At 46.3% G+C, this 57,671-nt stretch carries 51 protein-coding genes and 1 tRNA gene (2 of these 52 only partly in view); 35 read left to right on the forward strand and 17 right to left on the reverse strand.

The window, feature by feature from the left end:
* On the forward strand, window positions 1-1,136 hold the 3' portion of the coding sequence (locus CWM47_RS15155) for an NADH-quinone oxidoreductase subunit D (RefSeq protein ID WP_100988920.1). 85 nt of this gene lie to the left of the window's left edge; 1,136 of the gene's 1,221 nt are visible here — the last part of the coding sequence; the start codon falls outside the window, past its left edge; it ends in the stop codon at window positions 1,134-1,136.
* 32 nt (window positions 1,137-1,168) lie between these two features.
* Here the strand turns inward: CWM47_RS15155 and hpt are convergent, their stop codons facing one another.
* Window positions 1,169-1,696, reverse strand: a complete 528-nt coding sequence (gene hpt / locus CWM47_RS15160; protein ID WP_100988922.1) for a hypoxanthine phosphoribosyltransferase — start codon at window positions 1,694-1,696, stop codon at window positions 1,169-1,171.
* A 128-nt stretch (window positions 1,697-1,824) separates the two neighbouring features.
* Between hpt and CWM47_RS15165 the strand changes: the two genes are divergently transcribed.
* On the forward strand, window positions 1,825-3,042 hold the full coding sequence (locus CWM47_RS15165) for a tetratricopeptide repeat protein (RefSeq protein WP_100988924.1): 1,218 nt from the start codon (window positions 1,825-1,827) through the stop codon (window positions 3,040-3,042).
* A 77-nt stretch (window positions 3,043-3,119) separates the two neighbouring features.
* Here the strand turns inward: CWM47_RS15165 and CWM47_RS15170 are convergent, their stop codons facing one another.
* A complete protein-coding gene (locus CWM47_RS15170) occupies window positions 3,120-3,590 on the reverse strand; it encodes an Lrp/AsnC family transcriptional regulator (protein WP_100988926.1) in 471 nt (156 codons plus the stop codon).
* A 174-nt stretch (window positions 3,591-3,764) separates the two neighbouring features.
* Window positions 3,765-4,058 carry a TIGR03643 family protein gene (locus CWM47_RS15175; RefSeq protein ID WP_100988928.1) on the reverse strand — a complete coding sequence of 98 codons (294 nt, stop codon included), beginning with the start codon at window positions 4,056-4,058 and terminating at the stop codon, window positions 3,765-3,767.
* A 299-nt stretch (window positions 4,059-4,357) separates the two neighbouring features.
* On the opposite strand from CWM47_RS15175, the gene CWM47_RS15180 reads away from it, so the two are divergent.
* A complete protein-coding gene (locus tag CWM47_RS15180; RefSeq protein WP_100993886.1) occupies window positions 4,358-4,495 on the forward strand; it encodes a DUF2256 domain-containing protein in 138 nt (45 codons plus the stop codon).
* A 69-nt stretch (window positions 4,496-4,564) separates the two neighbouring features.
* Window positions 4,565-6,268, forward strand: a complete 1,704-nt coding sequence (locus tag CWM47_RS15185; protein WP_100988930.1) for a glycoside hydrolase family 10 protein — start codon at window positions 4,565-4,567, stop codon at window positions 6,266-6,268.
* A 2-nt stretch (window positions 6,269-6,270) separates the two neighbouring features.
* Here the strand turns inward: CWM47_RS15185 and CWM47_RS15190 are convergent, their stop codons facing one another.
* Entirely contained in the window at window positions 6,271-7,509 is a 1,239-nt protein-coding gene (locus CWM47_RS15190; protein ID WP_100988932.1) for a 4-hydroxy-3-methylbut-2-enyl diphosphate reductase, read from the reverse strand.
* Window positions 7,510-7,757: 248 nt separating this feature from the next.
* On the opposite strand from CWM47_RS15190, the gene CWM47_RS15195 reads away from it, so the two are divergent.
* Together CWM47_RS15195 and CWM47_RS15200 are read left to right on the forward strand one after the other, a co-directional pair.
* Window positions 7,758-8,231 (forward strand): flavin reductase family protein, encoded by a 474-nt coding sequence (locus tag CWM47_RS15195; RefSeq protein ID WP_100988934.1) that lies wholly within the window; start codon window positions 7,758-7,760, stop codon window positions 8,229-8,231.
* 152 nt (window positions 8,232-8,383) lie between these two features.
* Window positions 8,384-9,574 carry a hypothetical protein gene (locus CWM47_RS15200; RefSeq protein ID WP_240625913.1) on the forward strand — a complete coding sequence of 397 codons (1,191 nt, stop codon included), beginning with the start codon at window positions 8,384-8,386 and terminating at the stop codon, window positions 9,572-9,574.
* A gap of 47 nt (window positions 9,575-9,621) precedes the next feature.
* On the opposite strand, the gene CWM47_RS15205 is transcribed toward CWM47_RS15200, so the two are convergent.
* From CWM47_RS15205 to CWM47_RS15235, 7 genes are all read right to left on the reverse strand, one after another.
* On the reverse strand, window positions 9,622-11,145 hold the full coding sequence (locus CWM47_RS15205; protein ID WP_100988938.1) for a GH3 auxin-responsive promoter family protein: 1,524 nt from the start codon (window positions 11,143-11,145) through the stop codon (window positions 9,622-9,624).
* Between the two features lie 72 nt (window positions 11,146-11,217).
* Window positions 11,218-12,123: a glycerophosphodiester phosphodiesterase family protein gene (locus tag CWM47_RS15210; RefSeq protein ID WP_206170648.1), complete on the reverse strand. Its 906-nt coding sequence runs from the start codon at window positions 12,121-12,123 to the stop codon at window positions 11,218-11,220.
* A gap of 40 nt (window positions 12,124-12,163) precedes the next feature.
* Complete coding sequence (locus CWM47_RS15215) at window positions 12,164-15,817, reverse strand: VCBS repeat-containing protein (protein WP_100988940.1); 3,654 nt, start codon at window positions 15,815-15,817, stop codon at window positions 12,164-12,166.
* Between the two features lie 84 nt (window positions 15,818-15,901).
* Window positions 15,902-17,437 carry a RagB/SusD family nutrient uptake outer membrane protein gene (locus tag CWM47_RS15220; protein WP_100988942.1) on the reverse strand — a complete coding sequence of 512 codons (1,536 nt, stop codon included), beginning with the start codon at window positions 17,435-17,437 and terminating at the stop codon, window positions 15,902-15,904.
* Window positions 17,438-17,461: 24 nt separating this feature from the next.
* The gene (locus CWM47_RS15225; protein ID WP_100988944.1) at window positions 17,462-20,935 is read right to left on the reverse strand and encodes a SusC/RagA family TonB-linked outer membrane protein; all 3,474 of its coding nucleotides are present in this window, start codon (window positions 20,933-20,935) and stop codon (window positions 17,462-17,464) included.
* Window positions 20,936-20,953: 18 nt separating this feature from the next.
* Window positions 20,954-21,952, reverse strand: coding sequence for a FecR family protein (locus CWM47_RS15230; protein ID WP_100988946.1), 999 nt, complete (start codon window positions 21,950-21,952; stop codon window positions 20,954-20,956).
* Between the two features lie 72 nt (window positions 21,953-22,024).
* Complete coding sequence (locus CWM47_RS15235; RefSeq protein ID WP_100988948.1) at window positions 22,025-22,609, reverse strand: RNA polymerase sigma factor; 585 nt, start codon at window positions 22,607-22,609, stop codon at window positions 22,025-22,027.
* A gap of 179 nt (window positions 22,610-22,788) precedes the next feature.
* Between CWM47_RS15235 and CWM47_RS15240 the strand changes: the two genes are divergently transcribed.
* From CWM47_RS15240 to CWM47_RS15375, 27 genes are all read left to right on the forward strand, one after another.
* Window positions 22,789-25,215, forward strand: a complete 2,427-nt coding sequence (locus tag CWM47_RS15240) for a penicillin acylase family protein (RefSeq protein WP_100993888.1) — start codon at window positions 22,789-22,791, stop codon at window positions 25,213-25,215.
* A gap of 75 nt (window positions 25,216-25,290) precedes the next feature.
* Window positions 25,291-25,653, forward strand: coding sequence for a hypothetical protein (locus tag CWM47_RS15245; protein ID WP_100988950.1), 363 nt, complete (start codon window positions 25,291-25,293; stop codon window positions 25,651-25,653).
* Window positions 25,654-25,724: 71 nt separating this feature from the next.
* Window positions 25,725-26,324: an OmpH family outer membrane protein gene (locus CWM47_RS15250; protein WP_100988952.1), complete on the forward strand. Its 600-nt coding sequence runs from the start codon at window positions 25,725-25,727 to the stop codon at window positions 26,322-26,324.
* A 264-nt stretch (window positions 26,325-26,588) separates the two neighbouring features.
* Window positions 26,589-27,050, forward strand: a complete 462-nt coding sequence (gene smpB / locus CWM47_RS15255; protein ID WP_100988954.1) for an SsrA-binding protein SmpB — start codon at window positions 26,589-26,591, stop codon at window positions 27,048-27,050.
* A gap of 175 nt (window positions 27,051-27,225) precedes the next feature.
* Window positions 27,226-27,741, forward strand: coding sequence for an HNH endonuclease (locus CWM47_RS15260; protein ID WP_100988956.1), 516 nt, complete (start codon window positions 27,226-27,228; stop codon window positions 27,739-27,741).
* A gap of 258 nt (window positions 27,742-27,999) precedes the next feature.
* Window positions 28,000-29,787: a 30S ribosomal protein S1 gene (gene rpsA, locus CWM47_RS15265; protein ID WP_100988958.1), complete on the forward strand. Its 1,788-nt coding sequence runs from the start codon at window positions 28,000-28,002 to the stop codon at window positions 29,785-29,787.
* 147 nt (window positions 29,788-29,934) lie between these two features.
* Window positions 29,935-30,005, forward strand: a tRNA-Cys gene (locus tag CWM47_RS15270).
* 231 nt (window positions 30,006-30,236) lie between these two features.
* Window positions 30,237-31,544 (forward strand): c-type cytochrome, encoded by a 1,308-nt coding sequence (locus CWM47_RS15275; RefSeq protein WP_100993889.1) that lies wholly within the window; start codon window positions 30,237-30,239, stop codon window positions 31,542-31,544.
* A 93-nt stretch (window positions 31,545-31,637) separates the two neighbouring features.
* A complete protein-coding gene (locus CWM47_RS15280) occupies window positions 31,638-34,745 on the forward strand; it encodes a TAT-variant-translocated molybdopterin oxidoreductase (protein WP_100988960.1) in 3,108 nt (1,035 codons plus the stop codon).
* 104 nt (window positions 34,746-34,849) lie between these two features.
* Window positions 34,850-36,280, forward strand: a complete 1,431-nt coding sequence (gene nrfD, locus CWM47_RS15285) for an NrfD/PsrC family molybdoenzyme membrane anchor subunit (protein ID WP_100988962.1) — start codon at window positions 34,850-34,852, stop codon at window positions 36,278-36,280.
* 82 nt (window positions 36,281-36,362) lie between these two features.
* Window positions 36,363-36,896, forward strand: a complete 534-nt coding sequence (locus CWM47_RS15290; RefSeq protein ID WP_100988964.1) for a DUF3341 domain-containing protein — start codon at window positions 36,363-36,365, stop codon at window positions 36,894-36,896.
* Between the two features lie 14 nt (window positions 36,897-36,910).
* A complete protein-coding gene (locus tag CWM47_RS15295) occupies window positions 36,911-37,522 on the forward strand; it encodes a c-type cytochrome (RefSeq protein ID WP_100993890.1) in 612 nt (203 codons plus the stop codon).
* Between the two features lie 92 nt (window positions 37,523-37,614).
* Window positions 37,615-38,925, forward strand: a complete 1,311-nt coding sequence (locus CWM47_RS15300) for an LTA synthase family protein (RefSeq protein WP_100988966.1) — start codon at window positions 37,615-37,617, stop codon at window positions 38,923-38,925.
* Window positions 38,926-38,944: 19 nt separating this feature from the next.
* Complete coding sequence (locus tag CWM47_RS15305) at window positions 38,945-40,066, forward strand: cytochrome c oxidase subunit II (RefSeq protein ID WP_100988967.1); 1,122 nt, start codon at window positions 38,945-38,947, stop codon at window positions 40,064-40,066.
* A gap of 28 nt (window positions 40,067-40,094) precedes the next feature.
* On the forward strand, window positions 40,095-41,978 hold the full coding sequence (locus CWM47_RS15310) for a cytochrome c oxidase subunit I (RefSeq protein WP_100988969.1): 1,884 nt from the start codon (window positions 40,095-40,097) through the stop codon (window positions 41,976-41,978).
* Entirely contained in the window at window positions 41,953-42,972 is a 1,020-nt protein-coding gene (locus CWM47_RS15315) for a COX15/CtaA family protein (protein WP_100988971.1), read from the forward strand. Before CWM47_RS15310 ends, CWM47_RS15315 begins: the two co-directional genes overlap by 26 nt.
* A 1-nt stretch (window position 42,973) precedes the next feature.
* The gene (gene cyoE / locus CWM47_RS15320; protein WP_100988973.1) at window positions 42,974-43,852 is read left to right on the forward strand and encodes a heme o synthase; all 879 of its coding nucleotides are present in this window, start codon (window positions 42,974-42,976) and stop codon (window positions 43,850-43,852) included.
* A gap of 9 nt (window positions 43,853-43,861) precedes the next feature.
* The gene (locus CWM47_RS15325) at window positions 43,862-44,452 is read left to right on the forward strand and encodes a cytochrome c oxidase subunit 3 (protein WP_100988975.1); all 591 of its coding nucleotides are present in this window, start codon (window positions 43,862-43,864) and stop codon (window positions 44,450-44,452) included.
* Window positions 44,453-44,468: 16 nt separating this feature from the next.
* The gene (locus CWM47_RS15330) at window positions 44,469-45,266 is read left to right on the forward strand and encodes a cytochrome c oxidase subunit 3 (protein WP_100988977.1); all 798 of its coding nucleotides are present in this window, start codon (window positions 44,469-44,471) and stop codon (window positions 45,264-45,266) included.
* 12 nt (window positions 45,267-45,278) lie between these two features.
* Window positions 45,279-45,602, forward strand: coding sequence for a cytochrome C oxidase subunit IV family protein (locus CWM47_RS15335; protein ID WP_100988979.1), 324 nt, complete (start codon window positions 45,279-45,281; stop codon window positions 45,600-45,602).
* A gap of 3 nt (window positions 45,603-45,605) precedes the next feature.
* A complete protein-coding gene (locus tag CWM47_RS15340) occupies window positions 45,606-46,316 on the forward strand; it encodes an SCO family protein (RefSeq protein ID WP_100988981.1) in 711 nt (236 codons plus the stop codon).
* A 10-nt stretch (window positions 46,317-46,326) separates the two neighbouring features.
* Entirely contained in the window at window positions 46,327-46,869 is a 543-nt protein-coding gene (locus CWM47_RS15345) for a DUF420 domain-containing protein (protein ID WP_100988983.1), read from the forward strand.
* A 347-nt stretch (window positions 46,870-47,216) separates the two neighbouring features.
* Complete coding sequence (locus tag CWM47_RS15355) at window positions 47,217-47,486, forward strand: DUF983 domain-containing protein (RefSeq protein ID WP_240625959.1); 270 nt, start codon at window positions 47,217-47,219, stop codon at window positions 47,484-47,486.
* Window positions 47,487-47,596: 110 nt separating this feature from the next.
* A complete protein-coding gene (locus CWM47_RS15360) occupies window positions 47,597-48,196 on the forward strand; it encodes an RNA polymerase sigma factor (RefSeq protein WP_100988987.1) in 600 nt (199 codons plus the stop codon).
* A complete protein-coding gene (locus CWM47_RS15365) occupies window positions 48,165-49,100 on the forward strand; it encodes a hypothetical protein (RefSeq protein WP_100988989.1) in 936 nt (311 codons plus the stop codon). Before CWM47_RS15360 ends, CWM47_RS15365 begins: the two co-directional genes overlap by 32 nt.
* Window positions 49,097-50,116 (forward strand): outer membrane beta-barrel protein, encoded by a 1,020-nt coding sequence (locus tag CWM47_RS15370; protein WP_100988990.1) that lies wholly within the window; start codon window positions 49,097-49,099, stop codon window positions 50,114-50,116. Before CWM47_RS15365 ends, CWM47_RS15370 begins: the two co-directional genes overlap by 4 nt.
* Window positions 50,117-50,119: 3 nt before the next feature.
* Window positions 50,120-50,944 carry a Rossmann-fold NAD(P)-binding domain-containing protein gene (locus tag CWM47_RS15375; RefSeq protein ID WP_100988992.1) on the forward strand — a complete coding sequence of 275 codons (825 nt, stop codon included), beginning with the start codon at window positions 50,120-50,122 and terminating at the stop codon, window positions 50,942-50,944.
* On the opposite strand, the gene CWM47_RS15380 is transcribed toward CWM47_RS15375, so the two are convergent.
* Complete coding sequence (locus CWM47_RS15380) at window positions 50,939-52,090, reverse strand: glycosyltransferase family protein (protein WP_100988994.1); 1,152 nt, start codon at window positions 52,088-52,090, stop codon at window positions 50,939-50,941. The genes CWM47_RS15375 and CWM47_RS15380 overlap by 6 nt on opposite strands.
* Before the next feature lie 47 nt (window positions 52,091-52,137).
* Window positions 52,138-52,929 carry a UDP-2,3-diacylglucosamine diphosphatase gene (locus CWM47_RS15385; protein WP_100988996.1) on the reverse strand — a complete coding sequence of 264 codons (792 nt, stop codon included), beginning with the start codon at window positions 52,927-52,929 and terminating at the stop codon, window positions 52,138-52,140.
* Window positions 52,930-53,042: 113 nt separating this feature from the next.
* On the opposite strand from CWM47_RS15385, the gene CWM47_RS15390 reads away from it, so the two are divergent.
* Window positions 53,043-53,675: an acetyltransferase gene (locus tag CWM47_RS15390; protein ID WP_100988998.1), complete on the forward strand. Its 633-nt coding sequence runs from the start codon at window positions 53,043-53,045 to the stop codon at window positions 53,673-53,675.
* A gap of 130 nt (window positions 53,676-53,805) precedes the next feature.
* Here the strand turns inward: CWM47_RS15390 and fcl are convergent, their stop codons facing one another.
* Together fcl and CWM47_RS15400 are read right to left on the reverse strand one after the other, a co-directional pair.
* Window positions 53,806-54,747, reverse strand: coding sequence for a GDP-L-fucose synthase (gene fcl, locus CWM47_RS15395; protein ID WP_100989000.1), 942 nt, complete (start codon window positions 54,745-54,747; stop codon window positions 53,806-53,808).
* 111 nt (window positions 54,748-54,858) lie between these two features.
* Window positions 54,859-55,185, reverse strand: coding sequence for a hypothetical protein (locus tag CWM47_RS15400; RefSeq protein WP_100989002.1), 327 nt, complete (start codon window positions 55,183-55,185; stop codon window positions 54,859-54,861).
* Between CWM47_RS15400 and CWM47_RS15405 the strand changes: the two genes are divergently transcribed.
* A complete protein-coding gene (locus tag CWM47_RS15405) occupies window positions 55,184-55,996 on the forward strand; it encodes a toxin-antitoxin system YwqK family antitoxin (RefSeq protein WP_100989004.1) in 813 nt (270 codons plus the stop codon). The two genes, CWM47_RS15400 and CWM47_RS15405, sit on opposite strands and share 2 nt — an antisense overlap.
* A gap of 55 nt (window positions 55,997-56,051) precedes the next feature.
* Here the strand turns inward: CWM47_RS15405 and CWM47_RS15410 are convergent, their stop codons facing one another.
* Both CWM47_RS15410 and CWM47_RS15415 read right to left on the reverse strand, forming a co-directional pair.
* Window positions 56,052-56,861: a tetratricopeptide repeat protein gene (locus tag CWM47_RS15410; protein ID WP_100989005.1), complete on the reverse strand. Its 810-nt coding sequence runs from the start codon at window positions 56,859-56,861 to the stop codon at window positions 56,052-56,054.
* 73 nt (window positions 56,862-56,934) lie between these two features.
* On the reverse strand, window positions 56,935-57,671 hold the 3' portion of the coding sequence (locus tag CWM47_RS15415; RefSeq protein ID WP_100989007.1) for a DEAD/DEAH box helicase. It continues 691 nt past the right edge of the window; the window shows 737 of its 1,428 coding nt (coding positions 692-1,428); the start codon falls outside the window, past its right edge — the gene reads right to left on this strand; its stop codon occupies window positions 56,935-56,937.

A 57,671-nucleotide genomic window follows, 5' to 3' on the forward strand; every position in this document is an offset into this window, starting at 1 on the left:
AAGAGGGTGAAATGATTCTCAACATGGGACCGCAGCACCCGTCAACGCATGGCGTGCTGCGATTCGAAGTCGTGACCAATGGTGAAATAATTGTCGATGTGGTGCCACATCTTGGTTATCTGCACCGTTGTTTCGAGAAACACGCCCAGTCACTTCCATTTAATCAGACAATTCCCTTTGTGGACCGACTTGATTATCTGGCGGCCATGAATTCCGAGCATGCATTTGTAATGGGAGTGGAGAAGATGCTGGGTATTCAAAACGATATTCCAAAGCGAACCGAATACATACGGGTGCTGGTAGCCGAACTTAACCGAATTGCGGCTCATTTTGTGGGTATTGGCACCTATGCGCTTGATATTGGGGCCTACACGCCTTTTCTCTGGCTCATGCGCGATCGTGAGCACATTCAACGGTTATTAGAATGGGTTAGCGGTGCCCGGATGCTCTATAATTACATCTGGGTCGGTGGGCTATTTTATGATCTGCCCGTTGGCTTTGAGGAACGTTGCCGCGAGTTTATAACCTACTTGAAGCCTAAGCTGGTCGAGCTACAGCAAATTGTTATCGACAATGAAATTTTTATAAAGCGAACGGCCAATGTAGGGGTGTTGCCCTTACCCGTAGCGATCAATTATGGGTGTACAGGGCCGATGTTGCGGGGTTCGGGCTTGCGGTATGATTTGCGTCGGGTAGATGGCTACTCGGTCTATCCCGAACTGGATTTCGATATTCCTATTGGTGAAGGTAAAGTGGGTACGGTGGGCGATTGCTGGGACCGGAACAATGTGCGCGTGCTGGAGTGCCACGAGTCTATCCGAATTGTGGAGCAGTGCCTCGATCAGCTCTTGGGCGATCACAAACGTACTCGCGATTATGATCCACAGGCTGTGGTACCCAAAAAGATACGTCCGAAAGCTATGGACTTTTACGCCCGTGCCGAAAGTGCTAAAGGTGAACTGGGTTTCTTTTTTCGTACGGATGGAAAATCAGATGTACCCGTGCGTTGCAAAGCCCGGTCGTGTTGTTTTCATAACCTGTCGGTCATCAGCGAAATCAGTAAGGGGGCTATGCTCGCCGATTTAGTGGCGATTATCGGGTCGATTGATGTCGTAATGGGTGAGGTAGACCGGTAACGTCCGGGCCGGACTGGAGCTTGTGCCGGATGTTATTTCAACACTAATATATCTTGCGTGTTTCTGCCTAGGCCGTCATAATCCAGGCCGTAGCCCAGCACAAAACGGTTTTCGATTTCGAAGCCAACATACTGCAAGTCGAGTTTTTCTTTCAGGGCAGATGGCTTGAATAAAAGGGTAGCAATGGCTATAGAGGCCGGTCCCTTTTCCCGAAGTTGGGCACATACCTGGTGCAGAGTCAAGCCCGTATCGACAATATCTTCGATAACGATCAGGTCGCGGCCTTCGATGGATTCATTCAGGCCCAGAATCTGTTTCACTTGACCGCTGGATTCTGTTGCTTCGTAAGACGCTACACGGATAAAGGTGATTTCGCAGGAAATGGTCAGCTGTTTGGCCAGATCGGCTGCAAACAGGAAGGCACCGTTCAAAACGACTACAATAAGCGGTTGTTTGTCGGCGTACTCCTCATTGATTTGCGTAGCTAGCTCCTGAATTCGCTCCTGAATAGCTTTAGCGGGAATAAACGGGACAAATGTTTTGTCTTTGATGGTTATCATATTGGCGTCTTGGTGCTCAAATATACGCTGATGCTGAGTAAGTGGGCAAAAGTTTGTCGAAAAATAAGCACGAGTAAACGGACTGCCAGTCGTTTACGTTCATATATTACTAACGCAAATTTTAACGAATGAATAAGGTATTGTTGACGGTATGGTTATTCGGTATGGCGGTTTTGGCTCATGCCCAACTCTATGACCCGTCGGCGTTTGATAAGAAGTACGATGGGTTGTTAAAGCACCCCGGCGTTCAGATTGAATCGGCAGAGGCCATCAATCTAATGTATAATTATAAATTTTACGAGGCCGATAAGGAGTTCCGGTGGCTGCGGGTACGGTATCCCAAACACCCGATGCCGTATTTTCTGATGGGCCTTGCCGAGTGGTGGAAAATCGTACCGAATACCGACGTTACGGATTACGACACCCAATGCATAGCCTACATGGATACGACCATTGCATTGGCCGAAAAGCTGTACGATGATAGCGACAACAAGCTGGAGCCTTCATTTTTTCTGGCGGCTGCCTATGCCTTCAAAGGGCGGCTATACTCGGAACGCAAAAAGTGGACGAAGGCAACCTTCGCCGGGAAAAACGCACTTAAGTATTTTGAGAAGTGCAAAGGCAACGCCGATTTTAGTCCCGAACTGCTCTTTGGCGATGGGATGTACAACTATTATGCGCAGTGGATTCCGGAAAACTATCCTATACTGAAGCCGATTCTGATGTTTTTCCCAAAGGGAAATAAGCTGAACGGAATTAAGGAGTTGGAAAAAACGGCCAATTCCGCCTTCTATACGCGGGTAGAGGCCAGATATTTTCTGGTTCAGATTTACAGCATGGAGAACCAGTATGATAAGGCTTATGAAATGTCAAAATACATGTATGAGCAATATCCTGACAATCCTTTTTTTGAACGCTATTATGCACGATCTGCCTTTGTAACGGGGCGTTTGGCCGAAGCTGAAAAGCTTTCCAAAGATATTCTAGAAAAGGTTGATCGTACGCAGGCAGGTTACGAAGAAGTAAGCGGACGCACAGCAGCTTATATTCTGGCTTATGTTAACCACTTGTTCTACAAGAACTTACCTGAAGCCAGAGTGAACTACCAAAAAGCGGTTGATTTTGCCAAACAAACAAATTCGACCAACTCGGGCTATTATTTATCGTCGGTAGTGGGACTGGCGAAGATCGCCAACGAAGAGAAAAACTATGATCTGGCGCAAACTTACTTCAAAGAAGTGCTGGACAAAGCGGAGCGGAAATCCAGCCAGTATAAAGAAGCCAAAAAGGCGTTGGACGACGCGAAGAAGTCAAGAAGAGAGGAGCGCCGGAAGCGGAGAGACTAGATTAGGCATGTATGATGTATGATGTGTGATGTATTTTTATCGCATACACCCTATATCATACATCATACATGACATGGTCAAGGAATTGGAAGCACTTTGCTTTCCTTGAAGGTTGACATAATTACCATCGTCTGGGTGCTGGCGACTTCATCAATTTCATTGATAACGTCTAGCATCAACCCCTGATAGGACGAAATGTCTTTTGCGATAACTTTAAGGAGAAAATCGCCCGAACCTGTAATGTGGTGACACTCAATGATTTCGGGAATTTCGTTGACTTTTTCAACAAACGACATTGTGGTCTCCTTTTTGTGTCCTACAAGCGTAACCATCACGAAGGTTGTAACGCCAAGACCAATTTTTTCGCGGTTCAATTGAGCATGGTAGCTTTGAATAATGCCTGATGTTTCAAGCTTCTTCACGCGTTCGAGCGTTGGTGCTGGCGAAAGGCCTATTTCTTTGGAAAGCTGAGCATTGGTAATTTTAGCGTTGGCCTGGAGAATTTCTAATACGTTCCGATCTATCTGATCTAATTTCTGGCTCGACATAAATGATGCAGTCTGTTAATACTGTGTTACAGGATGGTGCAAAGCTACCATCTTTTGAAATAGAAAATTCTTTAAACTTATTGGATTCTTGCAAAAAACAGAACAAATAGTACTAAACCTGTTTGAATGCGGCACAAAATTAAGTATATTCTATTAGTTGCCAAATTAGAAAATTTATCGTTTACTTAGTTTGTTCACGGATATAATTCGTTGTTGAGCCGATTTGAATCGGGCATTATCAACCGCCGATAACACTGTGTGCTTGGTTGATCGACCCTGTACACGCTCACGCCACCGGCGCCATGATGCTGGTTTCAGTTCCCGGCGCATTAGCTCGATAACTGCCTGTTCCGACAACCCGAATTGTGCTTCGATAGCCTCGAAGGGTGTACGGTCTTCCCAGGCCATCTCAATAACACGGTCAATATCTATATCTGTCAGGGATAAACTTGTTGTTGTTGTTTTCATATATATTAAACTGAAAATGAAGCAAACAGTTGGCTGTCTTTTGTAGAAATACTTCGTGAACTGATTGATTTTCAGACTCAGCTAACATTTTTGAATAGCTATCAATCAAGTAACAATATTCGCGCTACTTTCTTTATTTGAATGAGTCATCAATAAATGGCCAATGCTTCTGCATATGTGTAGCCATATCAAGAGGCCCGTAAGTTGAGAACATAACGCAAAAACAAGGGTATTTCAGTTCAAAACGTACGTGTTCTGAAAAACTTGTTCACAACACAACTTGTTGTTTCCCTATGAAAATGCGTAAAAAGTCGGATTTGCCGACAAAAATTTGCCCTGTTTGTAACCGTCCTTTTAGCTGGCGTAAGAAATGGGAGCGCGATTGGGATGCTGTTATTTACTGTAGTGACGCTTGCCGGACTCTGGCAAAAAAATAGAATTGACGTTGAGTTCGGCTAAGGTATGAGCTACTATCGTTAATTTTGGCAGTTAACCCATTGTGTCAAATGCGTCTGATTGCCTACTGTTGCCTATTCCTTATCATTCTACTCAGCGACGGCTGCCGGCAGACTAAACCTGTCGTTGCGCAAAAGCCTGCTGCCAGGCCGAACCGACCTGTTGCGGTTGTTCCGCCGAAACCCAAGCCAGTTGTTGTCAGGCCTGCTACGCCGAAACCCCTTACACCGAAGGTTGTAATAGCGCCGGTACCGTCTGATACCATTCCCTACGACGAAATAATTGACTTAACGCCTGCGCCACCTAAACGCGAATTTCGGGCGGTGTGGATTGCTACGGTTACCAATATTGATTGGCCAAGTAAAAAAGGGTTGCCTGTTGCCGATCAGCAGCGCGAAATCCTGGCGATGTTCGATCAGCATCAGCAGATGGGGCTCAATGCTGTTGTTGTACAGGTGCGATCTGCCGCCGATGCCTTCTATGCCCGTGGGTCAGAGCCCTGGTCGGAGTGGTTAACGGGGCAGCAGGGCCTGGCGCCGGAGCCATTTTATGATCCGCTTGAATTTATGATTGAGGAGGCACATCAGCGTGGACTGGAGTTTCATGCCTGGTTCAACCTCGATCGTGCTGCGTTCAGCAAGACAGCGAGTATCGCCCCAACAAACATTGTGAACCGGAAACCGGAATGGATGTTGAATTATGGCGGAAAAAAACTTTTTAATCTGGGTATTCCCGCTGTTCGCTCCTACATAGCGGGGATCGTGGCGAATGTGGTGCGTGAATACGATGTCGACGGTATTCACTTCGACGATTATTTTTATCCCTATGCCGAACCGGGTCAGGTCTTGCGGGATGACAGCACCTATAAAGCAACCTTCAATGGAATGAATAAGGCCGATTGGCGACGCGATAATGTAACGAAACTCGTTACCGAACTCCGCGATTCCATTCGGGCGAATAAGCCATGGGTTAAGTTTGGCATTAGCCCATTCGGCATCTGGAAAAATAAGAGCAATGACCCAGAAGGCTCCGCTACCAACGGGGGACAATCGTATTATGAAATTTACGCTGATACGCGCAAATGGGTTCGTGAGGGGTTGATTGATTACATTGTCCCGCAGGTTTATTTTAGTTCTGAATTTAGCAGAGTACCTTATAAAACACTGGTAGAGTGGTGGACTCGCAATTGTGGCGACAACTGCCACTTGTACATCGGGCATGGCGCTTATCGGGTTGGGCGTGGCTCTGAACGTGATCCGGGTTGGTGGCGGCCTACGGAGTTTCCTTCCCAAATGCGGTATAACCGCCAGCAGCAGGCGGTAAAAGGGAGCGTTTTCTTTAGTGCTAAGAACTTGCAAACCAACCCACTGTCAATCAGAGACTCGCTTCAGACAAACTTCTATCGTCATCCGGCACTCGTGCCAACAATGAAATGGCTGGATAGTATTCCACCCTTACCGCCCCGCGATTTGAAGGCAGCCATAGTGCCTGAAGGCATAGAACTATTCTGGCAGCAATCGGCCGACGCAGCGGATGGCGATGGCGCTAATTCATACGTTATTTATCGCTTTGAAGGACGACGCCCCCGCTTACTTACAAATGATCCTCGTTTCATACTTGGGCAATGTATGGGCGAATCGGCCACGCGCTTTGTTGATAAAACAGCCGATCCCCAAAAGAAGTACGTTTATGTGGTAACAGCCCTCGACCGGCTACAAAACGAGAGTCGGGAAGTTGTTATAAAAGTGCATTAACCTTAGTGTGAAAATTCTTGCACTACTTCCTCAACACGACGGGCATCAGGAAAAAAACTAACAAGCTTGAGCAGAATGCCCTCTACAACGGCATCAGGGCAAGATGCTCCACAGGTTAGTAACACGGTGACCGGGTTGGTAGCTGAGCCATCAGGGATAAAGTTCTCAGTCACGATTTCCTGTTTTGTATGGCCGTTGAAATGCCGTATCAATTTATCAGACAGTATTTTTTGTTCTGATTCAATAAAATACGTGGGTAGCTTTTCTTCGCAAAGTTCAACGATGTGCGAGGTATTGGAGGAGTTATACCCACCAGCTACAATGGCAAAATCGGCGGGATAATTCAATAGGGCGTATGTCGCATCCTGATTATCGTTGGTGGCGTAACAAAGTGTATCGCGCGTATTGGCAAAATGAGCATCAATGGTAGCAGGCGTCAGCGCATACTTCTCCGTCATCACTTGCTTAAGGAAGTCGGCAATGCTCTGTGTATCAGAAGCAAGCATGGTCGTTTGGTTCACAACACCAATGCGCTGCAAGTCGCGGTTTGTGTCGAACCCGAGGGAATACTGACCGTCAAACTCAGTATAGAATTGCTCCGAGGGTAACTCGCCTGTTATATATTTCGCCAGTCGCTGCGTTTGGGACATGTCTTTGACCACAACTGTAGGAGCGGCTTCTTTACTATGCGAAAACGTAGCACGCGTTTCTTCATGACTCGGTTTGCCGTGTACAATAACCGTGTAGTCTTTTTGACCAATCTGGGTGGCCTTATTCCATACTTTTTCGACAAATGGGCAGGTGGTATCGTACTTCTCAATATCCAATCCCAGCGTCGATAACTGTTTTTGCGTTTCGAGCGTCGTACCGAAGGCCGGAATAATCACGACGTCTTCGGGTGCCAGAGCCGACCACGGAATAAGTTGCCGCCCGCTGGTGTCCATAATAAACCGCACCCCTCTGTCCTGCAAATCGGCATTGACATCGGGATTATGAATCATTTCGCTGAGCAGAAAAATTCGCTTACCAGGATTTTCGGCAATGGCTTTATAGGCAATCTCAACCGCATTTTCGACGCCGTAGCAAAAGCCAAAATGCCGGGCAATTAAAAATCTGATTGGACCAAAATCGAGCAGAGTAGGGGTAAAGTCACGTTTTAATTTATCGCGCTTCCGCCGAAATTCTTTCAGTGGTGTGATTATACTGCTGCGGTAGTATTCTGGTATGTCGAACGATTTCATTGCCTGGACTCAATAATAAACACTTACTAAAGAACAGAAGTATAAAACGCTTCGTTCGATGCAAAGTTAATGCCATAGCTCTGGTTCTGTAGCATGGAGTGATACTCCGTGCAGTCGAAGGCTAACATTTTTTGAGCTACAGATTAGCCTTCGGCTGCACGGAGTACCACTCCATGCTACAGAAATAAATGCTACAGAACTTTGTGTACTTTCACGTTCTTGGGCTTAACAAACCTAGTTATCACCTCATGCCTAAAAGACTGCTGAAATACAAAGACTACGACGTACATAGTGTTACGACGGTTGCCAATGGGAAACAGAATGCCAACATTGTTACTTGGGTTACGCAAACGGACATGGGCGGTAACGTACTGGCTGTAGCGCTGTATAAAGTCGATTATACAATTGAACTGGTTCGGGAGAGCGGGATTCTCAATGTAAATCTACTGGCAACAGACCAGACGCGCTTGATTCGCAAACTCGGCCAGCAATCGGGCCGGGCGCGGGATAAGTTTAAAAACCTGCCTCATGCGCTCGATGAGCGCGGTTGTCCGTATCTGACCGAAGCTGTTGGCTTTATTCAGTGTTGCGTTATGCATAGCACCGACGCGGGTGATCATGAGTTGTTTATCTGCGAAGTGCTGACACAAGTCGTGCTCAACCCCGAGAAAACCGTAATGACAAATTCTTTTCTGAAAGCTAATAAGCTGATACGGGGGTGAATCGGGATTTATTATATTTGGATGAATGTGTTTTGACTTTCCTCACACCAATTCATCCCTTTATGACGAATGCTGCTGTTGCTCCAGCCAACTCATGGTCCCTGGAGCAAAAATTACTCTTTCGCTTTGGGTGTATCTACCTTCTACTATACATGTCGCCCTGGACGTGGCTCGGCGATATTCCGCTGCTAAATCTGATTGGGGAGTATTATGGCATTGCTGAGAACTGGCTTGTTACGCAGGCAAATGCCTCCGTTTTCCATGTAAAAGACGTACTCGTTCCACTAAATGGCAGTGGAGATACCTCATATGGCTACGCGCAGCTGTGTTTTTTTCTGTTGATCGCCACTATTGGCGCAGTTATCTGGACAATTTTCGATCGACGTACTAATTACAATACCGCATATTACTGGTTGTTGGTCGTGCTCCGGTATTACGTCGCTATGGTCGCGCTACGGTACGGTATCATCAAGCTTTTCGGGCAGCAGATGATCTTTCCGTCTATGAGCGCGCTGGCTACTCCGCTGGGCGATTTGTTGCCCATGCGTTTCTCATGGTATTTTATTGGGTACTCAACGCCCTATCAGTTTTTTTCGGGCGCTGTTGAGGTCACGGCTGGTTTACTGCTGTTGTTTTGGCGCACCAGTACATTGGGCGCTTTTGTGGCTGCAAGTGTATTCCTCAATGTAATGATGATGAACCTGTGCTATGATATTCCCGTCAAGCTATTCTCCATCCACTTGTTTCTGTTCAGTAATTTATTACTCATTGGCGATGCGAAGCGACTGCTTGCATTCTTCATTTTCAACAAGCCAGCAGGGCCCGCCACTCGTCTGGTGCTGCCCAGACAATGGATGCGAACGACGCAGACAGCATTGAAAGTTGCCTTTGCGGGCTTATTTCTGATACTTCCACTATATGGATTTTTTAAGGATATAAGGGAAACGAATGGTTCATCCGCTCCGAAGAAATTAACTACCGGCTTTTTTTCGGTCGATAACTTTCAGGGCACTACGATAGATAGCTTACGCTGGAAAGATGTTGTTTTTGAAGCAACTAACTCGGGGAGTATTCAAACGGCTGATACGCTGTTTCGCCAACGATATCGACGTGGCTATTTTAGCTACACACTTGATTCACTTCGCCATACGCTGGCGTTCAAAAAGTTTGCCGACGATACGATACCCATTTTCACAATGGCCTATACTATACCAGACACGAATCATATTGTACTGCGTGGAAAAGTTAGAAATGACTCTGTTGTCGTAGCGCTAACGCGTCAGAGACGCCATTTTCAACTGGCCGAACGCCAATTTCACTGGCTTTCAGAAGCGAACAGGTGAAATAAAAAGAATGTCGGCTGTGGTAAACTGGGGTTGAGTTTGCATACCTATAATTCGAGCACCTTTCCCAGAATATCATCCAGATATTCCCGTGAGTTAGCTAAGCGGGGCACTTTATGTTGCCCGCCCACTTTACCGCGCTGCTTCATCCAGGCATAAAACGTGCCCGGTGGAACAACATGAACACGCGGTCGTTTCAATACCATGTCGTTATAACGTTTGGCGTCGTAGTCGGAGTTGATCTGCCGGAGGGTTTCATCCAGAATCTGGTTAAAACGCTGCCGATTATCCGGCTCCTGGGCAAATTCAATAACCCATTCATGACAGCCATTGGCTCCGTTACTCATATAATGCGGCCCGGCTGTGTAATCAGTTATCACGGCTCCGGTTGCTTCACAGGCTTGTGTAATGGCCGTTTCGGCGTTTTCAACGATTACTTCTTCGCCAAATGCATTGATAAAATGCTTGGTTCGACCGCTCACTTTCAGTCGGTGCGGATATAACGACGTAAACCGAACCGTGTCGCCTACTTTGTAGCGCCAGAGCCCGCCGTTGGTCGAGACGATGAGCGCATAATTTTTATCTAATTCGACTTCGTCGATAGTTAATGCTTTGGGGAATGGCTGATCGGCTTCGTGGATGGGCACAAACTCGTAGAAAATACCATAGTCCAGCATGAGGAGCATTTCGCCAACGCGCGTCATGTCATCCTGAATAGCAAAAAATCCTTCCGATGCATTATAAACTTCCTGATACCGAACCGCTTTTGATGGAAAAACATGGTGCTGGAATAGCTCCCGGTAAGGCTGAAAATTGACAGCCCCGTGCATCATCACTTCAAAATTGGGCCATACTTCCAGAATATTCGATTTGCCCGTATGAGCTAAAATTTTGTCAATCAACACCATGCCCCAGGTTGGCGTACCAAGCATACTGGTCACGTTTTCCTGCGACGTAATCTCGGCCATCCGCTCCAGCTTGGATTCCCATTCGTCCATCAGCGCGACCTGAATGGATGGTGTACGAATGTACTGTGCCCAACTAGGCAAATTGGTCATAACCACCGCCGACACATCGCCAGCCGCGCTGTTATTACCGTATGGATTTGCGTGAAGGCTACCACCTATTGACAGTCCTTTCCCTTCGAACGCCCGACTGTCAGGGTTGTTGGCGATGTACAGGGCCATCATGTCTTTGCCGCCTTTGAAATGACTTTCGTCCAGCGACTCGGTCGTAACGGGAATAAACTTGCTTCGGGCATTTGTGGTACCCGACGACTTGGCAAACCACCGGACAGGCGATGGCCAAAGCACCTTGCTTTCCCCTTTCATGACCCGCTCAATGTAAGGAAACAGGTCTTCGTAGCTGGAAACCGGAACCTGCTGCTGGAAATCCCGAATGCTTTGAATGGACTTATACGCGTGTTTTTTGCCCCACTCTGTTCGGCAACCAGCTCGGATTAATTGCGTGAAGACTTTCTGCTGCACCGACCCGGGCTGCTGCATCATTGCCTCGATGCGCGGCAATCGCCGTTGCAGGAGCCATTTGAGCGTGGTATTTAGAACAGTCATGGAGGCTAAAATAACATAAACTAACCGAAATGAACAGGTTAGGGATAAAAACGCAATTTCAAACGGTAGGTTTTATAATCCGTTTGCACGGTCCGGATAATCAGTAATCAGGCCATCGACACCCCATTCTTTCAGGCGTTTCATGTCGTCACGCTGGTTAACTGTCCACGGAATAACTTTAATACCCTGCTCATGAAGTTTAGTGATTTTACTTTGGCCAAGCAGTCGAAAATTAGGACTATATATATTGGGTTTGAAACCAAGCTCTTCCAGATTTTTTTCCGGACTGCGTAGGTTTTCGACCAATGCCGATAAGCGCACGTTGAGATATTGACCTTCAGTCATTCCCTTCTTCCATTGTTTTAATACAGCAAAATCAAAACTTTGAATAACGATTCGGTCTGCATTAACACGTTCTGCAGAAAGTTGTTTTTTTAATACGGCTTGTACAAGTTCACAAAACTCGGCTGGTTCGGGCTGGCTTTTATTATACTCCGAAGGCTCGCTTTTGATTTCGATGTTATATGAAAAGGAGGGGAGATTCTTTGCTTTTCGATACGCTTCGGCCTGTTCAATCACTTCGCTCAGAAGGGGTTTGTAAACCTTAAGCCGCTGCTGTTCTGGGTAGGCTGCATTCCCATTCGAGCCAACATCGTAGCGCTTGATCTCGGCGTAATCCATCTGGTAAAGGACCAGATTTTTCTGTTCTTTTTTATCAACCGGTAGGCCATTGGGCGCAATACTGAAGGCGGCATTGAAATAGGGTTCATGCGAAACCACTACTTGCCGATCCTTGCTGATCACCACATCCATTTCAAGGGTATTGACGCCAATATCAAGTGCTTTCAGGAATGCAGGAACTGTATTTTCGGGCATCAGTCCCCGGCAGCCTCGATGTCCTTCCAAGTCGAATGCGGGCGAATCTGATTGAATGAAAGCAACATGAGCCATGAAAATCAGAACGAGTAGAAAGCGCATAGGTTAACTAGAAAATGCTGCCAAAAGTACAATTTCTTTTTTAGTCACGATTTTTTTCTACAGTCCGGGAAGATTGCGACAAATACCCACTTCCGTAAGTAAGCTCTGTCTTTCGTTTTTTTTCTTTCGATAACTGTATAAGTTGTAAATCAGCTGTTTTTACGCGTTTATACGTTATCGTGGCGGCTGTTTCCCTGAATACCCGCAAAGCGCCGTTGTTCTGCGTTGCCACGTAATAGAGCTGGCCATTGGCTAGAAGAACAGTGGACAGTGCTTTTGCGTCGCCATCGACAACAAAGCCAGAGTTCGCTGGTGTAGTCGTCTTGAAATGGCCTCTTCCGTCTCCCAGCAGGCATAAACCTAAGCCTGCATCCTGCCAGCCCGATAGGACTTCGGTTGCATAATCATTGCCTACGAGTAGCACATCTAAATTTCCGTCATGATTGATATCTATAACCGAACTGCCAAAAACGGGCGAAAACTGAGCTTCGATAGGTAAAGCATGCACAACAAATTCGCCTGCCCGGTTCTCGATATAGGCCGACGAACAATAAGTAGCCCGCTTGATCAGGGACTGTTGCTGCTCATCGGCCGATAGTAAGTTGGCTAGGGTTGTTTTACCATAGGCGGCATAGGATGTCATCTTCTTTTTGAAGGACGGAATCTGATCGGTCAGAACATCGCGGGGGTGAAATGGGTACTCGACGCCACCATTGAAAAAAGTTAGGATCGGGTCCAGTGTACCGTTTTTATCATAGTCAGCCGCATAAATCGATACGGGTTGCGTTGTTGAAGCCTGCAATCGGCAGTTCAGCCCCAGATTGCCCGCTATGTAATCCATATCGCCATCGTTGTCAAAATCGCCCGCCGACAGACTGTTCCAGAAGCCTGTCGAACTGGCCAGCGCGGGAGAATTTACGCTCGTGAACCGACGCCCCTGCTGATTTTTGAATAGAGTAACGGGCATAAACTCGCCAGCCAGCATCAAATCGGGCCAACTATCGTTGTCGACATCTGTCCAGAGTGCTGCGCAAATTAAACCCGCCTGCGACAGACCGGGTGCTATTTGGTCCGTTACATCCGTAAAATGAACCACCCCTGCCCGACTATCATTGCGCAGTAAATAGCTTCGGGCCGGTTCCGGGTACCGTTGCGGAACGATGCGCCCACTCACAAACAGATCCAAATCGCCATCGTGGTCGAAGTCGGTGGCAATAACGCACGAGCCACTGGACATCGTGTTCGGGAGGGCCGTTGGCGAGGATCGGAAATTCCCTTTGCCATCATTCAGGTACAGGCTGTCCTGACAGGCGGCTTCGTCTTTACCAAATTCTGTGCTGCCATGAACGGCATACAGATCGAGGTCGCCGTCGAGGTCGGCGTCAAATAATAGAACGCCGGTTTCTTCAGGCTTTTTGGTTGGTCGGTCTTTCCGTCGGAATGCCGCACCACGGAATGCCGCACCACGGAATGGCGAGCCAGAGAATGCCGCATCAGGGAATGTAGATTGTGCGGCCTTTAAGTTTTCCTGTTGTAAAAAAAATGTGCCGCCTTTGTATGCGCTTCCGGCGATGTAGATGTCGTCCAGTCCGTTGCCATCCACATCACCAACAGCTAACCCCGGCCCAATTTGCGAATGCTTATGGGAAAGTAGTGTTTGTTGTGCTTTATAGTCAACAAAATCATCCTCCTGATGATGAAAGCTAAGCCCGCTCAAGGAGGGTGAAACTTCGGTCAATAAAGGTGCTTCAACTGTCTGCATAGACAGGAATGTGTGTGGCTGCGGGGTTGCTTTCTGCTCCGCTACTGTTAGGGTTTGGTTAGGTGTTATGTTTCGAATAAGTTGACCGTTACCGTTTGGCCAAACTATTTTTAGTGAATCAATTCGTTTAGCAACACCTAGCCCAATGTGTATACCCGATGCCATCGTGGATTGATATCCTCGTTGTCGGGTATATTCAGTGTAATGTACTTGGCCACCTGTCCAAACGGCAACTCTGGCTCCCAACCCTTCCAGATTGCCGGGATTACCCTCTAAGTTTATCCTTAAGAAATGACTGGCTGACGAGTCCACTGCGTTTTCGACGGTTCTGTTTCGGTAGATGAATGCAGGATCGTTGATGTTGTTCATCACCAGGTCCAAATCACCATCGTTGTCAAAATCGGCGTAGGCGGTACCATTGGTAAAGGAGGGTTCAGTAAGGCCCCATTCGCTGGCAACGTTGGTAAAATGAAGGTCACCTGAGTTGTGAAAGAGGAAATTTGGTTTGTAAACGGGTTCCAGATCAACGATTCGTTTCAGCAGTTGAGCGCGTCGGTCTGCATCGGTGCCAAAGGTACCGCCATCGCGATTGTAGCTGGTAAAGTCGAGGTCGGTGATGTCTTTACGATAGCCATTCGTAATCAGTAAATCCCGAAATCCATCGTTATCTAAGTCGGAGAAGAGAGCGCTCCAACTCCAGTCGGTTGCTGCTGTTCCGGCCAGATAACCTATATCGGAGAAGAGGGGGAGAGAAGGGGAAGATGGGGACGAAAGGGAGGTGGGGGATGAAAGGGTGGAGGTTGTGAACCCTCTGTTCAATTGAAGGACATTACGAATGTACTGCGGCTGGTAGCCAAGCCGACGGGCCATCTGAAAGCGGTCGTAGGGGATGGTCGAGAACATGGTTTTCTGCCGAAGATTATCATCCGGCAGCATATCGACAACGGCGATGTCGTTCAGGCCGTCATTGTTAATGTCGGCCATGTCCATACCCATGCTGTTGTGGCTCTGATGTTTCAGGGATTCGGCAATGCGGTTGCGAAATGTGCCATCCTGGTTATTGATTAGCCAGACATCATTCGATTGAAAGTCATTGGCCACATACACATCCGGCCAGCCATCCTGATTCACATCGTTGACAAGAACACCCAGGCCCCAGCCTTCGTGCAGCAGGCCCGCCTGATCCGAAACATTGGTGAAATGAATTCCCTCAATTCCTAAAGGGGGCGCCTTAGCTGGCGTTATTACCCCTTTTGGGCGATGAGGACTATCGTTGCGAAATAATTTATCCTGACTTCGTGCGGAGCCGTTATTCCGGGGACCAATGACGTTATTTCTGTTGAAGTTTTCGAGGGCGTTGGTCAATAAGAAAACATCCAGATCGCCATCCCTGTCGTAATCCAGAAAGGTGGCCTGCGTGGAGTAACTCGAATCTGCCAGCCCGACAGCCTGTGCCGACTCCACAAAATGGGGTAGGCCATTGGCGTCGTTCCCCGTGTTAATAAAGAGAAGGTTGGGTACAGCCCGATCGCGGTCTGGATGAATAGTTGACACATAAATATCCTGCCGTCCATCCTGATTAATATCAGCTACGGCTACGCCCGTACACCAGTATCTTGTGCCAACGCCCGCTGAATCGGTAACGTCCTGAAATTTGAAATCACCTTTATTCAGATACATCCGACTTGACACCTGATTACCGGCAAAAAATACATCGGGCAGACCATCGCCGTTGAAATCACCTACGCCAACGCCACTACCATTGTAGATATACTCGAACTCAAGTACATTCAGTGAGTCGCTTTCGGTAATGGTATTGGCAAAGGTAATGCCTGTTTCAGAGGCTTTCAATTGCTCAAATCGAGTGGGCGTATGCCTACAGCCAACCAGTGTGAGGGTAAGTAAACCGGTCAGTCCGAGTAAGTGATGCATAGTTGAAATATAGACAAAATCCCCGTCTGGCAGTAAAGCCGTACGGGGATTTTTATTTCAGATTAGGTTGGTAATACTGTGTTCTTAATACCCTGGATTCTGATCCTGCTGGGACAATTTGCTATTGTTATCCAACTCCTGTTGCGGAATTGGGATTAACTCCTGTTTGCCTTTTACGAAATACGGGAGAGGATCCGTCTGGAATTTATTTTGTGCCCGCCAGCGTAGAATATCCCGGTTGCGAATTTGCTCTCCAGCTTGCTCAACCCGCTTTTCGTGCATAACAGCCCGCAACACTTCAGCTTTGCTGCTGACCGGATAGTTGGCGGTTGGATAGGCGGGCATGGCTACACTTTTTCGTGCCCGAACCTGATTGAGCAACGCAATCGCGTTGGCACTGTTGCCGGTTTCATTCTCCGTTTCGGCCATCATGAGTAACACTTCTGCGTACCGAATTAGCCGCATATTGATACCCGACGTGTAAAAGGTTTCGTTGTTTTTATACATGGCTGTATACTTCCGCCAGCTAACTTTCTGCGTCACTCCATTTACGACGGAGGTGTTGCCCTGTACCTGCGATTCGCCAAGGGTGTTGAGGCCGTTATTGTAGGTGTCGCCGATGAAATAGAAATTGAACTTTAGGCGAGGGTCCGTTTTGGTATCGCCCTTGGCGGTGCGTTCGTATTCGTTGAGCAATCCGTCAGACGGAATCAGGTTGCGCCAGCCAATGGCCGAATACTCCTGACTGCGGGTCATGGTTTCATTGGCTCCATTATCGTTGCCGTCGCCATCCCAGTTGAAGTCGCCAATTTTCGAGAAGCCGATCTCGAAAATTGATTCAGAATTAAATTCGGTCTCTTCAATAAAGTTATCCAGGTATTCATCGGTCAGCTTGTACAAGCCCGAGCTAATGACTGCCTGGAGTTGTGTCTTCGCACTCGCATAATCCCCTTTTTGCATATAAACACGTGCCAACAGGGCCTGAGCAGCGGCTTTTGTTGCCCGGCCGAGGTCGGCACCAGTAGCCGTAGCGGGCAGATCGGCCTGAATCGCCAGCAAATCGGTTGTCAACAGAGTGTAAATATCACTGACCGGCGATTTTGCTTTTGTTCCATCAACTTCGGTTACGTAGTCGGTATATAAAGGGACCGCGCCCCAGAACGTTGTCAGATCAAAGTAAGCCATTGCCCGCAGGAATTTGGCTTCGCCAACAATTCGCTTTGCCAGCGTCGGGTTATCCGTAACGGACGGACCATTATCAATGACCACGTTGGCGCGGTGAATAACCCGATAAAGGCCGTTCCAGACCGAGAAGGCAACCCCGTTTCCTGGATTTTGGGCACCAATCAAAATCTGGTTGCGCGGTGCTTCCAACTGGCCCCCGCCCGAAGCCACATCATCGGAGCGGAGGTCTTGCAGGAAGAACCACTCGCGGCCGGTAAGGTTGGCGCTTTGCCAAACGGCATAAACAGAATTGACTCCCTTGAGTAACTCCGATGAGGTTTTATAGTAATTCGCTGTAATGACCTGATTGGGGTTCACTTTGTCGAGGCTGCTGGTGCTGCATCCGAAGAAAAGCCCCAGTGCCACAATACCCGTGGTCCAGAATGTAGATTTCATAATGACGTTGTTTATAAATGTTTCTTAAAAACCAATTTGTAGCCCGACCATGAATGTGCGAGCCTGCGGGAACTGGCCATAGTCAATCCCATTTGTCAGCGTTGGGTTGGTGTTGCTGGTGCGCGAACCAACTTCGGGGTCATAGCCTGTATATTTCGTAAACGTCAGCAGGTTGGTTGAGGCTACATAAACCCGCGCTCGGCTCAGTGTACCGCGAGAGAACGACTGCAACGCACCCGCTGGTACAGAATAACCGATGCTCAGGTTTTTTAACCGCAAATAAGACCCATCTTCAATGAACCGGTCCGATGTGCGCGAATTACCGTTGGGATCTCCATCGACCGCGCGCGGTACATCGGTGTTGGTATTGGTCGGTGTCCAGGCACGTAGCACATCCGTTCCGGCGTTGAACAGCCGTAACATGCCCTGCTCAATTACTTTCACGCCGTTATAAATTTTGTTGCCCTGCACACCCTGAAAAAACAGAGACATGTCGAAACCCCGGTAGTTGGCAGATAGGTTCAGTCCGTACGTGAATTTCGGCAGGAAGCTGCCCAGATTGACCCGGTCATTGGCGTCAATCTTGCCATTGCCATCGGTGTCCACAAAGCGAAGGTCGCCGGGTTTGGCATTGTCCTGTGTAGGGGCCGATTTGACCTCATCCGAATTCTGGAAAATACCCGCCACGCGCCAGCCATAGAAGTATTGAATCGGCTGGCCAGCCTCGGTGCGGGTAATGTCGAATCCGCCGTAATCGGCATTGGCACCGTTGAGGAGGGGAGAAACGGTTGGCCCAAGACTCAGCACTTTGTTTGTAATAAAACTAATGTTACCCGACGCATTAAAGCGGAAAGCACCTTTCGTTTTATTATACCCCAATTGCATTTCTACGCCATTGTTGCGCATGCTGCCCACATTCACAATGGGCGATTGTGAGTAGCCGATGGATGGCGCAATGGGCTGATTCAGAATCAGTCCATCCGTATTACGCTGATAGACTTCAGCCGAGAGGGTAATGCTGTTGTTGAACAATCCCAAATCCAATCCCACATTACTCATTTTGGTGACCTCCCAACGCAGGTCGGTATTACCCAGCCGGTCGAAGTACGTTCCCTGCGACCGGTCGCCACCCAGGATAGCGTTGGTATTCTGGGAGACTGCTACCTGCCACGAATAATCGCCAATGCCGTTGAAGCCCATTGTACCGTAGCTGGCACGGAGTTTCAACTCCGAAACAGCGGGTACATTCTTCAGGAAAGCCTCTTCGCTGATCCGCCAGCCCGCCGATACCGATGGGAAATTACCCCATTTGTTGCCGGGTGCAAAGCGGGAAGAACCATCCCGCCGGAACGACGCGCCTAGTAAGTACTTGCCCGCATATTCGTAATTCAGCCTGCCCAGATAAGAGAGCAAAACGTTTTGTGAGCGTGTCCCCGTTAGGCCCGCACTGGTGCTAATGACAGCGCTCAGCTCGCGGATGGTGTTTGATGCCGCCTGGCCCGTACCGATTATTTCAAGCGTATTTCCCGCCTGCCGTTCGGCCACTGCCACTACATTGAGGCTATGTTTCCCAAAGGTTTTTTCGTAGGTCAACTGGTTCGAAATCAGGGGCGATGCATACGAGTAGCGGTCTTCAGAAAGACTGGCCAGCGCACGGGCGTTGAAACTTTCGCTATAGATCGGCAAAAATGAAAACGTGCGGGCCGTTACATAGTCGATACCACCCCGCAGCCGGTACGTCAGCCCGTCAATGATTTTTACATCGACATAGGCACTGCCCAGAATTTTCATACGTTGCGTGTTGCTTTGATCCTGTAATGCAGCACGTACCGGGTTTTGTGGGTCCGAACCGTCGGAGCCGTCCGGGCCACGATAGCCACCTAGCAGCGTAGGGTCTTCGATGGGCATGTAAGGCGTCATGCGAATCATGTTTTGTACCTGTGTCCGGCCACCAGCGCTTACTTCGTTGAGTTTATCATCGTACGAAATAGTGAGCGTTTGACCGAACGAAAAGCGCTTGCTAATGGTATGGTCGGAGTTAATACGGAAGTTGCCCCGCTTATAACCCGTGCCTTGCATAATGCCTTGCTGATTGAAATACCCGACCGATGAATAGAAGCGCGACCGCTCGTTGCCGCCAGACAACTGCACGCTGTGCTGGGTGATAGGAGCGGCCCTGAATACGGCCTTTTGCCAGTCGGTATCTGTTTGTGCATACGTTTGGGTTGATCCGGCGTAGATAGGTTGATTCAAGTTGCCGAAGCGTGTTGGAATTGGCTGGCCAGCGTTGGTACGCAGGGCTGTTCCATATTGAATATACTCGTCGCGGTTGAGCAGGTCAAGCTGCCGCCAGGCACTTTGCGTACCAACGTAGCCATCGTAGCTGACATGCAGTTTGCCGTCGCCGGTTCCTTTTTTTGTTGTCACGATGATAACGCCATTGGCCGCCCGTGACCCGTAAATAGCCGCCGAGGATGCGTCTTTCAAAACATCGACAGACTCAATATCACGGGTGTCGAAGTTGTTCAGATCACTCGTGGGGAAACCGTCAATTACATAAAGCGGGTTAGCGGCATAGTTGATCGAACCAATTCCCCGAATTCGTACGATTGGTGTTTCGCCAGGTGATCCATTACTAACTACCGTTACACCGGGCACACGCCCCTGAATGGCCTGTTCGACACTCGGTACGGGCAATTGTGTTACTTCCTGGGCTGATACCGACGAAATAGCCCCCGTTACAGACGCCCGTTTTTGCGTGCCGTAGCCTACAACAACCACTTCGCTAATGGATTTGACATCGTCGAGAAGTGTGACATTAATCCGGCTGCGGTTGGCCACAGCTACCTCCTGCGAGGCATATCCCACAAAGCTAAAGACCAGTACGGCGTTGTCTGGTGCGTTCAGACTGTACTCGCCCGCTACATTGGTGGTTGTTCCGCGTGTAGTACCCTTTACCACCACGCTAACCCCCGGAATACCCTGTCCGGCTTTATCCAGCACCCTGCCATTAATGTCGGCCAGCGGCTGCGTTGATGTCATTGACCAGCCAATTCGTTCCAGTTTGTCGATGGTTCGATTGGGTAAGCTTACGGATTCGGTCGACTGATCGGTGGCAGCTTGTGTTTCGATCTTTTCGATTTTACGAAAAAGCCGCGTGTTCTTTTCCTTCGTCGATACAATAGCGTAGAATTTGGACTGTACTTTCCGATACGTTAAGCTTGACCCACTCAACAGGTTAGTCAGCTCTGTTTCCAGATTTCGATTGTGCTGGTTAACCATCACCACCTTCGTATTAACCAGATTGGTTGGGTAGATGAACGAGACACTATAGTATTGTTCAAGTTCACCTAATGCACTTTTCAGCGTAATTAAACGTGTATCAGCAGGCTGATTCTGATGGGTAAAATGCTTGTTGCTTGAGGCTATAAGCTGCCCTCGAACGGGTAAAATGCCCGCCAGCAGCAACGTTCCAAGCGCAATTAGTTGTTTCGTCATGGTTACCAAGAGGTTGAGTTATTGAATGATGATTCGATTTGATTGTTGAGTAATATGTAAGTCAAATAAGGTAGCCAGCCCGTCTAGGATGGTTTGCATGGACTGGTTTGGGATCGTTCCGGATAGTGTTTGGCGCTGCAAATCAGGGTCAGCGATAATCACTTTTACACCGTATGTATCTTCCAGCATTTGTGCAACTTCCTGCAACGTTGTGCCATCGAACGTTAGCTTACCGGTTTGCCAAGCCGACTGTGCCGCTGCGTCAACGTGTTTGCGGTAGTACACTTTCGCCTTTACGTCGGCATAAAACAGATCGCCGGGTTGCATAACCAGTTTTTGTTTCGCCTGGTCTCCCACATCAAGCCGTATTTTGCCATTGTTCAGCACCACTTTTGCCCGGTTTGCTCGTGCCATCACGTTAAATTGAGTACCCAGCACTTCGATATTGAGCTTATTGGGTAAGTGAACCACAAAGCGCTCGTGATTACGCTGGTGCGTTACCCGAAAGAACCCTTCGCCATCCATCCAGACTTCACGGGTTTGATGGGTAGCCCAACGAGGAGCATAACGAAGGTGGCTATTGCCATTAAGCGTCACCGTCGAACCATCGGGTAAGGTTAGGGAAGCCATCTTGCCGAAAGCGGTCCTATAGACCAGATCTTTGGGATATAATTGCTGATAACCCCAAAAAGCACTTGCGGCTAACAAAACGAACCCAATCAGGACGGCGGCCCAGCGCATTGGCTGAGCATACCAGTTTGCTTGCCGAACCGGGACGTCAATAAAGGGCAGGGGAGGTTCCATACGCTTACGGATAGCCGAAAGCAGTTGGTCGGGGTCGGGAGCCGAACTATTGGGAGGGGCATGCCAATCGGCTTTGCCGAGCTGCGCATCGAGCCGATGGGTCAGGTATGTCAGCCCATCTTCGGTAGTTAACCAGTCCAATACCCGCCGGGCTTCGGCAGGCGTAACCTGATTATCAAAATAGCGTTTGAGTAACTGTTCCGTGATGGGCATAGAAAAGCATTTTGCTTACTATACACCACCCGTAGATGAAAGTATTATTGGAAACGGAAAAATAATTCAGGATTAACTACAAAAAGTAGCGACAATTAAAATCATAGCTTCTATACCTGCGTGCTGGCGTAAGTAGTCACGGAGAAATCGGCAGGCGTGGTAGTATTGTACCTTGACCGTATTAATGGAAATCTGAAGTTTTGATGCCACCTCTTCATTCGATAAACCCTCTTCAGATCGCAGCGTAAACACCAATCGCCGTTGGGCAGAAAGCTTACGAAGGCCATCTTGAAGAACAGAGCTATATTCGTTCAACAGGAGGGTCTCTTCGGTTGTTGTATCGGTCTCTGTTTGCGTAACCTGATGGCTCATATGCCGTAGAATAGTCCGTTTGTTAGCGCGAATGCTGTTTAAGACCTGGTGCCGCATGGCGGTTGCCAGGTAATTTCTAACCGACTGCAATTCGTCTAACTGAGCTCGATAGGTCCACAATTTCAGGTATACTTCCTGGAGGGCATCTTCAGCTAGAGCCGGGTCTTTTACATACTGAATGGCAATACTATATAGATAATGGTAATACCGCCGAAACAAGGTTTCGAACGCTACTTCGTCGTTTTGTTTTAACCGAAGTGTTAATTCATTATCCGTCAGTTCCATGGTGTTCGTTGCGCAAGAACCAGCCAACGATCTTAATCGAAATGAAATTCGATTCGCCGTTATTGACAAATTTAAAAAAGAATTGTCCTAAACAGGGAAATAATACTTTTTATTTGCTGGATGCCTTAGTAAACTTGCATTACGTGGGTTTATAATCTTTTCCGTTGCTTGTTCTCATCATGCGTTATACGAAGGCAATAGCTGTTTCGCTATTTACATTAGTACTTGTTTGGGCGTTAAATCGCTCGTGGGGCAGCATTCCGGCCTTCGGTCCATTATTAAGTCCTTTTATTGGATTCTGGCAAAATGCTGAGTCTGTAAACAATGCCGATGAAGAAATCACGCTGAACGGAACCAAAGCCCCCGTGACGGTTATCTTCGATGACTTAGCCATTCCACACGTTTTTGCCCAGAATGACGCCGATGCTTATTTCGCGCAGGGCTACCTTACGGCCCGCGACCGGCTTTGGCAAATGGAATTCCAGACCCATGCTGCTGCCGGGCGGGTTTCTGAACTGGTTGGCGATAAAGCACTGGAATTGGACCGTTACAACCGACACCTTGGCATGGGCTTCGGTGCCGAACGGGCAGTGAAAGAAATGATGAAAGATCCGCGATCCCGCGAATCGGTCGAGGCTTACACCGCTGGTATCAATGCCTACATCAAGCAACTGTCTCCCGCCAACTATCCGCTCGAGTACAAATTGCTGGGTTACGCGCCTGAACCCTGGCAACCCATCAAGTGTGCATACTTTCTAAAATATATGTCGGGCGTTCTGGCACTGGGAGCCGACGACCTGAACATGAGCAACGTGCTGAAAAAGGTTGGCCCTGCCGTTACATCCGATCTCTTTCCTGATTATCCATTTCGTGAAGACCCTATCATACCGACCGGAACAAAGTGGGATTTTTCTCCGGTGAAAGTCCCGACTGTTCCAGCCAACGTCTTTCCAGACACGAAGCCGCTGGCCATGAACTGGCCGGAACATGACCCCGCCATTGGCAGTAATAACTGGGCGGTTGGTCCACAGAAATCAGCAACGGGCTATCCTATTCTGGCTAATGACCCGCACCTGACGCTTAGTTTGCCATCTATCTGGTATCAGATTCAGCTGGTCACGCCAACCATGAACGTATATGGAGCCTCGATGCCTGGTTCGCCGGGGGTTATTATTGGCTTTAATAAACAGGTCGCCTGGGGTGTTACCAACGTTGGGGCTGATGTGCTTGATTTCTACCAGATTCGATTTAAAGATACTTCTAAGCAAGAATACTGGCACGACAACCGCTGGAAACCGGTAAGTCGTCGGCTGGAAGTCATTAAAGTGAAAGGCAAGCCCGATGTGGTCGATACCGTGCTTTATACGCATCACGGACCCATTATGTATGAGGTAGGCCAGAAACCGTTTGCCAAAAATGTACCGGTGGGCTATGCCGCTCGTTGGATTGCGCATGAAGCATCTAATGATTTCCTGACATACTATTTACTGGATCGCGCCAAGAACCACGACGATTACCGCAAGGCCTTGTCTTTTTACGGGGCTCCGGCTCAGAACTTCGTTTTTGCTGACGTAGCCAAGGACATTGCGATCTCGCCAAACGGCCGTTTCCCGCTTAAATGGAAAGACCAGGGTAAGTTTCTGCTGGACGGTACCAATCCCGCTCACGACTGGCAGGGCTGGATTCCGGCGGCACAGAATCCGCACGTAAAAAATCCGCCCAGAGGTTTTGTTAGCTCAGCTAACCAGTCATCTACCGATCCCACCTATCCGTATTATATCAACTGGCAATTTGCCCCCGCTGAACGGGGCACCCGAATCAATCAACGGTTGACGGCTATGCAAAAAGCTACGCCTGATAGTCTGCGCATGTTACAAAATGACAACCTGAATCTGCGGGCAGCTAATGCACTTCCTGTCTTTTTACCTTACATACAGGAGAAAGGCTTATCGGGCGAGCAGGCAAAGGCGTTGGGTATCATGAAGAAATGGCGGTACAACCATGATGTAGCCGAAACCGCACCCACCATTTTTACAGAATGGATGCGTCAGTACATGGATGGTGTCTGGAAAGATGATTTTCCGAGCAACGATACAACTACGCTGCGTTACCCAAGTTTTGACCGGACCCTTCAACTGTCCGAAAAAGAGCCAAACGCGAACTGGTTCGATGATGTAACGACGCCCGCTCATGAGACGATTGGCAGCGTATTGACGCAAAGTTTTCAATCGGCGGTTGATTCGTTAACCCGGCAGCACGGACCAATAGGAACTGCCTGGCAATGGGGGAGCCACAAAGCGACCAAAATTGGTCATTTGGCCCGTCTGGATGCGCTCAGTGCGCTAAACGTTCAAATTGGGGGTGGGGCGGGTATTGTTAACGCCACGACCGAGCGTACCGGCCCATCGTGGCGAATGGTCGTGGCATTGGGACCAACACCTAAAGCCTACGGTGTATACCCTGGCGGGCAGTCGGGTAATCCGGGTAGTCCTTATTATTTGAACATGCTTGAAACCTGGCGTACCGGTCAGCTTAATGAACTGCTGTTTTTGCAAACACCGCAGGACAAAAATGCACGCATCAAGCGAAGACTCACATTGAAATAACCTCGCTGGTCGGTTTCTGATAGGAAGCTGTAGGTATAACAGTATAAAAGCGGCTTTACGGCTGTATTAGACACGATGATTGAAATTATTCTGATTGCGATTCTCAGCTTGTTAGCCCAACTCGTTTTGCCCTGGTGGAGTCTGGCCATCGTAGCTTTCGTTATTTGTTTCTGGCGTAGCTCACGGGCAGGACAGTCGTTTTTTGCCGGGTTTTATGGGGTGGCTTTAGTCTGGCTGATTTATGCCATTTTCCTTCATTCACGTACCGATGGAGTTTTTATGGGGCGGATGAGCGAACTGCTCTTCAAAACGAACAGCGCTGTTCTTCCTGAACTCGTGACAGCCATCGTTGGTGGTCTGGTAGGTGGACTTGCTGGCTTGTCCGGTTACTTTGTCAGGCAAGCTACCGGAAATCAGCCGCAAAAGCGTACAGCCTGAAGGGCTGACTCATAATTCGATAAATCCCCTACCTTTGTGGTATAAACTGATAACTAACTGATTCGTTTCCTGTGAAGAATGCCTCATTAATTCTAAATGTCATCCTGACAATTGCCGTAGCTATATTGTACTACCTGCATTTTAAAGATCACCAGCCCGAGGCTGTTTCGGATGTTAAAACTACCACTACCGACGTAAAAGGTAAGGCTATTGTCTACGTAAATGTCGATTCACTGCTAACCAAATACGATTATTTCAAAGACACTCAGAAAGTCCTTGAAAGCAAGCGGTTTCAGTTAGAAAACGATTTAGCGGCCAAAGGTCGTAATCTGCAAAACAAAGTGACATTCTTTCAGCAACGGGCTGCTACCATGACCCAGGAACAAGGTCGTGCTACCGAAGCGTCGCTGCAAAAGGAGCAACAGGACATTCTGGCCTACCGCGAACGGGCTGCCCAGAGTCTGGCTGCTGAAGAACAAACAAAAAACAAACAACTCTACGACCAGATTTACGACTATCTGAAGAAAGAGAACGCCCAGAACAAATATGAATTCGTATTGGGCTATACTAAAGGTGGCGGCATTCTGTTCGCCGATCAATCGGGCGATCAAACCAGTCGTATTCTGGCTGGACTGAACAAAGAGTACAAAGCCAAACAAGAGAAAAAATAATTTCAGTCGCTCCAAAGCGAGTGAGCAAAAATCCGGCTATTAAACGAAAAGAGAACGTCGTTTAATAGCCGGATTTGTTTTCATATTTAGTGGAATACGCTTCTCAAGTCGGTCAATTTCTATGGCTCATGTAAACCTCTATTCCTTTTCGGGTGTTCTTGCTCTTGCCGACTTACTTTTTCAGCCCTATTAATCCATTTTTTAGTTTGTTAGATATGGATTATATATCATATATCTTACAGCCTATATCAGACATACCCACACATGGCATCTGCTTCAATTGTTAAACAAGTTGATATCCGCAATCGACGGGCTTCGTTCGAGTATTCGTTTCTGGAAACCTATACCGCTGGTATTGTCTTGACAGGTACCGAAATAAAATCTGTTCGACAGGGGAAGGTAAATTTGCAGGATGCGTATTGCCTGATTCACAATGATGAGCTCTTTATTCGTCAAATGAGCATCTCGACTTACACCGAGGGAACACACTACAACCACGAACCCTTACGCGACAGAAAGCTTTTACTGGCAAAACGGGAAATCAGACGGCTTTCAGAAAAATTGAAAGATCAGGGATTGACCATCGTTCCTGTCCGTATGTTTACCAGCGAACGGGGCTTCGCTAAAATCGATATTGCGCTGGCAAAGGGTAAAAAATTATTCGATAAACGAGATAGTATTAAAGAGCGTGACGTTGAGCGGGAAATGCAGCGCGAACGATATTAATTAGCACAAATACAAAAAAAAAGAACTTTTGTAGAGTAATATGTCAACTCCATGCAGGGTAGTGTATTATCTTTATTTTACTTTTATTTTTTCTTACCTGTTAAATTTTTCATAAGTATTGCCGATATGTGGATAACTCTGTAACTTGCTACCGTACAGAGGCTCTAAACGCGATATGGGTAGGAAAGTATTAGTCTTAAATCAAGATTACAGTGCCTTCAGCATCTGCTCCGTTCCCAAAGCATTTTTGCTGGTTTATTTAGATAAAGCTGAACTTGTTGCCGAATCAGAACAGTTCATGCTTCGAACTGTCTCGGCAGAGTACCCGATGCCATCGGTCATTCGCCTTCACCGGTACATAAGTTTACCCTACAAAGGGGTCATGCTTACCCGACAGAACATCTTTAAACGCGACGGGCATCATTGTCAATACTGTGGCACAACGGAGGATTTAACCCTCGACCATGTAATGCCGAAGTCACGGGGTGGCAAAACAAGTTGGGATAACTTAGCTACTGCCTGCAAGCGTTGCAATTCGCGCAAAGGCGATTATACGCCAGAAGAAGCTAACCTCAAGTTGCGGCAAAAGCCATTTAAACCCACATTTCTGGTCTTCCTGCGTGAATTTTCGGGCTCTCTTGAGCAAAGCTGGATGCCATTTCTAGCTAAGAAGGAAAAAGCATTTAAGTAAGGAAGTTAGTTAAAAGGTTGAACGTGCAGTGGGTGGAATGAGTGTAGTATGTCATAACGAACATGCTACACTCATTCCACCCACTGCACGTTTAACATTCTGCCCTCTCTCTCAAAGACTTTTGATCTTTTAGAAACTTTTTTCGGAAAGCAATTGCTATCTTTGCAGTCCTTTTTCAAAAGGAAAAATTTCACAACTAAAGTCAGCCCCCATTGACCCACGGACTGATGTACTGAGCGGGTCAGGAAACATTTTTTTATGAGCAAAACGCAGCAACGCGAACTGCCGGCATTTGATTGGGACCGGTCAGACAACAAAGGGTTTGGAAGCGGCTATTCGGTTGAAGAACACAACCGGATGTTGGAACTTTACGACAACACTCTGTCGGAAGTTAAAGAGAAAGAAGTGGTAATGGGAACCGTCGTTGGGATAACAGACCGGGAAGTACTACTCAACATCGGCTTCAAGTCGGATGGCTTAGTGCCAGCTTCTGAATTCCGGGATATGCCGGACCTGAAGATGGGTGATGAAATTGAAGTTTACGTAGAAAATCAGGAAGATCCGAATGGCCAGTTAGTACTGTCGCGCAAAAAAGCGAAAGTAATTACGGCATGGCAGAAAATCCAGCGTGCTCTGGACGAAGACCTCGTTATTGATGGTTTCGTTAAACGCCGGACTAAGGGTGGACTGATTGTTGATATTTTCAGCATCGAAGCGTTCTTACCAGGTTCGCAAATCGACGTGAAACCAATTCGCGACTTCGATGTATTCGTTGGCAAGAAAATGGAGGTTAAAGTCGTCAAGATTAACTATGCAAATGACAACGTCGTTGTATCGCATAAAGTCCTGATTGAAAAAGATCTCGAAGCACAACGTGCACAAATCCTGAACAACCTCGAAAAAGGTCAGGTATTGGAAGGTGTTATCAAAAACATGACCAACTTCGGTGTATTCATCGACCTTGGTGGTGTCGATGGTCTGTTGCACATCACGGATATTTCGTGGGGTCGTATCAGCCACCCATCAGAAGTACTGCACCTCGACCAGAAGGTCAACGTGGTTGTACTCGACTTCGACGAAGACAAGAAGCGTATTTCGCTGGGTATGAAGCAACTCCAGGCTCACCCTTGGGATGCTCTGGCCGAAGACATTCAGGTTGGCTCGAAAGTGAAAGGCAAAATCGTGAACGTAGCCGATTACGGTGCGTTCCTCGAAATCCAGCCGGGCGTAGAAGGACTGATCCACGTGTCAGAAATGTCATGGTCTCAGCATCTGCGTAACCCACAGGAATTCCTGAAAGTTGGTGATGAAGTAGAAGCACAAGTGCTGACACTGGATCGTAACGACCGTAAAATGTCGTTGGGTATCAAACAACTGACCGAAGATCCCTGGACTCGTCCTGAACTGCGTGCTAAATACGCCGTTGGAACGAAACATAAAGGATTGGTGCGTAACCTGACAAACTTCGGCCTGTTCCTTGAACTGGAAGAAGGTATCGACGGACTCGTACACGTATCTGACCTGTCATGGACGAAAAAGGTGAAACATCCTTCGGACTTCATTAAAGTTGGCGACGAACTCGAAGTGATTGTACTTGAACTGGACGTCGACAACCGTCGTCTGGCTCTAGGTCACAAACAACTCGAAGAGAACCCATGGGATACGTTTGAAACTGTATTTGCTGTTGGCACCATTCATCGTTGCACGATTCTGAACAAGAACGACAAGATGGCTACTCTCGAACTACCATATGGTATCGAAGGCTTCTCGTCGCTCAAGAATCTGGGTAAAGAAGACGGTACCTTCGCTGAGGTTGGCGAATCACTTGATTTCAAAGTAACGGAATTCTCGAAAGAAGAGAAGCGTATTATGCTGTCGCACACAAAAACGTGGCAGGAGAAAAACGAACCCGTGAAAGAAGTAAAAGCGCCTAAGGCTGCTTCACCAAAAGCTGCTTCGGCTCCAGCTCAGGCTGACCGTGGCGCTACACTAGGTGATCTGGATGCTCTGGCTGCTCTGAAAGAACAACTGGAAGGCCGGAACTAAGCTAGTTCACAGGTTCTAACGATTGAAATGCCCCTGAACTTTTTAGCTCAGGGGCATTTTTTTGACCTTAACGTTTCCTTTACAGGATAAAAATCGTATGTTTGCACTCCCGATTAAGCGACCTATCATGTATTCGGGAATTTACAGGGTTCCGTGGCCGAGTGGCTAGGCAGTGGTCTGCAAAACCTCGTACAGCGGTTCGAATCCGCTCGGAACCTCACCAAGTGATTGTGAAATGCCATTTGACTAACTTTCTCTAAAAGGATTTAGTCAAATGGCATTTTTATTTGTTAAAAAGGGAAATTTTGACGGCCAAAACAGACGGGTATCGACCTCGTTAATTAGAAACAATATAAATAAAATGGGCGTTGAAATAACTAAAGAGCAATTATTGCCTATACAGCAATCGTGTCGTACTTTTGGGCGCTAATAAAATGGCGGTGGTGATTATGTCAATCAACTCAAAAAATACAGTTCATAAAATGAGTCGCTTCTATAAGCTTTGCGTGGCTATCATTCTATCACTGACATTGTTGGTTTCCAACAGTCAAGTGAAAGCGCAGGATGCGGCAGCCGGTGGTGCTCCAGCCGCAGCAGCAGCTGCCCCTACGGGTGGTGGGGATGCCGAAAAGGGAAAGTCTCTGTTTACCAATAACTGTGCACAGTGCCACGCGGTAACAGACGAAAAAGTGGTTGGTCCTGGCTTAAAAGGGATTGAAAGCCGCGCCCCAAGTAAAGACTGGCTGCATAAATGGATCAGAAACTCATCGGCGGTGATTGCTACTGGTGATGCGTATGCAAACCAGGTGTTCAATGCCAATGGCAAAGTGCAGATGTCAAGTTTCCCGAGTTTATCGGATGCTGACATTGATGGCATTCTAGCCTATATTGATCAGGCTGGCAAACCTGTAGTTGCTACTGCACCTGCTGGTGGTGGAGACGTTACAACTGCTCCCGCAGCTTCAACAGGCGGTCCTTCAGAACTGTTCACAATCGTTCTGGTTGCCCTTCTTATTGTTATGGTTTTGGTACTTGGCGTTTTACTTGCCATTGTAACGTTGCTGTCGAAAGCTGTAACACCTACTGCAGATGGTACAATCGCTGCTTCTTCGTTTAGCCAGCGTTTGAAATCAAACCTGTCGAGTGCCGTTAACAATCCAACACTTCGGTCAATCGTAATTTGGCTGTTCCTGCTGGTAGCGACGAAAGCAACTATCGATGGAGCTTATGGCGTTGGTATCCAACAAGGCTATGCGCCAAAACAACCTATTGCCTATTCACACAAATTGCATGCTGGTCAGTATAAGATCGACTGCAATTATTGTCACACAGGTGCTCAGAAAGGTAAAAGCGCTACAATTCCAGCTGCTAACATCTGTATGAATTGCCATGGTGTCATCAAGAAAGAGTCGCCAGAGATTCAGAAGATATATACGGCTATTGAAAATAATCAACCCATCGAGTGGGTACGGGTTCATAACTTACCTGACTTGGCTTACTTCAATCACGCTCAACACGTAAATGTGGGTAACGTGGCGTGCCAGACTTGTCACGGTGAAATTGAAAAAATGGAAGTGGTTGAACAACGTTCATCGTTAACGATGGGCTGGTGTATCGACTGTCACCGCCGGACTGAAGTTAATACCAAAGACAACGCGTACTACGATAAGCTAGTAGCTCTGCACCGTAAGGAAAGCAAGGAGCCGCTTAAAGTAGCGAACATTGGTGGTCTGGAATGTTCTAAATGTCACTATTAATTTAATGTATAGGTAAAATTGAAGAGGTTCTTAACACCTGCTTCATGGTATTATATACATTATTCATCTTAACCATTGCCGCATACAACACGCATGGAAAATACATCTAAACGGTATTGGAAAGGGGTTGAGGAATTACGCAATGACGCGACGTTTGTCAAGAACGCTAACAGCGAATTTGCTAATCCTGACCTGAGTGAATCATCGAACGACCTGGATGGTCTGCTCGGTGGCTCAAATACCCAACGCCGTGACTTTTTAAAAGTAATGGGTTTTGGTATGGCCGCTGTTTCATTGGCTGCCTGTGAAGCACCGGTTCATAAGGCCATTCCTTATATCAACAAACCAGAATTTACATTCCCATCTATTTCAGATTACTACGCATCTACTTTTAGTGAAGGTGGTGATTACGCAGCGGTTCTGGTAGAAACTCGTGAAGGACGGCCTATAAAAATAGAAGGTAACCCTCAGTCAAGTATATCGAAAGGCCGTACTACGGCAAAAGTTCAGGCATCTGTCCTGTCGCTTTATGACATCGATAAACTGAAAGGAGCAAAACGTGGGGATGCAGATATTGACTGGGCTACTGCCGATCGGGAGATTGTTGGTCAATTGAATTCCGTCGCTGCAAAAGGCGGAGCCATTCGTATCGTTACGTCAACTATCCTCAGCCCTGCGACGAAAGCCGTTATTGCTGATTTTGCTGCAAAATACCCGACAGCCCGCCACATTACATACGACGCTAACTCGGTGTTCGGTATTGTACAGGCAAACCAAACATCGTTTGGGAAAGCGGTAATTCCGTCTTATGATTTTAGTAAGGCCGAAACAATAGTTAGTATTGGTGCCGATTTCCTGGGTACTTGGATTGCTCCCCTCGAATATATGGCAGCTTACGCTCAAGGGCGTAAAATTGGTGCTATTGGTGGTGGCAAGAAAAGTATGTCACGGCATTACCAATTCGAGACGGGTCTGTCAATGACGGGAGCTAATGCTGATTATCGGACGCCAATCAAGCCATCACAGGAAGGCCTGGTCGTAGCAGCACTTTATAATAAAGTAGCGGCTAAATTGGGTGGTACAGCAGTTAGTTCACCGGCCATAACGGTGGCTGATCTAGACAAAGCTGCTAGTGATTTAGCTGCTTCGCGTGGTAAGGCATTGGTTGTTTCGGGGTCTAATGATCCAAACGTTCAAACAGTTGTCAACGCGCTGAATAACCTGTTAGGTAGCTACGGTACAACAATTGACATTAATACGCCGGTTAATTATCGTCAGGGTAATGATCAGCAAATGAATGCCTTCATTAATGAGGCAAAAGCAGGTCAGGTTGGAGCTGTTCTTTTTTACGGTGCAAACCCGGTTTATGATCACCCACGTGGTGCCGAACTAGCCGAAGCTTTACCAAAAATTGCCTTATCGGTTTCCTTCGCTGATCGTGCGGATGAAACAGCTTCACTCTCGAAATTTATCACACCAGTTCCTCACTATCTTGAGTGCTGGAACGATGCTGAGCCAAAAGCAGGCTATTATAGTCTTACACAGCCAGCAATCACCCTAATTTTCAAAACCCGCCAATTCCAGTCAAGCTTATTGACCTGGGCTGGTAAGCCAGCCGATTTTCAGGTTTACCTGAAAAATTACTGGCGGGCAACCTACTACCCAAAAGCTTCTGGCTTTAGTTCTTTTGATGCTTTCTGGGTGCAATCCCTTAATGATGGTGTTTTCGAGCCAACTAAAGGTCAGGTTGCTGCAGGTGGCGCTTCATTTGCAGGTAGTGTAGCTCAGGCAGTTGCGGGAATAACCCAACGCTATAAGCCAACGACTGGTATGGAGCTTTCTTTATATGAGAAAGTGGGCGTTGGTACGGGTGTAATGGCTAATAATCCTTGGTTACAGGAGTTGCCTGATCCCGTCTCAAAAGCTTGTTGGGACAATTATGCCGCCATTTCGCAAAAGACAGCCAAAGATATGGGTCTCGCGCAAAATGACATGGTCACTGTTTCTGTAAACGGCAAGTCGATTGAATTGCCTGTACTGATTCAGCCTGGTCAGGCCGACAGCACTGTATCGATAGCTATTGGTTATGGCCGCGAAAAAGCTGGTAAATCGGCGAACGGTGTCGGTAAAAATGCCTATCCATTTGCATCTGTAGCTGGTGGTTCTATCAATTTCTCTGCTTTCAGCGCTAAGGTTGAAAAAGCAAGTGGTAAGCATGAAATCGCCCAAACACAAACGCACGATACCGTAATGGGTCGTCGAGCGGTGTTGCAAGAATCTATTCTGGCTAAATACCAAAAGAATCCGAAAGCTGGTCGTTATGAACCTAAAGTGCAGACGTCGGTAGGGCCAACAGATCCTACAGATATCACACTCTGGAATGGTTATGGCAAGCCGAATCACTCATGGGGCATGGTCATCGACTTGAACTCATGCGTAGGTTGTGGAACCTGCGTTGTTGCTTGTAATGCAGAGAACAACATTCAGGTTGTTGGCCGCCAGGAGGTAATAAATCGACGCGAAATGCACTGGATGCGTATCGATCGTTATTACAGTAGTGATGCCGAAGCAGAAGATTATTCGGCTTTAGAAGTGGCTTCGGCTAATCCTGAAGTGACGTTTCAGCCTATGCTTTGCCAGCATTGCAGCAACGCTCCCTGCGAAACGGTTTGTCCTGTTCTTGCTACAACACATAGCACGGAAGGATTAAACCAGATGACCTATAACCGTTGTATCGGTACACGTTATTGCGCAAACAACTGCCCATATAAAGTGCGTCGTTTCAACTGGTTTAAGTATCATGACAATGATAATTATGATTATCATTTCAATAATGACCTTGGTAAAATGGTCATTAATCCAGACGTAACCGTTCGCTCTCGTGGAGTTATCGAGAAATGTTCGTTCTGCGTACAGCGGATTCAGGAAGGCAAATTGACAGCTAAAAAAGAGCGCCGTCGATTGGCACCGGATGAAGTTCAAACAGCCTGCGCACAGTCTTGCCCAACGAACGCTATTGTTTTTGGTGATATGAACAATCCCGAAAGTTCAATTTCTAAAATACTTGAAGTTGAATTGGAAGGTCGTGCTTTCCACGTACTGGAAGAAATCAACGTGAGACCACAAATCTCATACCTGACTAAGATTCGGAATAAGGACGAAAATCCAAAGGAACCGGCAACTCAAGAGTCTCACGCATAAATTAATTACAAATTAGGGTGGGCGATAGTTGTTTTTAGAACAATTCAATATCACAAACCGTAAGTTGTTTATCGTAAATCATACATCGTAAATCAGTAAGATATATGTCGCATGTTACATCAGCTGTAAGAGCTCCTCTAATCACCGGTGGTAAAACCTACGCCGATGTGACAGAGGACATCAGCAGACAGGTTGAGGGAAAGCCTACTCGTGAGTGGACTATTGCCTTTACCATCTCGGTGATTGTACTACTTTACGGAACCGCCTGTGTGTTTTGGACATGGTGGGAAGGCTTAGGCGTTTGGGGCCTTAATAAAACAGTTGGCTGGGCATGGGATATTACCAACTTCGTATGGTGGGTAGGTATCGGTCACGCAGGAACATTGATCTCTGCTATTTTGCTGTTGTTTCGTCAGAAGTGGCGGACTGCGGTAAACCGGGCAGCTGAGGCCATGACGATCTTTGCTGTATTGTGTGCAGCAAGCTTTATCCTGATGCACATGGGTCGGCCTTGGCTGGCTTACTGGGCACTGCCACTGCCAAACACATTCGGTTCACTTTGGGTGAACTTCAAGTCGCCACTTGTATGGGACGTATTCGCGATCAGTACATATTTCACCGTGTCGTTGGTATTCTGGTATATGGGTCTTATTCCTGACTTAGCTACCATTCGTGATCGGGCGCGGAGTAAAGTGTCGCGGTATATATATGGCGCATTCGCCATGGGCTGGAACGGTTCGGCTAAGACTTGGGCTCGTTACGAATACATGAGTTTAATTCTGGCGGGCTTGTCGACACCACTTGTACTTTCTGTACATACTATTGTAAGTATGGACTTTGCTACTTCGGTAATTCCGGGCTGGCACACAACCATCTTCCCTCCTTACTTCGTTGCTGGTGCTATCTTCTCTGGCTTTGCCATGGTTCAAAACCTGGTATTGATCATCCGGGTCGTTTTCAAGCTGGAAGATTACATTACAATTGAGCACATCGAGTCAATGAACAAAGTAATTACGCTGACCGGCTCAATTGTGGGTGTAGCTTATTTGACAGAGTTTTTTATCGCCTGGTATTCAGGTGTTGAGTTCGAAAGCTATGCGTTCATCAACCGGGCAACCGGTCCATACTGGTGGGCTTATTGGGCAATGATGACTTGTAACGTAATTACTCCACAGCTATTCTGGTCACGTGCTATTCGTCGGAGTATCGTTTGGACGTTCGTTCTGTCGGTTATCGTGAATATTGGTATGTGGTTTGAGCGATTTGTAATTATTGTAACGTCTTTACATCGCGATTATCTGCCATCAAGCTGGGCAATGTTTCACCCAACGTTGTTCGACATCAGTGATTATATTTTCTCGTTCGGTTTTTTCTTCACCTTATTCCTGCTGTTCTCGAAATTCCTGCCGGTAATAAATATGGCTGAAGTGAAAACGGTTATCAAATCGTCGTCTGAGAAATTGCCGGTTTCGGTTTCAGGAGTTGCAAAAGGTGAACGCGTCGCCAATCCGACGTTTAATAAAGACGTAGAATAAGATAGTTTTCGGTTTACTATTCCCGGAAGGATTGATGCGCAGGCAACCGGAATAGTAAACTAAACTACAAACTGAACGAATCATGTCAGATGTAAATGGTAACGGTAAGTTCTTAGTCGGCATCTACGATGATGACGATGTGGTACTGAGTGCCGTCAAGGAAGTTAAAGGGGCAGGTGTACGGATTCAGGAGGTGTATTCACCTATTCCTATCCACGGTCTGGATGTAGCGCTCGGCCATCCACGTAGTCGGTTAGGTATCGCTGCCTTTTTGTTTGGTTTGAGTGGTACACTTACGGCATTGGCATTAACGTTTTACACAGAAGGTTTTGACTGGCCAATGATTGTAGGTGGTAAAGACTCCTACTCACCTGTCGTATACGTGCCTATTATTTTTGAATTAACGGTCTTGTTTTGTGCATTGGGTATGGTTGCTACCTTCCTTATATCAAATGGTATGGGGCCAACAGTTAAGCCATTAATGTATGATCTAAGAACGACCGATAATAAATTTGCAATGGCAATTGACCTTAGCAAAAATAACATTGGCGAAGGTGACATTGAGCAGATTTTGAGAAAGTCAGGTGCTGCTGAAGTAAATATTAAGCAGTTCTAATGATCAGTATAGGGATGATAACTAAACATAAGAGTGTTGCGGCACTAGCTATTATCGGACTGTTTATTACAGGAACATCTTGTAAAAGAGGTCATGATAGTACGGGGATTGTTTTTGCCCCAAATATGTACGAATCTGTTGGGTATGAGCCTTATCGTCAAATTCGCCCAAACACGATAAACGTAAAGGAAAACGGTTTGAATATGCGTCTACCAGCAAGTGGTACCGTTGCCCGGCCAAATTATCATACAACATTTGGAGAAGGTGCGAATAAAACGACCGATCTGATGATGTATAATATTCCGGCCGATAGCATTGGGATAGCAGAACGGGTGCTGACAAACCCAATTCAGGATTCTGAAAAAGCATTAGCAGAAGGGCAGGTACTCTATACTCGTTATTGCAGCCATTGTCATGGTGCTACAGGTAAGGGAGATGGACCAGTTGCTGCGCAATACAAAGGCGTTCCAAACTATTCGACTGACGCTTACAAAACGATGAATGACGGACACATTTTTCACGTCATTACTCATGGTAAAGGCCGTATGTGGCCTCATGGATCGCAAATCACACCAGAAGATCGGTGGAAGATTGTACAATACGTTCACAAACTCCAACAAGGGTAATCTTAACGAAGGAAGCAACGAAAACAACCAAAAATTTCAGGTTGTGAACGTAAGTGTCCACCGTTTTTTAATTAATTGACAAACCAATAAGAATGGCATCGGCTCACGCAATACCGTCCTTAGACGAAGAATTTGAATTTACTGCGGACTCCAAACGCCGGTTAATGATTGGCATTGGAGCCGGAGTCGCGTTGGTAGCAATTGGCGCCTATTTATTAGCAGCGGGCGTTGGTTCGCACGAGACACATGCGGTTGCTAGTGGAGCTGGTGCCCATGAAGCGCATGGCGGGGGCCACCACGCCTATAAATGGACTAACCGTTTGTGGGCTAACGTGTGGCTTAATGCTGTTTACTTTGCTGGTGCATCCGTTGTTGGAATGTTCTTTATTTCTTACAACTATTTGGCACAAGCTGGATGGTCATCAGCTTTCAAGCGTATTCCTGAAGCCTTACCAGCTTATTTGCCTTTTATGGGGCTCGCTGTCTTCGCTGTATTTTTTATCGCTGGTGGTGATCTATTTCACTGGACAAATGCCGGTTTATACGATAAAGCCAGTGCTGACTATGACCCAATCATTGCTGGTAAAGCTGGCTTTTTAAATAAGCCATTTTATCTCATTCGTATAGGTCTGTATTTCGCTCTGTGGTACATGATGTGGCGAATGATGCGAAGCTACTCTTTACAGGAGGATTTGGAAGGCGGGACTTCGTTTTATGATAAAAGTATTAAACTAGGTACTGCATTTCTACTAGTATTTGGTGTTACTTCATCGACATCTGCCTGGGACTTTGTGATGTCTATTGACACACACTGGTTCAGTACGATGTTTGGTTGGTATACGTTAGCAAGCTGGCATGTAACGGGTCTAGCGATTATCACGTTGACCGTGGTTGCGCTTAAGGAGCAGGGCTACCTGAAAATTGTGAATGAGAGCCATTTACATGACCTGGGCAAGTTTATGTTTGCGTTTAGTATATTCTGGACGTATGTATGGTTTGCTCAATTCATGCTCATCTATTATGCTAACTTACCCGAAGAAACTATCTATTTCCGGGAGCGATTTAGTGGCTTCGGTGGGATTTATAAAGCGCCATTTTTTGTTTCTTTATTTCTGAACTTCGTGTGTCCATTTCTTATATTGATGACACGGGATTCAAAGCGAACTTACCTGATTCTGAAGTTGGCTGGATGGTGCATTATTATCGGTCATTACTTTGATTTTTACGTGAACATTATGCCAGGAACGGTGGGTGAACACGGTGGCTTTGGCCCGATTGAGTTTGGTATGATCTTAATTTTTGCATGCGGTTTTATCTGGACGGTTTCTTCACAATTGGCGAAAGCTAATTTGATTCCTAAAAATCACCCCATGCTTGAAGAGGCAATACACCATGATATTTAATTAATAACCCGTATAAAAAATGGTTTATATAATCGCATTATTATCGGTCGTATTTCTGGGTTTAGCGGCTATGGTCGTTTCCAGAATGGGCGCCGCTGTGAAAAACGTAAGCGGATCTGAGGAAGAACAACAGATTGGCATGAGCAACCGCATCAATGGTGCGTTGATGATGATTTTCCTTGTTCTTGGTTTGATTGGTGCTACCTGGTCTTTCTTGTATGCCCGGCAGTATTTCTTGCCGGAGGCATCTTCACCACATGGTCGCCGTACAGATTTTCTATTCTGGCTGTCGATGAGCATTATTACAATTGCCTTTGTAATAACAAACGCATTATTGTTCATATTTGCTTGGAAGTATCAACATAAAGAAGGTAGAAAAGCTGCCTATTATCCAGAAAATCATAAGCTGGAATTAATATGGACAGTGGTTCCGGCTGTTGTTATGGCTATACTTGTCTTCACTGGATGGCGTGCCTGGCGTGACATCATGTCTGAGGCCCCGGCAAACGCACAGGTTTTTGAAATCGTTGGTAAACAGTTTAACTGGATTGCCCGGTACCCTGGTGTAGATAACAATAAGCTTGGCTCTTTCAACTATAAGTTAATTGATAATAGTAACGAGACCGGAATTGACTACACAGATGAGGCCTCATTTGATGACTTCACCTCCACATCAGAATTGCACATACCTGCTAATAAGCCGGTTTTGTTAAAGATTCGTGCTCGTGATGTGTTGCACAGTGTCTTCATTCCTCATTTACGGGTTAAAATGGATGCCGTTCCAGGTATGCCAACCCGCTTCTGGTTTATTGCGGATAAAACGACGGATGAGATGAAGAACATTACAGGCAATCCAGATTTCACTTATGAAATTGCCTGTACTGAAGTTTGTGGTCAGGGACATTTTTCAATGCGCATACGTTTAGTTGTGGAAGACGAAGCATCATGGCAAGCCTGGTGTAAGCAACAAAAACCGTTGTTGACATCGAGTCCTGAGTTGGCCACTCGTATTCCCGCAAATTTGAAAGCGAAAGCCGCCAAGTATTTACCGTCTGATGCTACGGCTGCACCGGCAGATAGCTCAACTGCATTATTACCAAAAACAGGTGGAGTAACGATAGCTAGCGCTAAACTCCGTTAACATCTAAACTTACAACAAACCAAATACTATGGCGACTTTAGAAGCTAACTCCGCGATCGTGGCACATGCAGCAGAGCATGAACATCATGATCCGCAAAGTTTTTGGCGCAAGTATATTTTCTCCGAAGACCATAAGACGATTGCTAAGCAATACCTTATTTCTGGTATTATCTGGTCAATCATTGGAATTAGTTTATCCGTAATGTTCCGGCTTCAGTTGGGTTTTCCAACAATGAAGTTAGGCTTTCTACGGCCAATCCTTGGTAGCTGGATTAACGAGTCAGATAAACTTGACCCTGATTTTTATCTGGCACTGGTTACGATGCACGGAACTATTATGGTGTTCTTTGTATTAACGGCGGGTCTTAGCGGAACCTTCTCAAACTTCCTGATTCCATTGCAGATTGGTGCGCGTGACATGGCATCAGGATTCCTGAATATGTTGTCGTACTGGTTTTTCTTTATTGCCAGTGTGATTATGTTCTCGTCTATGTTCATCGAGACTGGTCCCGCAGCTGGCGGCTGGGTGATTTATCCCCCATTGAGTGCATTACCGCAAGCTCACAAAGGGTCCGAACTTGGAATGACGCTTTGGTTGGTTAGTATGGCACTATTCATAGTATCGCAGCTACTGGGTGGTATCAACTACATCACAACAGTTATTAACCTGCGAACACGGGGTATGTCGTTTAGTAAGCTGCCTCTAACAATCTGGGCTTTCTTGCTGACAGCTATTTTGGGATTGATCTCTTTCCCTGTCCTTCTTTCGGCAGCACTGCTATTGATATTTGACCGTAGTTTCGGCACTAGTTTCTACCTATCCGAGATTTATATCAAAGGCGAAGCTCTTCCGAACGTAGGTGGTAGCCCAATTCTTTTCCAGCACTTGTTCTGGTTCCTTGGTCACCCTGAGGTATATATCGTGTTGCTTCCAGCACTTGGTATGACGTCTGAAATCATTGCAACTAACGCGCGTAAGCCAATTTTTGGTTATCGCGCTATGATTGCGTCCATGATGGGTATTGCCTTCCTGGCGTTTATCGTATGGGCTCACCATATGTTTGTAACAGGCATGAATCCATTCCTTGGATCAATCTTTATGTTCTTGACACTGATCATTGCCGTTCCTTCGGCTGTGAAAGCGTTCAACTACATCACTACATTGTGGCGTGGTAATATTCGGTTTACACCGGCTATGCTATTCTCGATTGGTCTAGTATCCTTCTTTATTTCAGGTGGGATTACAGGCTTAATCCTGGGTAACTCGGCTCTTGATATCCAGTTGCACGATACTTACTTCGTTGTTGCTCACTTTCACTTAGTAATGGGTGCTGCTTCTGCCTTCGGTTTGTTGGCGGGTGTTTACCACTGGTTCCCTAAAATGTTCGGACGGCTGTTAGATGAGAAATTGGGTTATGTACACTTCTGGTTAACCTTCATTGGTATTTACCTTGTGTTTTTCCCAATGCACTATGTTGGTATAGCTGGTTTCCCACGTCGTTATTACGCCTTTACAAGCTATGACTTCACGAAGAATATCTTCGCAGATATGAACTCGTTTATTAGTCTGGCAGCTATTTTTACATTTGCCGCTCAATGGATTTTCATTTATAATTTTGTGAATAGTCTGATCAGAGGACGAAAAGCGACACAAAATCCTTGGAAATCAAATACCCTGGAGTGGACAACACCTATTCAGCCAGGTCATGGTAACTGGCCGGGTGAGATCCCAGCTGTGTATCGTTGGCCGTACGATTATAGCAAACCAGGTGCAGCGGATGACTTCATTCCTCAAAACGTTCCTTACTCACAAACTCCTGAATCAAATCTTCCACATGAGAATGAATTGATCGGCATGGAAAAAGAGATTGAGGGACAAAACCTGAATGACCAGTTCAAACAGCCTCATTGATAAAAAAGAACAGCGCTTCCGGAGCCTGGTATCTTTAACTGTACTTGTTATTTATCTGCTTGTATTGGCAGGAGGTATTGTTAGAGGAACAGGCTCTGGAATGGGCTGCCCTGATTGGCCAAAATGTTTTGGTCGTTGGGTTCCACCTACTGAGATTTCCCAACTGCCGGTAAACTATCAGGAGATTTACGGAGCTAAATTGAAAGGCGAAGTGGAATTCAACGCCGTAAAAACCTGGATAGAATACACCAATCGATTACTGGGTGTTTTATCGGGTTTTCTTGTTTTAGCCACTTTAATTGCTTCCATATCATACATAAGAAAAGATAAAGCAGTTTTTTGGGGAAGCGTAAGTGCATTTCTCTTGATTGGCGTCAACGGTTGGCTTGGTTCACGGGTGGTGGCCACCGAGTTAGCACAATACGTAATTAGCTTACATTTATTACTTGCTATTTTACTTGTATTGGCTCTGCTATTTGTGTGGGTTCGAGTAAATGCTCGTAAAAATTATATCGCCAGCCCGGCTACGAAAAGCAATCAGTTGCGTTATCTGATAGCAGTTGCTCTGATTTTAACATTGGGGCAAATCGTTTTAGGGGCACAAGTTAGAGACGCTCTGGACAGTGTTGTAAAACGGTTAGGATATGATCAACGTGATAACTGGATTGGTCAATTGGATTGGCGCTTTTACGTTCACCGTTCTTTTTCACTGGTTCTTCTTGTTCTTCACTTAGTTGTTATCTATCAACTTCGGAAACTCACTAAAACGGGGAAAATAGCAAAGCTGACGAACACATTGATTGGGCTGGTAATCGCAGAAATAAGTACGGGTATAATTATGGCCTATTTAGGAGTACCTGCTGTTGCTCAACCTATCCATCTCGAATTAGCCATCTTAATGATTGGTTTACAATTTTCGATTTTTTTGCTTTTAACTCCTAAACTCATAGTCTCAACGGAAAGGAGTGAAGCATTTCGATTAGTAAAAGCATAATATGGAAAAAGTACTGGCATTAGCTATCATCAACGAAAAAGGAAAAGCATACATTGAATTAATAAAATTAAAGCTCACACTAGCGGTTGTCTTTTCTGGCGTGTTTGGCTACTGTCTTGCCATTGATAACGTGATCTGGTGGAAAATAGCTGTGTTAGCAATTGCGTCGATCAGTATTACAGGAGCTGCAAACATTATAAATCAAATAATAGAGAAGGAGTCTGATAAACTCATGAAACGCACGGCGGTGCGTCCACTGCCTACTGGTCGATTATCGGTAAATGAAGCAGCAGGGTTTGCTTTTATTCTTTTTGGAGTCGGTTGCTTTTTGTTTGTTGAGTTCTTTAATATCCGGGCAGCTGCCTTGGCGGTTTTATCATTGCTATTATATGGCTTTGTTTATACACCGCTAAAACGCAAAGGTCAAATAGCCGTATTCGTTGGGGCTTTACCAGGCGCATTTCCTCCTATGATTGGCTGGGTTGCTGCAACAAATCATTATGGTTGGATACCTGGTATTTTATTCGCCATACAGTTCTTCTGGCAGTTTCCTCACTTTTGGGCAATTGGCTGGCTGGCGTTTGACGAATACAAAAAAGCAGGTATACAAATGATGCCGGGCGATGGTAAAACAGCCAAAACAGCATTTCGTATCATGCTATATACGCTCTTTCTGTTGCCTGTTGGCTGGCTACCATATTTGTTAGGAATGACAGGTATCTTTTCTGCGCTGGTAGCCACAGTTGGCGGAATCTTGTTCCTTGCACAGACGTTTCACTTAATGAGAACATGTACTGATAAAGCAGCTTTGCAAATGATGTATGGATCTTTGCTGTATTTGCCCATCGTACAAATTGTTTATCTACTAGATAAAGTATAACAACAGATCATGAGTGAATTAGTAAATGAAATTTCACTTGTCGAAGAGCCGCAGGAAACGCTCTCGATGAATCCCCGCAAGTTTATCATGTGGTTGTTCATTGTGAGTATTATCATGTTGTTTGCCGCTATGACGAGTGCGTACCTTGTGCGCAGGGCAGAAGGTAACTGGCTGGAATATGATATTCCATCTATTTTTACATATAGCTCAATTGTTATGGTTATCAGTAGCCTGACGATGCACTGGGCATACTTAGCTGCAAAAAAAGATAACTTTAGCAGTCTGAAAATAGCGATAACTATTACTTTTGCACTCGGAGCGGTTTTTTTATACATGCAGTTCCAGGGTTGGGTTGAGTTGGTAAAAGAAAATGTCTATTTCGTTGGTAACCCGGCTGGTTCTTTCATGTACATTTTCACTGGATTACATGGATTTCACCTGATATCGGGTTTAATTGTCTTAGTGTTCGCTCTAGTTGCTGCATTTAAGTTACGGATTCATGGCAAAAGCCTGAATCAACTTGAAATAGCCGCTACTTACTGGCATTTTTTAGACATTTTGTGGTTGTATTTGTTTTTCTTTTTAGTCTATTTTCATTGATAATCCTTTTAGACGCATGGCGGCTACTGTAACACACGATACCCTTACAACCGACTCGGATCAAGTGTTCGACAAGAAAACCTGGATGGGTGGTGTTGAACCCATGAAAGTGAGCTACGGCAAGCTGATGATGTGGTTCTTCCTGATTTCGGATACATTCACTTTCTCAGCTTTGCTGGTAACTTATGGATTGATCCGTTATAGCTATCCTGCCTGGGACCCTGCTGTTTTTGGTGAAGTATTTATGTTCTCGAATCTTTATTGGCCGACACCGGAAATGGTGTATGCATCAGTTCCATTTCTACATGGTATTCACCTGCCATTAATTTTCGTGGGAATTATGACATTCATTCTCATTTTCAGTAGTGTTACAATGGTACTAGCTGTTGAGGCTGGACACCGGATGGACAGGGCCGATGTTGAGAAGTACATGTTATGGACCATTTTAGGCGGTCTGACTTTTTTAGGAAGCCAGGCATGGGAGTGGAGCCACTTTATTCATGGAACAGAAACGGGTACTACAATTAGCGAAATAGTTAATGGCCAAACGATACAGCGAACAATTTTCGGTGCTAACCTGGTCGAAAACCAGTATGGTCCCCCTGCATTTGCCGACTTGTTCTTTTTTATCACAGGTTTCCACGGAACACACGTATTTAGTGGTGTCGTTTTAAACATCCTGATTTTCTATAGAGCCGCAACGGGCTTGTATGAAAAGCGTGGTCACTATGAAATGGTTGAGAAAGTAGGTCTATACTGGCACTTTGTCGATCTTGTTTGGGTATTTGTCTTTACATTCTTCTACCTGGTTTAATTACCTACCATCATGTCTGATCATACGCACGGAACCCACGAGGTTGGCGAAATTCCGCCAGCAAATACAGGCCTTATCTGGCGCACGTTTTTTATACTATCAGCCATAACCGCTGTCGAATTTACACTGGCTTACCTTATGAAAGCTGGGGGTTTCAGAACATCTATATTCGTTCTGATGACATTGGTAAAAGCTTTTTATATCGTTGGTGAGTTTATGCACCTAAAGCACGAGGTGAAAAGTCTGATCTGGGCAATCGTCATTCCCGTAGTGTTTATTTTTTGGTTGCTCACTGCATTGTTAATGGAAGGCGGTTCGATTTTTCAATTAAGATAATTCATGACGGTCAATAGAAAAGCCGGGATCCTGCTCGTTACATTGCTGGTCCCGGCTTTGCTGTACATATTCCTGCGGTTTGCAACGCAGAACCATTTCGTATTACCCCGCTATTTGCCAAAAATAGATTCGACAAGGGGCGAACCATTAATGGGTAAAGTTACCCTTGCCGATGGCAGTGTCATAACTGACACGATTTTTAACCACATACCACCTTTCAAACTAATTGATCAGGACGGCGAAGTGGTTGATCAGTCGATCGTGAAGAATAAAATCTACGTAGCTGATTTTTTCTTTACGCGTTGTGGCACAATCTGCCCCCGCATTGCTTCACAACTATCAAGAGTGCAGGATATATTTAGAAATAAACCTGATCTTGTGTTTCTCTCACATTCCGTCGACCCAGAGCATGACCGGCCGGCGCAACTAAAAGCATATGCTAAAAAGTACGAAGCTATACCCGGTAAGTGGTATTTTCTGACAGGTAGCAAAGCTGACATTTACGATCTGGCCATGCACGGCTATTATTTGCCAACAGTTGATGCCGGAGTAAAGGCAGGCAAGCCTGACGAAACTTTTATTCACAGCGAAAAGTTGGTATTAGTAGACAAAGAAGGCGTTGTGAGAGGGTTTTATGATGGAACCGACAAAGAGGATGTTGATCGGTTAGTGCTCGAAATCAGGGTACTTCTGGATATATACAGTAAAGAATAATTTACAGCTTATGGACACGTTGCAGCCCGCTCAGGAACAGAAAGCCAATCGGGTGATTACCGTTCTCTCTCTGGCTATTCCAATCGCTGTAGCCGTATTATTAGGCATTCGACAGAAAGTTGATTTAGGTAGCTGGACAACTTATTTGCCACACCTGAATGGCATCATCAATTCAATAACGTCAGTTTTGCTGCTTACAGGTTATTACTTTATTCGGCAAAAAAACCTTGTTGCCCACAAACGGACAATGCTGGCTGCGTTTACCTTCGGATCGTTGTTTTTGGTTAGTTATGTACTATATCATTTAACAAACGAATCGACACCATTTGGAGGAACGGGATGGATTCGGCCGGTTTATTATTTCTTGCTGGTATCACACATAGTCTTATCAGTAGTAGTTGTCTGGTTTGTGTTGAGAGCTGTTTACTTTGCGTTGAGCGGGCAGATTGTCCGGCACAAAAAAACAGTGAAATATGCGTTTCCAATCTGGCTATACGTGAGTACTACAGGCGTGATTGTTTATCTACTCATAAAGCCGTATTATATCCATTAACTAGAGCATGATCATGAGAAGTTGGAAAGTGTGGTTATTAGTTTTTGCCCTTATTGGCGTTGCGCCAAACATAATGGCTCAGTGTGCTATGTGCCGGGGAACGGTCGAAAGCACAGTTAGTAACGGACGTAGTATTATAGCGTCTGATTTGAATATTGGTATTGTCTATCTATTAATTATGCCTTATCTACTTGTAGGCTTTATTGCTTACATGTGGTATCGTAATAGTAAACGTGAGTATGGGAAACGTCTCGAAATTGCAGGCCGCGTTAGGAGGGCTTTGTCCTAGATGCAGGCAGGGGAAAATTTTTAGTGGCCCATTCTACTCACCCACCCGTTTTGATGAAATGTTTGAACACTGTCCACAGTGTGGATTGCGGTACGAAGTTGAACCAGGGTATTTTATTGGGGCAATGTATGTTAGTTATGCTATTTCGGGCGGAGTTGCCCTGGTAATGGGGTTTCTAATCTTCTACTTAGGTGGAGATCCGGATGGGTGGATATATGCTTGTTTTATTGCGCCCGTCATGATCTTGATTGCACCAATCAATTTTCGAATATCGCGAGTCATCTGGCTACATTATGTAGCTGGCATTCAATATGTAAAAGGGCTGTAAAAGGCCTTTTTTTTATGCCCACCTGCTATAGAAAATAAAATATATAATTTTTTGTAATCCATGCAACCACCACGCTTTATCTTGCATCTAGTGGGTGAACCTAAACGAATATGCTGCGAATTATACCGTTTTTCACGACAGAGGCTCAACTGATCGTTGCGCTGAAGCGGGGCGAAAGTCGTGCTCACAAGGTCGTTTATGAACGGTTTGCCGGTAAAATGCTGGCCGTATGCACGCGTTATTGTGCCAATCGGGATGATGCGGAAGAGGTAATGCTGGACGGTTTCATGCGCGTCTTTGAAAAGATTGACCAGTTTAGGGAAGATGGCAGTTTTGAGGGGTGGATCAGGCGTATTATGGTTACAGAATCGCTCATGTTTCTTCGAAAAACGAAGCAATGGCGGCAGGAAATGCCCATTGATGAAGCTACTGTTGAACCAGACTACGAATGGGCTGATACCGCAGTAAATGAAAATGATTTATTACGATTAGTGAATCAGTTACCCGATGGCTATCGTACAGTATTTAATCTATATGCAATAGAAGGGTATGCACATGCCGAAATTGCAGATATGTTAGGCATTTCGGAAGGGACCTCAAAATCACAATTGAGCCGTGCCCGAATGATGCTACAGGCAAATTTGAAAAAATTGGAACAGGACTTTCGGACCGTATCCTATGAAAAAACACACAGAAAAACCGCCAATTGACGAGCTGTTCGCCCGTAAACTTGGCAACACGTCGTTACCGCCCAGCGCCGATGGATTTGCCCGATTACAGGCACGTATGGGACAGCAGAAACCAGACGCAAAAATTGTCTTTTGGCGCAATCCTGATGCTCAGCGTTACATGGCTGCTGCGGCTTGCCTGTTGCTCGTTTGTCTGTTTGGCTGGCTTTACTGGCCATCGGCTAACAGTGATAGGGAGCAGGGCCAGGCGCAGGTGGCAACGAATCAAGCTGGTGATAACTCATCAGAAAAGGTAGCTGAAAAACAATCAGACCAACGCCAGTTGGAAGGCTTGAAAACGAAAACTAAAGAGGATACCGAATTCAGTCAGAATTCGGCTAAAGACCAGGTTGCTGTTGCAGAGAAAGAAGCACAGGGAAATGAAGGGGCGAATAGAGCTGTGAAGCGGTCTACGAGTCGCCTTAAAATGATTGAAACTGTCCCAACTCATGTTGGTTCTGTGGTCGCTCAAGTGAAATCAAACGAAGGTAAAGGTCAGAATGAAACAACACTTCCTGTTGCCGTAGCACCGGCTAATCAGCCCAGTACTATACAAACAGAGCAGTTGGCAGATATTAAACCGATAAGTAAACCTGCTCCTGTTTCTGAGCGAGTGCTGGTTGTTACCATTGCCGAACCCGAAGCATTAGTGGCGGCTCGTCAGGTAGCGAAGGTGGCAGTAGAAGAAAAATCGGTGGTTGCTCAAAACGAAAAATCAGAAAAAGAAGCCAAAGGTGGCAGTTTTTGGCAACAGGTTAAACGTATTAAGCAAGGTGACATATTTGCCCGTCAGGACAATGCAACCAATGAAGAGAGTGGTTTACTGGGTCGGGCCTATAGTGGACTGAAACATAACTTAGATAAAGATAAATCAGCAAAACAATGAATCGCCTTTTACGTACAGTTACTACGGTAATTGGATTGCTAGTGGTAACGATTACCCAGGCCAAACCAGTAAGCCCAACAGATTCACTTGTTATTCGGTTTGCCAACCGCACCCGGCTCGTTATTTATGCGCCGGACAAAGCGGGTATACAGGCATTGTCGAACTACGATTTGAATAAAATTGTCCGTGAGATGGGTATGAAACTGGATTCGGTGCCGGGTGGGCAAACGCAAATCTCGCAGGATGGGGGGCGTTACCTAAAAGATACCGTACTCGTCGTTACCAGGCAGAAAGATGGCGTTTCGGTGATTATTAATACTGCAGGTGATACGGTCAGAACCGGATCATCGAAAAAAGATGAAACAGACCGTAATTACGATCGCGCAAGGCATAGGAAGCGTAATGATAACCAAAGCATTGATTACAACCTAAGTATTGGTCTGAACACGCTGATTCAACAGAGTGCTAATCCGGCTTATCCGGAAGATAGTTATAGTCTTCGTCCCATAGGTTCACGCTACATAGCGATGTCTGTAGGCGCTATGCCAACACTCATTCGAGGAAAATACGCGTCGCTGAAGCTGTATTATGGTGTTGAGGTGGCCTGGAATAACTTTATGTTCGAAGGAAATAAAATTGTCGAAAAGACACCTGCCGGTATCGCCTTCGTTGACGCAGGACGTGAGTTACAGAAAAGTAAACTGACCGTTTGTAGCATTGGCATTCCTGTTGTGCCACGAGTAACGTTTTATAATAGCGATGGGCAGAAAGTATGCCACATTGGTTTAGGCGGGTATGTCAACTACCGGCTCGACAGCTATCGGAAAATAAAAGAAGCAGATGGGGGTAAAGACCGTCGGCATTCCGATTATGATCTAAGCAATATACGCTATGGCCTAGTTGCTCACTTAGGTATAAAAAGTTTTAATTTTTTCACCAAATATGACTTGAGCCCGTTGTTTGTGGCTGGTAAAGGTCCTGACGTTAGAACCCTTACCTTTGGGATTGGATTCTAAAGTATGAGTCAGAAAACCATTTCTATTATTGGCTGTGGCTGGTTGGGTATGCCGCTTGCCGTACAGCTTCTGAAAATAGGGTATGCCGTTAAGGGCAGCACGACATCGGTAGAAAAACTAGCTACCTTACGCCAGAAAGGTATTGATGCTTACCAGCTTGCCCTAACTCCTGAACCTGTCGGCGATCTAACAGCACTGTTGAACGCAGACACAGCCCTTATTGATATTCCACCCAAAGCGGGCAAACTGGGTGATGATTTTCACCCAAGTCAAATTGACCATTTGCTCGAAGCCTTACGGAAATCTTCTGTAGAGCACATTATCTACGTCAGTTCAACATCGGTATATCCAGAACTGAGTCGGGTAGTTGTTGAGGAAGACGTGACAAGGCTTGATGAATCGGCTGCACCGGGATTGGTGCAGGCCGAACAACTTACTCAACAGTTTGCCCCAGACCGATCTGTAACGATACTGCGTTGTGGGGGCTTAATGGGCTATGATCGCATTCCGGGCAAATACGTAGCCGGACGAACAGTAGACAGTGGAGCTGTACCGGTTAACTATCTTCATCAAGACGATGCTGTGGGGATACTAACCACGATAATCAGTCAACAGCTAACAGGCACATACAATGCCGTTGCGCCAGCACATCCAACCCGAGAAGCTATTTACCGAAAAAGCTGTGCCGATTTTGGGTATCAACTGCCTACGTTTATCATTCCTGAAAAGCCTGTCCCGTATAAGTCAATTTCGGTAGAGAAATTGGTTCGGGCATCGGGTTATGAGTTTAAGTATCCGGATCCATTGCACTTCCTGTATCGGCTATGACCGCAATAAATGCCGAATACGCGTTCTAAAAAATCCTCCAGACGATGACGGTTTTTGTGTAGAAGAAATCGCCCGATTCAAAGCCGCCAGAAAGATAAAATAGCCTTGCGCATGCCACGCCCGGAATTGCTTGCTGACTTGCGGATCATACTGCGGTATGAAGTCCAGTAACTGGTTAATATCAAATCGGTCAGAAGCAATGCCAACCCCTGCCCGCTCGCTGTCAATAGCGTTACAAGCTTGCTCGTAATGGTTTGATTGGGGAATCATAAGAGCCGGTTTGCCTAGATAGAGCGCTTCACAAACCGATTCGAACCCGGCTGTAGTCACAATAGCTTTGCAACGAGCCATGAAATCCAGGAATCGTTTCCCGTCGATAGCATGGTATGTCAAGGTGTTATCGACAACCTGATCCGGGCCACTTGCGTCCGAATGAAAAGCATGCATTGGCATGTCGGGCCGGTTTTGATGGGCTTTTTCTAATTCAACTTTCAGGCCCGGCTGCGTAACATAAGCTAATAAAAAGTCGCCCGTTGCTGGTTTCAAATCAGTTATTTCCTGGCGGAGTAGTGGAGGGACTATTTTAAGGCGCTTATTTGGTTCATCGGCTTGTTTATCAAAAGAGAGAGCAAGCAATTCGTGTGCTCCAAAGCAGGTTAATCGCGTATTTACTTTAAAAGCCTGCCGATAAAACCATTGCCCCTTTGGGCGTTGAAAATCAGAGTGAAACGCCATATACTGATGGGCAATACAAATCATCGGTACAGAGGGCCGAAGAAGTGCATAGGTCATTCCTCCCAGCATTTCATAAAAGTTAACCACAACATCAGGCCGTAGTGTATCTATATGATCACGAACTTGCCGCAAGCTACGCCAGAAGGGTCGAAAGGCACGAACGGCCGATACGGTCGTCTTGAAGGGTTCGAGGGCATTGGTGCCTGCATTGTATACCAGTCCGGGGCTAAACACAGGGTAAACCGGGGCAGAGAATTTCTCGCTAAAGAAAGATGGGACTGGTCTCTTCCCTGTTACGCCAACAATTGCCCCAGTTACCTCATGACCAGCTATAGTTAGAATTTGCGCCAGCGACAGTGCCTGGGTTAAGTGACCACGACCTTCACCTTGTACCAAAAATAAAACACGCATATTAACTAAGAGTTAGGTTTGTCAAGCGAGATTCTACTAAGTACCAGCTAGTTGACCTGATTTACTGAAAGCCTGGATTCTTCCTCATCCTTTAAATCAGATGTATAAAAAAGCAGGCTCCAGTTTCCATCGTGATCTTCGACCAGCGCACTGAGTGATTCAACCCAATCGCCGGAATTCATGTAGGTGATTCCATCAAATTCGTGAATGGCGGGTTGATGGATGTGGCCACAAATGATGCCGTTGCAGTTGCGGGCACGGGCTAATTCCGTAAGCTTCTGTTCGTAATCGGAAATGTAACTGACAGCCTGCTTTATGCGGGATTTCACCTGTTGAGACAGGGAGTAATAAGGCAGCGCGCGCCAGCTGCGGTATTGGTTGTAAGACTTGTTAATGCCCAGTAACAACGTATACCCGATATCGCCTAAATAGGCAAGCCATTTCATATGCGACGTAATGGAATCAAATACATCGCCGTGAGTGACATAAAACTTTTTTGCGCCTGAACTCAGAATATAATCTTTCTGGATTGTGAAATTTTTACCCACTTTGAGTGGCATGATCTGATCCAGAAAATCATCGTGATTGCCACGCAGATAGATAACTTTGGTATCGTAATGAACGATTTGCTTTAAAACCGTTTTAAAAAAAGCGGTGTGTTTCTTTTTCCAGGTTCCGTACTGCTTTAATTGCCAGCCATCGATGATGTCTCCATTAAGGATTAGTTTCTGACACGAATAGTTACGCAGGAATTCGGTGGCTTCTTTAGCTTTCGCTCCGGTTGTGCCGAGATGGATATCCGACATAACAATTGTGCGAAAATGCGTACTTGATTTCATGAACGAAACTACTAATCAGCCGTTACGCTATGTTTATCAGAATGTTACTAAATTGCCAATAGTATAGAACAGTAGGATTCAAACTTAATATTGACTTAACAAAACCAAGATAGATGGAAAATCCGGTGCTTATTTTTGGAGCAGGTAGCCTTGGCCTGACGGCTCTGGACTTGTTTCAGCGCAACAGTGTAGTGGTGTATGGCTTGTTAGATGATAACAAAGAGTTGCACGGCAAGGAATTTAGCGACGTATCGGTATTGGGTGAAACAGACGACGACGGTTTCCTGAAACTCATCGGTCAGAAATGCGAAGCATTTGTCGCTGTCAGTGATAGTCGTGTTCGGAAGCGACTAATCAAAATGCTGAACGAACGGCGCAAGGTGCAGCCCGTCAATGCCATTCATGATACCGCAACGGTGTCAACTTTAGCCATTCTGGGCCATGGTAACTTGCTGGCTGCCAAGGTTGTTGTGAATCCGTTTGCCGAAATTGGCCAGCACTGCATTATTCAGTCTGGCACTATTGTAGAGACGAAAGCCAGAATTGGCGACTATGTACACATAGGAACCGGATGCCTGATTAACAGCGGGGCAACTGTAGAAGAAGGGGCTTTTATCGGCACGGGCGCAACGATTGTTGCGGGGGTTACTGTTGGTAAAAACGCCCGTGTGGGCGCAGGCTCAGTTGTAGTTGAAAGTGTTGAGGCCGGTACGACTGTATTTGGCAATCCTGCAAAAAAACTGTAGTACGATTTCCTGGTACGTGGTTGTGTCACCGTGCAGGTATTACTTTACAGAGACACTCGGAGTAAAAAGAGATTCACAGAATAGTCCGTGAATCTCTTTTTACTCCGAGTGTCTCTGCGGAACGATGTGATTATTCGATATATAATACCTCGTTTGCCAGAAAGTCCTGATACGTGCGTTCGAGACCGTCCTTTAACTCGGTTGTGTGTTTCCAGCCCATGTCGTGAAGTCTGGATACATCCATCAATTTACGGGGAGTACCGTCGGGTCTCTCCGTGTTCCAGCGTAATTCGCCGGTAAAGCCAACGGTTTCCTGAATCAGTTCGGCAACTTCGCGAATGGTAACGTCTTCGCCGGTTCCAATGTTAACAAAAGGAGCATCGTTGTAAGTCTCCATCAGGAAGAAACACGCAGCAGCTAAATCATCGGCATGCAGAAATTCGCGTTTGGGCGATCCTGTTCCCCAAACCTCCACCGTGGGCTGGTTGTTGATCTTGGCTTCATGAAACTTACGAATCAAGGCTGGCAGCACATGTGAACCTTGAAGGTCGTAATTATCGTTTGGACCATAGAGGTTCGTGGGCATAGCCGAAATAAAGTTACAGCCATACTGACTCCGATAGGCTTCACAGAGCTTAATACCCGTTATTTTAGCGATTGCATAAGGCTCATTTGTCTCTTCCAGATAGCCGCTAAGCAGGTAATCTTCTTTAAGCGGTTGAGGAGCCAGCTTTGGATAAATGCACGACGAGCCTAGAAACAAAAGTTTCTTGACCGATGTCTGATAAGCACTATGAATAATATTTGCCTCAATCATGAGATTATCGTACAGAAACTCGGCACGATAGATGTTATTAGCCAGAATACCACCAACTTTGGCTGCGGCCAGAAAGATATAATCAGGACGCTCCTGTTCGAAAAAGTCGGCTACAGCCGTCTGATTGCGCAGGTCTAATTCCGATGATGTTCGGGTGATAATATTGTCAAAGCCTTCGGCTTGTAGTTTGCGAACGAGGGCTGAACCGACCATGCCCCGGTGTCCGGCAACATAAATACGAGCGTGTTTTTCCACGAGACTTGGGTGTAAACTTAACCGCTGAGAAGATAGACGGTTGAGTGGATAAAATAATTGCGCTTTTCACAGCGTTGCAAAACTAACAAACTTAAGGCACCAATCGTTTGTCTATGCCATGTTTGCATCTAACTTGATACGACGGATTTCAATCTTTTTATTTACTGGACTATTTGCGCTTACCGCACTGGCCCAAACGGCACCAGCTTCGCTGACAACTGCGTCAAAGCCGGTATTAGCTCCATCGGGAGCCGCTCCGTCGATTTTAGACGGCTTTTCGTCTATACCTTCATCGCTTACAACCCTGGGCTTACCAACACCAGCCGCCGTAAAGTCAGCAGTAAAAAAGGAAAAGGAGAGCCTGAGTACACTGGCGTCTCCCGGGTCAGGTACTTCGTCGAGCCCATCGTCACTTACTACCCTCGGCTTGCCAACCATGTCATCTCTGAAAGATCAGAAAGATGCGTATCTGGCAGGCATCATGCCTGATTTAGGGTTGAAAGTAAAACAACTGAAAAAATTAAAGGCCGATCGGAAGAGTAAGAGCAAACTATCAAAAACCGAGTATGAAGGCTTGTCGATGATTAAGGCGTATACAAAAATGGGTAGCGGTGACCGTACCGTTGTAGAAGAATTCTATGTTCTGCGCGACAATGATGCGGCAAAGCCCTTTCCTTATATTCGGGATATTTATCGCTATTACCAGAAGTCATCGCGTGTCACGAGTTCTATTGTTCGTGATGAGGGCACAGGTTTATTGCTGCATGGACCCTATAAACGTTACCAGAACGGCGATCTGGTTGAAGAGGGCAATTATTATGCGGGCATGAAAGACGGACGTTGGGAGAAGTATGACAGCAAGTTTATGCTGACAGACAAAACCCGTTGGCATCGGGGGGTGCCAGCAGAGTCCAGACTTGTATATTATGACTCAACTCATCACAAGATCAAAGAAATTGTTCCTGTAGAATATGGTAAAGTAAAAGGCAACTACATGGCCTTTTATGAAAACGGTTTGCTGGCCGAAGAAGGAAAATACGATAACGGCGTGAAAATAGGCCGCTGGACAGAATACTACCCTGTTAATCCTAATGGACGTCGTATGCGTCGGAAGCTTTCACAATATGCCAGCGATCAATGGGACACCTCCTTCGAGCCCTACACCATTAGTGAGTGGGATGAAAAAGGTAAAATAACCTACGAACGCGCCAAGGAGAAAGTCGTTCAGGACGACGAAACGGAGAATTAGTCAGTAAGTAGCTGTTGCACAAGCGATACCTGATGCGCCAGCCACTTACTGACTGTTATTTAAACTTCCCTTTGGGGTCGGGTTGTTTGTCAAGGAGTTCATTCAGATAACCTATGTCAAGTATCGACAGATCAAGGCTGTATGCCTGATGAAAATACTCCCATGACTTCATATAATCGGCCTTCAGGTAGTACACAACCGACAGTTTCTGAAAGGCGGGTGCATTGGCCGGATTCAAGCCAACGGCTCGTTGCAGATGACCTTCAGCTTCGGTTAAAAGTTCGGCTACTGGCTTATCCTGATACTGCTTTATTTCTACGGTAGCAAGATCTGTCATCAAAGCTACATTGCTATCGGCGACCGCCAGGCCCTTTCGCAGCATTCGGATCGCCTGCGGTAATTGATTTTTCTGGTAACAGACTACCCCTAATCCCCAATAAGCATCACCGTTATGGTCATTAAGGAGCCAAGACAAATTGAACCGGTGAGTGGCGGTGTCTAACTGACCACTGGCAACATAATCCCAACCTCTTGCTGAGAAAAAATCACTGGCTTCCGGACGACTGGCAAAATTACGATCGCAGTCGTTCAGAAAATGAATTTCAGCATCGATCTGCTCGGTGGTTTTGGGCCGCTCCCCAAACAGAGGGAGGCTGTTAGCCGGGCCGCTGGCTGGTTCGGCTACATCAGTCGAAACGGCTTCTGCGGGCTGCTGAGTAATTGCTTCGGTGCTTCGCTGGGTGGGTTGAGTTGGTCGAATTGAGTCGCCCGAACGTGCTGATATAATAAGTTGCCTTGGTTGAGCCGCCGACAAAAACGGTAACACAACTAAAGTACATTGTATCAGATTCATCCGAACGTTCATAGAAAGTACTACACCAAGGGGTTTTGTCTCGATACAACGAAAAGAAAATCCAAATTAGTACATTTCGCGTCGATTACCGCCGTCCTCCGCGCGGTCCTGACTTCTTGGCTCCACCAGTCTTGCTGCCCACCTTTCCACTAGGTTTGCTATTGAAATTAACCGGACGGGCACCTGCGCCTTTTGATGGACCTTTTTTTGCACCATTAAGTTTGGCCTGAGCTTTATCCCGCTCTTTGCCCGGAGCCATATTCGTAATCTTTTTGTCATGAAAAGCACCCAAAAATGTTGGATCTTCTTTTCGGCGTTGCTCGTCAATTTCGCGCAACATGGCCTGTTCTTCCTCGACAGGCGTTTCGGTAACCTCAACTCCGGCTGGTAATGGCTGGCGGGGAATTGTCATGCGAATGATTCGCTCAATCTTTTGCACATGGTACTCCTCGGCTTTTGTCAGAAACGTAATGGCTTCACCCGTATGATTCGCACGACCCGTCCTACCAATTCGGTGTACGTAATCTTCGTAAATCAACGGTAAGTCAAAGTTAATGACGTGGCTTACTTCGGCCACATCGATTCCACGAGCGGCCACATCCGTAGCAACCAGTACCTGAACGTTTCCTTCCTTAAATGCTTCCATCGAATTGATGCGGGTATTCTGGCCTTTATTAGCGTGAATTACCCGGACCTTTTCGGGGTCTAACACTTTGCGAGACAGGAATTTATAGATATTCTCCGCCGTTCCTTTGGTTCTAGCAAAAATAATAACTCGCTCAAATGCCTCCTGTGTGATCAGGTAATTTACCATGTTAATTT

This window comes from Spirosoma pollinicola (assembly GCF_002831565.1).
GTDB classification, from domain to species: Bacteria; Bacteroidota; Bacteroidia; order Cytophagales; family Spirosomataceae; genus Spirosoma; species Spirosoma pollinicola.

What these genes read in the sequence shown, in the direction of transcription:
- CWM47_RS15230 (WP_100988946.1), bottom strand. Translation starts at nt 21,952, where the DNA reads ATGCCCATCACGGAACAGTTACTCAAACGCTATTTTGATAATCAGGTT.
- CWM47_RS15260 (WP_100988956.1), top strand. Translation starts at nt 27,226, where the DNA reads ATGGGTAGGAAAGTATTAGTCTTAAATCAAGATTACAGTGCCTTCAGC.
- CWM47_RS15280 (WP_100988960.1), top strand. Translation starts at nt 31,638, where the DNA reads ATGGAAAATACATCTAAACGGTATTGGAAAGGGGTTGAGGAATTACGC.
- cyoE (WP_100988973.1), top strand. Translation starts at nt 42,974, where the DNA reads ATGGAAAAAGTACTGGCATTAGCTATCATCAACGAAAAAGGAAAAGCA.
- CWM47_RS15210 (WP_206170648.1), bottom strand. Translation starts at nt 12,123, where the DNA reads ATGCGCTTTCTACTCGTTCTGATTTTCATGGCTCATGTTGCTTTCATT.
- hpt (WP_100988922.1), bottom strand. Translation starts at nt 1,696, where the DNA reads ATGATAACCATCAAAGACAAAACATTTGTCCCGTTTATTCCCGCTAAA.
- CWM47_RS15190 (WP_100988932.1), bottom strand. Translation starts at nt 7,509, where the DNA reads ATGAAATCGTTCGACATACCAGAATACTACCGCAGCAGTATAATCACA.
- CWM47_RS15375 (WP_100988992.1), top strand. Translation starts at nt 50,120, where the DNA reads ATGAGTCAGAAAACCATTTCTATTATTGGCTGTGGCTGGTTGGGTATG.
- CWM47_RS15300 (WP_100988966.1), top strand. Translation starts at nt 37,615, where the DNA reads ATGGCATCGGCTCACGCAATACCGTCCTTAGACGAAGAATTTGAATTT.
- CWM47_RS15360 (WP_100988987.1), top strand. Translation starts at nt 47,597, where the DNA reads ATGCTGCGAATTATACCGTTTTTCACGACAGAGGCTCAACTGATCGTT.
- CWM47_RS15385 (WP_100988996.1), bottom strand. Translation starts at nt 52,929, where the DNA reads ATGAAATCAAGTACGCATTTTCGCACAATTGTTATGTCGGATATCCAT.
- CWM47_RS15185 (WP_100988930.1), top strand. Translation starts at nt 4,565, where the DNA reads ATGCGTCTGATTGCCTACTGTTGCCTATTCCTTATCATTCTACTCAGC.
- CWM47_RS15195 (WP_100988934.1), top strand. Translation starts at nt 7,758, where the DNA reads ATGCCTAAAAGACTGCTGAAATACAAAGACTACGACGTACATAGTGTT.
- smpB (WP_100988954.1), top strand. Translation starts at nt 26,589, where the DNA reads ATGGCATCTGCTTCAATTGTTAAACAAGTTGATATCCGCAATCGACGG.
- CWM47_RS15215 (WP_100988940.1), bottom strand. Translation starts at nt 15,817, where the DNA reads ATGCATCACTTACTCGGACTGACCGGTTTACTTACCCTCACACTGGTT.
- CWM47_RS15310 (WP_100988969.1), top strand. Translation starts at nt 40,095, where the DNA reads ATGGCGACTTTAGAAGCTAACTCCGCGATCGTGGCACATGCAGCAGAG.
- CWM47_RS15405 (WP_100989004.1), top strand. Translation starts at nt 55,184, where the DNA reads ATGTCATCTCTGAAAGATCAGAAAGATGCGTATCTGGCAGGCATCATG.
- CWM47_RS15205 (WP_100988938.1), bottom strand. Translation starts at nt 11,145, where the DNA reads ATGACTGTTCTAAATACCACGCTCAAATGGCTCCTGCAACGGCGATTG.
- CWM47_RS15380 (WP_100988994.1), bottom strand. Translation starts at nt 52,090, where the DNA reads ATGCGTGTTTTATTTTTGGTACAAGGTGAAGGTCGTGGTCACTTAACC.
- CWM47_RS15290 (WP_100988964.1), top strand. Translation starts at nt 36,363, where the DNA reads ATGTCAGATGTAAATGGTAACGGTAAGTTCTTAGTCGGCATCTACGAT.
- CWM47_RS15335 (WP_100988979.1), top strand. Translation starts at nt 45,279, where the DNA reads ATGTCTGATCATACGCACGGAACCCACGAGGTTGGCGAAATTCCGCCA.
- CWM47_RS15175 (WP_100988928.1), bottom strand. Translation starts at nt 4,058, where the DNA reads ATGAAAACAACAACAACAAGTTTATCCCTGACAGATATAGATATTGAC.
- CWM47_RS15315 (WP_100988971.1), top strand. Translation starts at nt 41,953, where the DNA reads ATGACCAGTTCAAACAGCCTCATTGATAAAAAAGAACAGCGCTTCCGG.
- CWM47_RS15325 (WP_100988975.1), top strand. Translation starts at nt 43,862, where the DNA reads ATGAGTGAATTAGTAAATGAAATTTCACTTGTCGAAGAGCCGCAGGAA.
- CWM47_RS15400 (WP_100989002.1), bottom strand. Translation starts at nt 55,185, where the DNA reads ATGGTTGGCAAGCCGAGGGTAGTAAGTGACGATGGGCTCGACGAAGTA.
- CWM47_RS15240 (WP_100993888.1), top strand. Translation starts at nt 22,789, where the DNA reads ATGCGTTATACGAAGGCAATAGCTGTTTCGCTATTTACATTAGTACTT.
- CWM47_RS15245 (WP_100988950.1), top strand. Translation starts at nt 25,291, where the DNA reads ATGATTGAAATTATTCTGATTGCGATTCTCAGCTTGTTAGCCCAACTC.
- CWM47_RS15180 (WP_100993886.1), top strand. Translation starts at nt 4,358, where the DNA reads ATGCGTAAAAAGTCGGATTTGCCGACAAAAATTTGCCCTGTTTGTAAC.
- CWM47_RS15370 (WP_100988990.1), top strand. Translation starts at nt 49,097, where the DNA reads ATGAATCGCCTTTTACGTACAGTTACTACGGTAATTGGATTGCTAGTG.
- CWM47_RS15390 (WP_100988998.1), top strand. Translation starts at nt 53,043, where the DNA reads ATGGAAAATCCGGTGCTTATTTTTGGAGCAGGTAGCCTTGGCCTGACG.
- CWM47_RS15170 (WP_100988926.1), bottom strand. Translation starts at nt 3,590, where the DNA reads ATGTCGAGCCAGAAATTAGATCAGATAGATCGGAACGTATTAGAAATT.
- CWM47_RS15410 (WP_100989005.1), bottom strand. Translation starts at nt 56,861, where the DNA reads ATGAACGTTCGGATGAATCTGATACAATGTACTTTAGTTGTGTTACCG.
- CWM47_RS15165 (WP_100988924.1), top strand. Translation starts at nt 1,825, where the DNA reads ATGAATAAGGTATTGTTGACGGTATGGTTATTCGGTATGGCGGTTTTG.
- rpsA (WP_100988958.1), top strand. Translation starts at nt 28,000, where the DNA reads ATGAGCAAAACGCAGCAACGCGAACTGCCGGCATTTGATTGGGACCGG.
- CWM47_RS15275 (WP_100993889.1), top strand. Translation starts at nt 30,237, where the DNA reads ATGTCAATCAACTCAAAAAATACAGTTCATAAAATGAGTCGCTTCTAT.
- CWM47_RS15345 (WP_100988983.1), top strand. Translation starts at nt 46,327, where the DNA reads ATGGACACGTTGCAGCCCGCTCAGGAACAGAAAGCCAATCGGGTGATT.
- CWM47_RS15295 (WP_100993890.1), top strand. Translation starts at nt 36,911, where the DNA reads ATGATAACTAAACATAAGAGTGTTGCGGCACTAGCTATTATCGGACTG.
- CWM47_RS15220 (WP_100988942.1), bottom strand. Translation starts at nt 17,437, where the DNA reads ATGAAATCTACATTCTGGACCACGGGTATTGTGGCACTGGGGCTTTTC.
- CWM47_RS15340 (WP_100988981.1), top strand. Translation starts at nt 45,606, where the DNA reads ATGACGGTCAATAGAAAAGCCGGGATCCTGCTCGTTACATTGCTGGTC.
- CWM47_RS15225 (WP_100988944.1), bottom strand. Translation starts at nt 20,935, where the DNA reads ATGACGAAACAACTAATTGCGCTTGGAACGTTGCTGCTGGCGGGCATT.
- CWM47_RS15330 (WP_100988977.1), top strand. Translation starts at nt 44,469, where the DNA reads ATGGCGGCTACTGTAACACACGATACCCTTACAACCGACTCGGATCAA.
- CWM47_RS15365 (WP_100988989.1), top strand. Translation starts at nt 48,165, where the DNA reads ATGAAAAAACACACAGAAAAACCGCCAATTGACGAGCTGTTCGCCCGT.
- CWM47_RS15235 (WP_100988948.1), bottom strand. Translation starts at nt 22,609, where the DNA reads ATGGAACTGACGGATAATGAATTAACACTTCGGTTAAAACAAAACGAC.
- CWM47_RS15305 (WP_100988967.1), top strand. Translation starts at nt 38,945, where the DNA reads ATGGTTTATATAATCGCATTATTATCGGTCGTATTTCTGGGTTTAGCG.
- nrfD (WP_100988962.1), top strand. Translation starts at nt 34,850, where the DNA reads ATGTCGCATGTTACATCAGCTGTAAGAGCTCCTCTAATCACCGGTGGT.
- CWM47_RS15355 (WP_240625959.1), top strand. Translation starts at nt 47,217, where the DNA reads ATGTTTGAACACTGTCCACAGTGTGGATTGCGGTACGAAGTTGAACCA.
- CWM47_RS15200 (WP_240625913.1), top strand. Translation starts at nt 8,384, where the DNA reads ATGTCGCCCTGGACGTGGCTCGGCGATATTCCGCTGCTAAATCTGATT.